Source organism: Myxococcus sp. MxC21-1 (assembly GCF_032612255.1).
Lineage (GTDB): Bacteria > Myxococcota > Myxococcia > Myxococcales > Myxococcaceae > Myxococcus > Myxococcus virescens.
The window spans coordinates 3,312,844-3,370,514 of sequence record NZ_CP123278.1 but is presented as its reverse complement, the minus strand read 5'-3'; the positions used below and the strand labels follow the sequence as shown (position 1 = coordinate 3,370,514).

At 69.8% G+C, this 57,671-nt stretch carries 41 protein-coding genes and 6 pseudogenes (1 of these 47 running past the window's edge); 14 read left to right on the top strand and 33 right to left on the bottom strand.

Annotation, left to right across the window (positions count from 1 at the left end; genetic code table 11):
* Positions 1 to 13 precede the first annotated feature (13 nt).
* From QEG98_RS15555 to QEG98_RS15540, 4 genes are all read right to left on the bottom strand, one after another.
* Entirely contained in the window at positions 14 to 760 is a 747-nt protein-coding gene (locus tag QEG98_RS15555) for an RNA polymerase sigma factor RpoD/SigA (protein ID WP_090492810.1), read from the bottom strand.
* Between the two features lie 201 nt (positions 761 to 961).
* Positions 962 to 2,380, bottom strand: coding sequence for an FAD-binding oxidoreductase (locus tag QEG98_RS15550; RefSeq protein WP_316567247.1), 1,419 nt, complete (start codon positions 2,378 to 2,380; stop codon positions 962 to 964).
* Positions 2,377 to 2,934 carry a GTP cyclohydrolase I gene (gene folE, locus QEG98_RS15545; RefSeq protein WP_208610778.1) on the bottom strand — a complete coding sequence of 186 codons (558 nt, stop codon included), beginning with the start codon at positions 2,932 to 2,934 and terminating at the stop codon, positions 2,377 to 2,379. Before folE ends, QEG98_RS15550 begins: the two co-directional genes overlap by 4 nt.
* 102 nt (positions 2,935 to 3,036) lie before the next feature.
* Positions 3,037 to 3,378, bottom strand: a complete 342-nt coding sequence (locus QEG98_RS15540; protein ID WP_090492802.1) for a Rieske (2Fe-2S) protein — start codon at positions 3,376 to 3,378, stop codon at positions 3,037 to 3,039.
* Positions 3,379 to 3,502: 124 nt separating this feature from the next.
* Between QEG98_RS15540 and QEG98_RS15535 the strand changes: the two genes are divergently transcribed.
* From QEG98_RS15535 to QEG98_RS15515, 5 genes and pseudogenes are all read left to right on the top strand, one after another.
* Entirely contained in the window at positions 3,503 to 5,362 is a 1,860-nt protein-coding gene (locus tag QEG98_RS15535; RefSeq protein WP_410478024.1) for a zinc-regulated TonB-dependent outer membrane receptor, read from the top strand.
* An 18-nt stretch (positions 5,363 to 5,380) separates the two neighbouring features.
* Positions 5,381 to 6,308 (top strand): annotated as a pseudogene (locus tag QEG98_RS15530) (metal ABC transporter substrate-binding protein).
* Positions 6,309 to 6,311: 3 nt separating this feature from the next.
* Positions 6,312 to 7,160 (top strand): hypothetical protein, encoded by an 849-nt coding sequence (locus QEG98_RS15525; RefSeq protein WP_316567245.1) that lies wholly within the window; start codon positions 6,312 to 6,314, stop codon positions 7,158 to 7,160.
* Complete coding sequence (locus QEG98_RS15520; RefSeq protein WP_141256067.1) at positions 7,147 to 7,959, top strand: metal ABC transporter ATP-binding protein; 813 nt, start codon at positions 7,147 to 7,149, stop codon at positions 7,957 to 7,959. The genes QEG98_RS15525 and QEG98_RS15520 overlap by 14 nt, the downstream gene beginning before the upstream one ends.
* Positions 7,940 to 8,812 (top strand): metal ABC transporter permease, encoded by an 873-nt coding sequence (locus QEG98_RS15515; RefSeq protein ID WP_141593203.1) that lies wholly within the window; start codon positions 7,940 to 7,942, stop codon positions 8,810 to 8,812. Before QEG98_RS15520 ends, QEG98_RS15515 begins: the two co-directional genes overlap by 20 nt.
* Before the next feature lie 3 nt (positions 8,813 to 8,815).
* Here the strand turns inward: QEG98_RS15515 and QEG98_RS15510 are convergent, their stop codons facing one another.
* From QEG98_RS15510 to QEG98_RS15485, 6 genes are all read right to left on the bottom strand, one after another.
* On the bottom strand, positions 8,816 to 9,367 hold the full coding sequence (locus tag QEG98_RS15510; RefSeq protein WP_316567244.1) for an isochorismatase family protein: 552 nt from the start codon (positions 9,365 to 9,367) through the stop codon (positions 8,816 to 8,818).
* A 206-nt stretch (positions 9,368 to 9,573) separates the two neighbouring features.
* Positions 9,574 to 11,307, bottom strand: coding sequence for a hypothetical protein (locus QEG98_RS15505; protein WP_316567243.1), 1,734 nt, complete (start codon positions 11,305 to 11,307; stop codon positions 9,574 to 9,576).
* 10 nt (positions 11,308 to 11,317) lie between these two features.
* Positions 11,318 to 11,620: a hypothetical protein gene (locus QEG98_RS15500; protein WP_316567242.1), complete on the bottom strand. Its 303-nt coding sequence runs from the start codon at positions 11,618 to 11,620 to the stop codon at positions 11,318 to 11,320.
* 314 nt (positions 11,621 to 11,934) lie between these two features.
* On the bottom strand, positions 11,935 to 12,318 hold the full coding sequence (locus tag QEG98_RS15495) for a hypothetical protein (protein WP_316567241.1): 384 nt from the start codon (positions 12,316 to 12,318) through the stop codon (positions 11,935 to 11,937).
* An 81-nt stretch (positions 12,319 to 12,399) separates the two neighbouring features.
* Positions 12,400 to 12,900, bottom strand: a complete 501-nt coding sequence (locus QEG98_RS15490; protein WP_316567240.1) for a hypothetical protein — start codon at positions 12,898 to 12,900, stop codon at positions 12,400 to 12,402.
* A gap of 274 nt (positions 12,901 to 13,174) precedes the next feature.
* Positions 13,175 to 13,609, bottom strand: coding sequence for a hypothetical protein (locus QEG98_RS15485; protein WP_316567239.1), 435 nt, complete (start codon positions 13,607 to 13,609; stop codon positions 13,175 to 13,177).
* 338 nt (positions 13,610 to 13,947) lie between these two features.
* Here QEG98_RS15485 and QEG98_RS15480 point away from each other — a divergent pair.
* The 4 genes and pseudogenes from QEG98_RS15480 (at position 13,948) to QEG98_RS15465 (ending at position 19,965) form a co-directional block, all read left to right on the top strand.
* Positions 13,948 to 15,415 (top strand): annotated as a pseudogene (locus tag QEG98_RS15480) (hypothetical protein).
* A gap of 96 nt (positions 15,416 to 15,511) precedes the next feature.
* Complete coding sequence (locus tag QEG98_RS15475; RefSeq protein WP_316567238.1) at positions 15,512 to 17,098, top strand: IS1182 family transposase; 1,587 nt, start codon at positions 15,512 to 15,514, stop codon at positions 17,096 to 17,098.
* A gap of 79 nt (positions 17,099 to 17,177) precedes the next feature.
* Complete coding sequence (locus QEG98_RS15470; RefSeq protein WP_316567237.1) at positions 17,178 to 18,332, top strand: lytic polysaccharide monooxygenase; 1,155 nt, start codon at positions 17,178 to 17,180, stop codon at positions 18,330 to 18,332.
* Between the two features lie 139 nt (positions 18,333 to 18,471).
* Entirely contained in the window at positions 18,472 to 19,965 is a 1,494-nt protein-coding gene (locus QEG98_RS15465) for a hypothetical protein (RefSeq protein ID WP_316567236.1), read from the top strand.
* Positions 19,966 to 20,117: 152 nt separating this feature from the next.
* On the opposite strand, the gene QEG98_RS15460 is transcribed toward QEG98_RS15465, so the two are convergent.
* From QEG98_RS15460 to QEG98_RS15425, 8 genes are all read right to left on the bottom strand, one after another.
* Positions 20,118 to 21,419 carry a hypothetical protein gene (locus QEG98_RS15460; RefSeq protein WP_316567235.1) on the bottom strand — a complete coding sequence of 434 codons (1,302 nt, stop codon included), beginning with the start codon at positions 21,417 to 21,419 and terminating at the stop codon, positions 20,118 to 20,120.
* 326 nt (positions 21,420 to 21,745) lie between these two features.
* Positions 21,746 to 23,023, bottom strand: coding sequence for a hypothetical protein (locus QEG98_RS15455; protein WP_316567234.1), 1,278 nt, complete (start codon positions 23,021 to 23,023; stop codon positions 21,746 to 21,748).
* 207 nt (positions 23,024 to 23,230) lie between these two features.
* Positions 23,231 to 24,463: a hypothetical protein gene (locus QEG98_RS15450; protein ID WP_316567233.1), complete on the bottom strand. Its 1,233-nt coding sequence runs from the start codon at positions 24,461 to 24,463 to the stop codon at positions 23,231 to 23,233.
* The gene (locus QEG98_RS15445) at positions 24,460 to 25,332 is read right to left on the bottom strand and encodes a tetratricopeptide repeat protein (protein WP_316567232.1); all 873 of its coding nucleotides are present in this window, start codon (positions 25,330 to 25,332) and stop codon (positions 24,460 to 24,462) included. The genes QEG98_RS15450 and QEG98_RS15445 overlap by 4 nt, the downstream gene beginning before the upstream one ends.
* Entirely contained in the window at positions 25,329 to 25,823 is a 495-nt protein-coding gene (locus tag QEG98_RS15440; RefSeq protein WP_020478589.1) for an RNA polymerase sigma factor, read from the bottom strand. The genes QEG98_RS15445 and QEG98_RS15440 overlap by 4 nt, the downstream gene beginning before the upstream one ends.
* Before the next feature lie 143 nt (positions 25,824 to 25,966).
* Entirely contained in the window at positions 25,967 to 27,160 is a 1,194-nt protein-coding gene (locus QEG98_RS15435) for a hypothetical protein (protein WP_316567231.1), read from the bottom strand.
* A gap of 96 nt (positions 27,161 to 27,256) precedes the next feature.
* Positions 27,257 to 29,056: a glycosyl hydrolase family 18 protein gene (locus QEG98_RS15430; RefSeq protein WP_316567230.1), complete on the bottom strand. Its 1,800-nt coding sequence runs from the start codon at positions 29,054 to 29,056 to the stop codon at positions 27,257 to 27,259.
* A 155-nt stretch (positions 29,057 to 29,211) separates the two neighbouring features.
* Positions 29,212 to 29,553, bottom strand: a complete 342-nt coding sequence (locus QEG98_RS15425; RefSeq protein ID WP_090492760.1) for a (2Fe-2S) ferredoxin domain-containing protein — start codon at positions 29,551 to 29,553, stop codon at positions 29,212 to 29,214.
* 604 nt (positions 29,554 to 30,157) lie between these two features.
* Between QEG98_RS15425 and QEG98_RS15420 the strand changes: the two genes are divergently transcribed.
* A complete protein-coding gene (locus QEG98_RS15420) occupies positions 30,158 to 32,950 on the top strand; it encodes a vitamin B12-dependent ribonucleotide reductase (RefSeq protein WP_316567229.1) in 2,793 nt (930 codons plus the stop codon).
* On the opposite strand, the gene QEG98_RS15415 is transcribed toward QEG98_RS15420, so the two are convergent.
* On the bottom strand, positions 32,908 to 34,170 hold the full coding sequence (locus QEG98_RS15415) for a hypothetical protein (RefSeq protein ID WP_316567228.1): 1,263 nt from the start codon (positions 34,168 to 34,170) through the stop codon (positions 32,908 to 32,910). The genes QEG98_RS15420 and QEG98_RS15415 overlap by 43 nt on opposite strands.
* 3,958 nt (positions 34,171 to 38,128) lie before the next feature.
* On the opposite strand from QEG98_RS15415, the gene QEG98_RS15410 reads away from it, so the two are divergent.
* Positions 38,129 to 38,713 carry a hypothetical protein gene (locus QEG98_RS15410; RefSeq protein WP_316567227.1) on the top strand — a complete coding sequence of 195 codons (585 nt, stop codon included), beginning with the start codon at positions 38,129 to 38,131 and terminating at the stop codon, positions 38,711 to 38,713.
* A gap of 50 nt (positions 38,714 to 38,763) precedes the next feature.
* Here the strand turns inward: QEG98_RS15410 and QEG98_RS41915 are convergent.
* A pseudogene (locus tag QEG98_RS41915) lies at positions 38,764 to 38,964 on the bottom strand (hypothetical protein); the annotation flags it as partial.
* A gap of 459 nt (positions 38,965 to 39,423) precedes the next feature.
* On the opposite strand from QEG98_RS41915, the gene QEG98_RS15400 reads away from it, so the two are divergent.
* Complete coding sequence (locus QEG98_RS15400) at positions 39,424 to 40,791, top strand: serine protease (RefSeq protein ID WP_316567225.1); 1,368 nt, start codon at positions 39,424 to 39,426, stop codon at positions 40,789 to 40,791.
* Complete coding sequence (locus QEG98_RS15395) at positions 40,782 to 41,360, top strand: PPC domain-containing protein (RefSeq protein ID WP_316567899.1); 579 nt, start codon at positions 40,782 to 40,784, stop codon at positions 41,358 to 41,360. The genes QEG98_RS15400 and QEG98_RS15395 overlap by 10 nt, the downstream gene beginning before the upstream one ends.
* 68 nt (positions 41,361 to 41,428) lie before the next feature.
* On the opposite strand, the gene wbaP is transcribed toward QEG98_RS15395, so the two are convergent.
* Both wbaP and QEG98_RS15385 read right to left on the bottom strand, forming a co-directional pair.
* Positions 41,429 to 42,823: an undecaprenyl-phosphate galactose phosphotransferase WbaP gene (wbaP, locus tag QEG98_RS15390; protein WP_090492752.1), complete on the bottom strand. Its 1,395-nt coding sequence runs from the start codon at positions 42,821 to 42,823 to the stop codon at positions 41,429 to 41,431.
* Positions 42,824 to 43,041: 218 nt separating this feature from the next.
* Positions 43,042 to 44,187: a glycosyltransferase gene (locus QEG98_RS15385; RefSeq protein ID WP_316567224.1), complete on the bottom strand. Its 1,146-nt coding sequence runs from the start codon at positions 44,185 to 44,187 to the stop codon at positions 43,042 to 43,044.
* Positions 44,188 to 44,272: 85 nt separating this feature from the next.
* Here QEG98_RS15385 and QEG98_RS15380 point away from each other — a divergent pair.
* Positions 44,273 to 45,405, top strand: a pseudogene (locus tag QEG98_RS15380) (glycosyltransferase family 4 protein).
* On the opposite strand, the gene waaL reads toward QEG98_RS15380, so the two are convergent.
* The 11 genes and pseudogenes from waaL to QEG98_RS15325 form a co-directional block, all read right to left on the bottom strand.
* Complete coding sequence (waaL, locus tag QEG98_RS15375; protein WP_316567223.1) at positions 45,402 to 46,727, bottom strand: O-antigen ligase WaaL; 1,326 nt, start codon at positions 46,725 to 46,727, stop codon at positions 45,402 to 45,404. The pseudogene QEG98_RS15380 and the gene waaL overlap by 4 nt on opposite strands.
* 1 nt (position 46,728) lies before the next feature.
* Positions 46,729 to 47,843 (bottom strand): annotated as a pseudogene (locus tag QEG98_RS15370) (LptF/LptG family permease).
* The gene (locus tag QEG98_RS15365; RefSeq protein WP_316567222.1) at positions 47,840 to 48,952 is read right to left on the bottom strand and encodes an LptF/LptG family permease; all 1,113 of its coding nucleotides are present in this window, start codon (positions 48,950 to 48,952) and stop codon (positions 47,840 to 47,842) included. Before QEG98_RS15365 ends, QEG98_RS15370 begins: the two are co-directional and overlap by 4 nt.
* Positions 48,949 to 50,212, bottom strand: a pseudogene (purD, locus tag QEG98_RS15360) (phosphoribosylamine--glycine ligase). Before purD ends, QEG98_RS15365 begins: the two are co-directional and overlap by 4 nt.
* A 1-nt stretch (position 50,213) precedes the next feature.
* Entirely contained in the window at positions 50,214 to 51,107 is an 894-nt protein-coding gene (locus QEG98_RS15355; RefSeq protein ID WP_316567221.1) for a hypothetical protein, read from the bottom strand.
* Positions 51,104 to 53,071 carry a zinc-ribbon domain-containing protein gene (locus QEG98_RS15350; protein ID WP_316567220.1) on the bottom strand — a complete coding sequence of 656 codons (1,968 nt, stop codon included), beginning with the start codon at positions 53,069 to 53,071 and terminating at the stop codon, positions 51,104 to 51,106. The genes QEG98_RS15355 and QEG98_RS15350 overlap by 4 nt, the downstream gene beginning before the upstream one ends.
* Positions 53,072 to 53,074: 3 nt before the next feature.
* Positions 53,075 to 54,619 (bottom strand): bifunctional phosphoribosylaminoimidazolecarboxamide formyltransferase/IMP cyclohydrolase, encoded by a 1,545-nt coding sequence (purH, locus tag QEG98_RS15345; protein WP_316567219.1) that lies wholly within the window; start codon positions 54,617 to 54,619, stop codon positions 53,075 to 53,077.
* Positions 54,620 to 54,724: 105 nt separating this feature from the next.
* Positions 54,725 to 55,216 carry a sigma factor-like helix-turn-helix DNA-binding protein gene (locus tag QEG98_RS15340; protein WP_002635080.1) on the bottom strand — a complete coding sequence of 164 codons (492 nt, stop codon included), beginning with the start codon at positions 55,214 to 55,216 and terminating at the stop codon, positions 54,725 to 54,727.
* A 42-nt stretch (positions 55,217 to 55,258) separates the two neighbouring features.
* Positions 55,259 to 55,783, bottom strand: a complete 525-nt coding sequence (locus QEG98_RS15335; protein WP_090492740.1) for a MerR family transcriptional regulator — start codon at positions 55,781 to 55,783, stop codon at positions 55,259 to 55,261.
* Between the two features lie 306 nt (positions 55,784 to 56,089).
* Complete coding sequence (locus tag QEG98_RS15330; protein WP_316567218.1) at positions 56,090 to 56,545, bottom strand: hypothetical protein; 456 nt, start codon at positions 56,543 to 56,545, stop codon at positions 56,090 to 56,092.
* A gap of 44 nt (positions 56,546 to 56,589) precedes the next feature.
* Positions 56,590 to 57,671: the 3' portion of a serine/threonine-protein kinase gene (locus tag QEG98_RS15325; RefSeq protein WP_316567217.1), read on the bottom strand. The gene runs 868 nt beyond the window's last position; the window shows 1,082 of its 1,950 coding nt (coding positions 869-1,950); its start codon lies beyond the right edge, outside the window — the gene reads right to left on this strand; its stop codon occupies positions 56,590 to 56,592.

Sequence of the window (57,671 nt, the reverse complement as noted above, 5' to 3'; positions counted from 1 at the left end):
CCTGGATGGCCGCTCACGCCGCGTCGGCGGCCTGCTCGCCCAGGTGCTCTTCGTTCTCGTTGAACGCCTGCAGGTAGCGCTCCAGGAAGTTCTTCGTCTTCAGCTCCACCTGACGCACGCGCTCGCGCGACACGCCCCACCGCTGGCCCAGCTCCTCCAGCGTCAGCGGCTTGTCCTGCGTCAGCCGCTCCGTGAGGATGTCCCAGCCCAGGTCACCAATGCGCTTGCGCACCTTGGCGAGCGCCTCCTGAATCTCCGTGTCCTGCTCGTGCGCCAGGAACACCTGCTGAGGCGAAGGGCTGTTGTCCTCCAGCCGGTCGAGGAAGGTCGTCTCGCCGTCCTCGTCGATGGTGGCGTCCAGCGAGAAGTCCACCATGCTGCCGCGCTCGGCCTCACCACCGCGCACCTGGCTGCGGTTGTCCTTCAGGTACCGGGTGATGTAGGCGCGAATCCACCACACCGCGTAGGTGGCGAAGCGCACGTTCTTCTTGGGATCGAAGTGCTCGATCGCCTTCATGAGACCGACGTTGCCCTCCTGGATGAGGTCATCCAGTCGCGCGCCGCGATTGGCGAACTTCTTCGCCACGGCGACAACGAAGGCCAGATTGGAGCTGGCAAGCGTCTGCCGCGCGGACTCGTCACCCTTGCGGGCGCGGCGCGCAAGCTCGTACTCCTGCTCACGCGTCAGCTGCTGGTGCCCGCCCAGGTTCCGAAGGTAGTGCGACAGGCCTTCGGCTGCGTACTTCGTCGAATTGGCCATGATTTCCCGTCCTCCGTTTGATGCCGGACGCGCTCTCCCCCCGCCGCCTCGCGTCCACCTGGAACTAAGACGCGCAACGAGCGAAAGGGTTTCTCATTCCAGGTCCGATTAGGCATTTCGCGCGACATTCCCAGCCCTTCCCACGCTTTGGACGGTAAGCCGCTCGACGCCGGGACAAAAACGAGCCGCGTCGGCCACGAATCAAGAACGCATGAGCGCGGGGAAGATTTTCGACGGGTTGAGCAACCCTGATGGATCGAAGAAGGCCTTGAGCCTGCGCTGCAGGTCGATGAGCGCGGGGGACTGCTCCAGCGAAAGATATTCCCGCTTCGCGTGCCCCACACCGTGCTCGCCTGTGATGGTTCCGCCCAGTTCCACGGTCATCACCAGCATGCGCCGCAGGGCCTCATCCACCAGCGGCCGTTGGTGGGCGCCCTCGTAGAGGATGTTGGCGTGCAGGTTCCCGTCGCCCGCATGGCCATACGTGGCCACGGTGAGCCCCAGCTCCGCGCCCATGGCCTTCAAGCGCTCGATGACCTCCGGAATCTTCGAGCGGGGCACGACGATGTCCTCGGAAATCTTGTGAGGCTTGAGGGCCCGGAGGGCCGGGGAAATCACCCTGCGCGCGGCCCAGAGCTTCTCGCGCTGGGAAGCATCCTGGGCCACCAGCGTCTCGGTGGCGCCCTGGCTGGTACAGATGTCACCCAATTGAGACAGCTCAGCGAGCAAGCCCTCGCGGCCGTTGCCGTCCACCTCCACGATGACAGCGGAGCCCGCGCCCGGAGGGAACTGGAAGCCGCGGCCATTCACCGCCCGCAGGGCCACGTCATCGATGAGTTCCAGGCAACGCGGGAGGATGCCCGCGGCCAGCACGGCGGACACCGCGCGCGCGGCGTGCAACACGGACGGAAACACCACCAGGGCCGTCAGCACCTCGCGCGGCAGCGGGATGAGCTGGACGGTGATTTCGGTGGCGACGCCCAGCGTGCCCTCCGAGCCGACGAAGAGGCCCACCAGGTCATAACCCGCCACGCCCTTGATGGTGCGCCGGCCCACCCGCACCACCTCGCCGTCCGGGAGCACCCACTCCAGTCCGATGACGTAGTCGCGCGTGACACCGTATTTGAGTGCCCGAGGCCCGCCGGCGTTCTCCGCCACGTTGCCGCCCAACGTGCACACCTCCCAGGAGTTCGGGTCCGGTGGATAGAAGAGCCCTACCGCTTCCACGGCCTTCATCAGGTCGCCGGTGATGACGCCGGGCTGCACCACCGCGGTGAGGTCCTCGGGGGAGATGGAGAGGATGCGGTTCATCCGCTCCAGGCTCACCGCCACCCCACCATGCAAGGGCAGCGAGCCGCCGCTCTTGCCGCTGCGCGCGCCACAGGGGGTGAAGGGCACGCCGTGCACCGCGCACGCCTTGAAGACCTGCGACACCTGCCGCGTGTCCGCGGGGAAGACGACGAGGTCGGGCGCATGGACGCCACTGTCGGACTCGTCGCGGGCGTAGGCGGCCAGCGCGGCGTCATCCACGCGCAGTTGCTCCGGAGCCAGAACGGTGGCCAGCGCCTCGCGCACGCGGGCCACGCGCCCGGGCTCCACGCGCGGCAGGGGCGCACTCATCGCCGGGCCCCCAACCGGGCCCACAGCTCACGGCGCAGGGGGCCGTCGCGCCGCAGGGTGCCTTCATAGGCCTCCGCGTGGGTGACGGCGTCGCGCTGCTTGTCTCCGCGCAGGCGCAGGCACGCCTGCTCCGCTTCGATGATGCATGCGGTGGCGGGGCTGCCCAGCACCTGCGCCAGGGAACGCGCCACTTCCCGCGCCATGTCTTCCTGGAGGATGAGCCGGTGCGCGAAACAGTCCACCAGCGATGACAGCCGGCCAAAGCCCACCACCCGCTTGCCCGGCACATAGGCCACGTGGGCCCGCCCGGTGAGCGGCAGCAGGTGGTGCGGACACATGGAGTGGAAGCGCAGGTCCGTCACCACCACCAGCTCGCCGGAGGAGCCCGGCGGCGCGGGGAACGTCTCCCCCAGCGCCTGCTCCGGGGTGCGGCTGTAGCCGTCGAGGAACTCGGCCGTCCAGGCCTCGGCCACGCGCGTGGGGGTGTCCGTCAGGTGGACGTCCTGGAGGTTCAGACCGGCGGCGCGCAGGAAGTCCGCCACGGCACGCGCCATGGCCGAGGTATCGGGGACGGCGGCGGGGGCGGCAGCGGCGGGGGCTTTGCGGCGGGCTCGGGACGAAGTCACAGTGGAATCGCTCCTGGAAGGGGCCGGCACTCAGGGGGCGTGGACCCTACCTGATGCGGACACGAGGATGTGCTGTCCCTGCACACGCACCGCATAGGTGCGGACCTGCACCCCCGGATGTCGCGGGCACTGCCCCGTCCGGACGTCGAACGGCCAGGTGTGCAATGGACAATGCACCACGTATCCCACCAGGTCCCCCTCGGACAGGGGCCCGGCCCGGTGGGGGCATGCGTCCGCCACCGCATGGAGCTCCCCATTCACGCGGAAGAGGGCCACCGCGACACCGTCCACCTGCACCACCGCGCGGCCCCGCGCGTCGAGTGCGTCCAGCGTCGCCACTGGAATGAATCCTCCGTCCAGCTGTCCGTTCATCCTGATGTCCCCCAACGCCCGGCCGGGGCCGACACATCCCCACCCGGACGAAACAGAGCGTGATACCGTCCCTTGACACCCGCCGTGCCGCGTCATTAGAGCACCCGGGCAACCGTCCCTTCCGATGAATCAGCGAGCCCACACCTTCGCCCGCTGCACCGCGACGCTGCTCGTCGCGCTGTGGCTGTGTCAGCCGCTGAGCGCGCTGATGCACGCGAGGGACGAGCACGCGCACCGGTTCTGTCCGCAGCATCAGACGTTCGAGGAGACGGCGCTCGGCACGGGCGCGCGGCTGTCCCGGCTCGCCTTCGAGCAGAGTCCGCAGCTGTCCGCCCTGCCCGAAGCCGTCACGGACTCGGCCGCCCTCCCCCATGAGGAATGTCCGCTGGTGACGTCTGGCTCCCGCCCGGAGCTCCTGACGCCCTACCGGACGACACTGGTGCTGACGCTGCTCGCCGTGAGCCGTCCGGCCACCGCGCCGCCTCGCGTCCAGGCCCCCTCTCCATCCTCGATACCGCCCCCAAGGCCTCGCCTCCCGCGCACGCGTGACGTGCGTCGTCCGAGGTCTTTCAGGTCATTGGTGGGCGTGACCGCTACGCGGCCGCCCCGTTCGAGGAGCATTCCAGGTGGCAACCCGTTCGCGCCGTGCTCACGGCGCTCTCATGGTCGTTTCACTCACGCCCTTGCTGTTCGCCAGCGGCGCCGCGCCCAGGACGCCTCCGCGCCTCCGGCGGACACCCCCGTGCAGGAGCCGCGGGAAGACGCCGCGCCCGCGCTCACGCCCGAGGAGTTGGAGGAGATTGAGAAGGCGCTTGGCAGCGATGCCGCGTCCGCGCAGCAGAACACGCCCACGGGTACCGCGGCGCCGCCGGCCTCCATGCCTGGCGGTGGCTCCGCGCTCTCCATCCCCGGGGTGAACAATCCCAACACGGGCACGAACTTCCTGGACCTGAGCTTCATCCTGGATGTGGCCGCCGCGGCATTCACGGACAAGGAGCCCCTGCAGAGCGGCGCGCACGACCCCACGCGCAACGGCTTCAACCTGCAGCAGTTGGAGCTGTCCATCGGCTCGGTGGTGGACCCCTACTTCCGGTTCGACGCCAACATCGTCTTCAGCCAGTTCGGCGTGGAAATCGAAGAGGCCTACGGCACCACGCTGGCGCTGCCCTACAACCTCCAGGTGCGCGCCGGTCAGTTCCTCACGCGCTTCGGCCGCATCAACCCCACGCACCCGCATTCGTGGGACTTCGTGGACCAGCCCTTCGCCGTGGGCCGCATCTTCGGAGGCGAAAGCAACCGCGGACTGGGCGCCGAGGTGTCCTGGCTGGCGCCCCTGCCCTGGTACGTGGAGGTGATTGGCAGCACCACCGACGCCACCGGCGAGGCCACCGCACGCAGCTTCCTGGGCGCCACCAGCGAACGGGTGCAGTCTCCGTTCGACTTGCAGCTCACCGGCGCGGTGAAGCAGTTCTTCCCGCTGTCGGATGACCTGTCCCTCATGTGGGGCCTGTCCACCGCCACCGGCCCCAATCCCACCGGCTACCGCAACCGCACGGACGTCTTCGGCACGGACCTGTACCTGCGCTACCGGCCCATCACCCAGGCCCACAACACCACGCTCATCACGTTCCAGACGGAGGCCTTCTACCGCCGCCGCCAGGTGCCCGGGGACGTGCTGACGGACTTCAACACCTACGCGCAGGCCGCGTGGCGCTTCTCGCCGCGGTGGGCCACCGCGCTGCGCTACGAGCTGGGAACGGCGGCGCGAGGCGAAGACGGAGCGCGCGTCATCGACCCGTTGGACCCGGACTGGACGGAGTCACGCAACCGCGTGTCCGCCAACGTCACCTTCTGGCCCACCGAGTTCTCCCGGCTGCGCCTCCAGGGCGCCAGGGACCATGCCGGGTGGCGGGATGAGCCCGGCTATTCCCTGATGCTCGCGCTCGAGCTGGTGACCGGCGCCCACGGCGCCCACGCGTTCTAAACCCCTTTCGAAGGAGCCATGACCATGCGTCTCTCCCGTCTGTTCGCGGCCGTGTGCGCCGCCTTCACCCTCTTCGTCGCGTCCCCGCTCGCGCGGACCTCAACGTCGTCACCACCCTGCCGGACCGGCCGCGTTGACGAAGGCCGTGGGCGGCGACCACGTCAAAGTGCAGGCCCTGGCGCTGTCCAGCCAGGACCCGCACTTCGTGGATGCCAAGCCGAACCTCGCCCTGGCGCTCAACCGCGCGGACCTGCTCATCGCGGTGGGCCTGGACCTGGAAGTCGGCTGGCTGCCCACGCTCCAGGTGGGCGCGCGCAACCCGAAAATCCTCGTGGGCAACCCGGGCTACCTGGTGGCCTCGCAGTTCGTGAAGCTGCTGGAGGTCCCCACGGCGCAGGTGGACCGGGGCCAGGGCGACGTCCACCCGGGCGGCAACCCGCACTTCCTCTATGACCCGCGCCAGGCGCTGTCCGTGGCGCGTGCCATCACCGACCGGCTGGCGCAGTTGGATCCGAAGAACGCGCAGGCCTACCGCGACAACCTCGCCACCTTCACCACCGAGTTGGAGAAGTCGCGCGCGGACTGGGAGAAGCGGCTGGCGGCGCTGCGTGGCCAGCCCGTCATCGCCTACCACCGGACCATGGCGTACCTGGCGGACTGGCTGGGCTTCGACACCATCGCCTACCTGGAGCCCAAGCCCGGCATCCCGCCCAACCCGTCGCACGTCGCGAGCGTCCTGGCCCAGGGCCGTCAGCGAAAGGCGCGCATGGTGCTGATGGAGAGCTACTACCCGGACACCACCGCGCGGCTGGTGGCCTCGAAGATTCCCGCGCCGCTCGTCACCCTGCACGGCGGCACGGACTTCAAGGCGAAGGAGACGTACCTCCAGCACATCAACGAAATGGTCGAGCGCCTGGAGAAGGGGCTCGCCGGCAAGGGGACCTGAGCCATGCGGACCCGTCTCCTCCTTTCCCTGCTCTTCCTGTCCGGCTGCGCGCTGGAGCCCGGAGAGAGCTTCGCGGTGCTGGAGCCCGCCGTCCGCGCGGACTACACGCCGATGGCCGGGCGCGACGTAGGCAACGGCTTCCAGCGGCTCGCCTCCGACTTCGAGCTTCGCCTGGACGGCGCCGCGCTGGGCGTGGACCACATCGACCTGGTGGGCGGCGGTGGCACCCGCGGCCCCACCACCTTCGACCCGGCCAACCCGCCGCCGGGCTACACCAACTGCCACAACGGCCACTGCCACCACGACGATGGCTCGCTGGTGGACTACGAGGACATCCAGGCGGAGCTGGATGGCGGTGGCAGCGGCGCGGAGGCCACGGTGGCCAGCCTGCACGTGGACGCGGACCTGGACCTGCTGGCGGACCAGACGCTGTCGCCCGGCTGTGAGCCGTCCTGCGAGCTGGGCCGCACCCACGTCAGCCGCTACCAGTGGGACGTGTCGTCGGTAAACCTGGAAGGCGCGGTACGCGACAGCCGCGCCACGCCCCGCTTCAACGATGAGCGCCGCTTCCGGCTCGCGTTGGCGGCGGCGGAGGAGGCCACGCCGCTGATGGTGCTGCGCGGCACGGTGGACATCCCCGCGGACCGCGAGAACAAGCCACGCGTGAAGCTCGCCCTGCGCCTGGCGCTGGCGCCCACGCTGTTCGACTCGCTGGACTGGGCGGCCACCACGCCGGGTCCTGACGGCGTGGTGGACCTGAACGCCCCCGAGAACGCCGCCATCCGGACGGCGATGGTGGAAGCACTGGCCACCTTGGAGCCACAGGCGGAGGTCCGACGTGAAGACCGTTGAGCCCACGGACGGCGCGCACGCGGTGCCCGCCACCTTCGCGCCGGGTGACGCGTTGCTCACCTGCGAGAAGCTCGTCATCGGTTACGACGGCAAGGCCATCCTGCCGCCCATCGACCTGACCATTCGCCGCGGCCAGTTCGTGGCGGTGGTGGGCCGCAACGGCTCCGGCAAGAGCACCTGGTTCCGGACGCTGCTGGGCATGCAGCCGCCGGTGTCGGGCACCATCTCCCGCGCCTCCGCGCAGGTGCGCAGTGCGTATGTGCCGCAGACGTCCGCCATCGACTCGCTGCTGCCACTGCGCGCGGGCGAGCTGACGGCGTGGGGACGCCTGCGCGGCTGGAGCTTCCTGTGGCCCTTCGCCCGGAAGGCGGACCGGCAGGCCGTGCAGAGCGCGCTGGAGACAGCCGGCGCGAAGGCCTTCGCCTCGCGGCCCTACCGCGAGCTGTCCGAGGGCCAGAAGCAGCGCACGCTGCTGGCGCGGCTGGTGGCCACCGAGGCGGACCTGGTGCTCCTGGACGAGCCCACCGCCGCCATGGACGCCGTCGCCGAGCACGAGACGATGCAGCGACTGTGCACGCTGTCGCGTGAGCGGGGCCTGGGCGTGGTGGTGGTGTGCCACGACCTGGAGGTCGCCGCCGAGCACGCGGACGTGCTCGTCTTCGTGGACCGCGAGACGTCCGCCTTCGTCGTGGGCGATGCCCGCACCGTCTTCTGTCACCCCGCCTTCCGCCGCCAGTACGGCGACGAGTACTGCCAACGCGCGCCCCTGGGACCTCACCGTGGAAACGACGCTCGCTGAACCATCCAAGTGGGAGCAGTTCCACCTGGCGTTCGATTTGTTCAGGGACCCGCTGCTGTGCGCGCTCATCGCGGGCGGCGTGCTGGGCTTCCTGAGCGTGTACGTGGTGCTGCGGCGCATGGTGTTCGTCAGCGCCGCGGTGGCCCAATCCGCGGGCCTGGGCGTGGCGCTGGCCTTCTACGCGGCCATCCACCTGGGCACGCACGTAGAGCCCGTGCTGGGCGCCACCACCCTGGCGCTGTTGGCCACCATGTTGCTGATGACGGAGCCGGCGAAGCTGCGCCTCACGCGGGAGAGCCTGCTGGGCCTGGCGTATGCGCTGGCGGGCGGCGCCGCGGTGCTCGTGGGAGACCGCATCGCGCAAGAGGCGCACGACATCCAGGGCATCCTCTTCGGCACGGCGGTGCTGGTGACGCCCGAGCAGCTCTACACGGTGGCCATCGCTGGCGGGGGCGTCATGTTCATCCACCTGTGGTGGTACCGAGGCATCACCTTCGCCAGCTTCGACCGGACGGGAGCGCTGGTGCAGGGGCTGCCGGTGCGCCTGCTGGACGGCGTGCTGATGGTCAGCATCGGCGTCATGGTGGGCGTGTGCGCCCGGGCGCTGGGCGCGCTGCCGGTGTTCGCCTTCTCCACGCTGTCCGCCATCGCCGCGCTGATGTTGGAGCTGAGGCTGCCGTGGACCTTCTTCATCGCCACGCTCTTCGGCGCCATCGCGGGCGTGGGCGGCTATCTCTTCGCGTTCTTCTACGACTTCCCCGTGGGCGGCTCGCAGACGGTGTTCGCCGCGGCCATGGTGGCCGTGGCGACCGTCCTCCGGATGCTCGTCCACGCGGTACAGAAGGCGCGCTGAGGGTCAGCGGACCGCCGCGGAGACCTGCTTGAACTCGGGCGTGCCGGCGCGCCCGAGCAGGTCGAACAGCGCGGCCTCCACCGTGACGACGTGCGCGCCCGCGTCACGGCACATCTGGAGGCCCACCTGCCGGTCCTCCTGCGCGCGGGACAGCACGGCGTCCGTGAGCAGGAACGGGGACAGGCCGCGTTCGACCAGGTCGCGCACCGTCTGGAAGACGCAGATGTGCGTCTCCATGCCCGCCACCAGGACCTGCGTGCGCCCGCCGAGCGCGGCCAGCACGTCTGGCACGGCGGCGCTGAACTCCAGCTTCTCCACCGCCTTGACGTCCTTCAGCACCCGCATCCGCAGCAGCGAATGCGTGGGCCCCAGGCCCTGGGGGTACTGCTCGGTGAGGAGGATGGGGAGCCCCAGCGCGCGAGCGCCCTCGATGGCGGCGGCGGTGCGGCTGAGCATCCGGTCCAGCGCGTCCCGGTCCATGGCGGCGCACAGTCGCTCCTGGATGTCCACGACGAGCAACGCGGCCTGGTCCTGCTTGAGGCGGAAGGTGGGCATGCCCCCTCCTCGCGCGAACGGTGAGGGCCCGTCAAGCGGCGGGAGACGCCAGCGCGACTGGTGGACGCCCGCACGGCGAGGACTTCCAGCAGGTGACAGTCAATCCGCGACGCGCGGGCAATGAGCCCCGTGGACGGGGCGCACGCTCGATGGGGCGCCTGATGGACCGCGAACAGGCGGCAGCCCCCGTGCCATTCAAGCACCGCTCAGCAGGACACCGTCCCATGCGCGGCGAGGGCCTGGGCCCCGGTTTCCCGCAGGGCGAGGTGCTCCGGCGGGCGCACGAGCCGCAGCAGACGCCCCCGCCCGGCGATGAAGGCCCGAGCGCGGCGAAGCTCCGGCTGATGCGGGTCCGCGTCACGCCAGCAGTCGAGGAACGCGGCGAAGTCCTCCACCGCGCTGCTCCAAGCGCCGAGCGCCACCTGGGACTCCGCGGACAGCAGTCGCAAGTGCCCGCACCCAGGCCGCTCCGCCACCAGCGTCTTCGCCAGCCCCACCGCCTTGTCCTCGCGTTCCGTGCGCAGACGTAGCCGGACCAGTGCCTCGCGCGCGGGCCGGGAGAAGGCCGCGGGCCCTGCTGCCCGAAGCCGCCGCTCCAGCCTCCACGCACGCGTCAGCGTGGCCTCGGCGCGGCCCACCTCGCCCCTGCGAGCCTCCAGCGCGCCACGCAGCTCATGAGCGGCCACCTCCACCACCCGCGCCACATCTCGTGGACACAGGGCCAGGTCCTCCGAGCGGCGAGCCTCCGCCAGGAGCGCATGCTGCGCATCCAGTGAGTTGCATACCCGCTCCACGTCGCCCAGCCGCGCGGCCTCGAGCAGGCTGAGTCCTCTCGTGTACTGGCGAATCCCGTCCCGCAGCGCCCGCTCCGCCGGGCTGGCCGTATCCGACAGCTCCATGGGCACGTCCGCCGCCGCACGCCAGAAGCCGAAGCGCAGGTGCGCGGACACCATCGTGGCGGCGGCGAACAGCAGCGCCTGTTCGTCGCCTCCAGCCCCTTCCACCCGCTGCCGCAGGCGACGGGCCCACGCCTGGGACTCGCCGTACTGGCCCGCTTCGGCGCAGCCCTGGCTGAGCAGCCGCATGGCCGCCTCGGCACTCGGTGCGTCGGCGGTGTGCAGTCCTTCCTCGGCCAGGTACGCATCATCCGCGGCCACCGTGGCCTCCAGCACGCGCTGGGCCTCCGCCACCAGCCCGACGCGTTGAAGCAGGCGCCCCGCGGAGAGCAGCGCGGGGCTCGCGCGAGGCGCCAGCGTCACCAGGCGGTGAGCACTGTCACGGGCAGCCTCGGGCCGGCCGCTGTTCAGCATGGCCTGCACCCATGCATGGTGGACGCCCGCGTGGTCCGGGTGTGAGCGCAGCAGCTCGCGCAGCAGGGCCTGCGCATACGGCTGCCCCTGCCCGGGCCGGCCATCCGGCTCGTAGCCGTCCAAGAGGAAGCCCGCGAGCAGCAGCCGCGCGTCGCCGTCCTCGGGATAGCGGTCGATGAGGCACTCCATGTCACGCACGAAGGCGTGGCGCCCGTTGGCCGGCCCCTTCTCCGCCAGCAGACTGCCCGCGACGATGTAGCGCTGCTCGCGGTCCGAGGTGCCCTCGCTCAGGGCCAGCGCGCGGCCCATGGCCTCCGCGCGGGCGGCGGCGAAGCGGGCACCGGAGCCTCGCGTGAGGGCGAGCCCCCACCAGGCCATGGCCAGCGACGAATCCTCGCGCGTGGCCTGCGCGAAGGCGCGGCGGGCCTCACCGCCCCACCCCAGGTGCAACAGCCGCAGGCCCTGGTCGAACCAGGCCTGGGCCTGGGGCACGGCGGTGGTGACGCCCAGGTGTGCGTTACCCAGGCCCTCGCGCAGGAGCGGCGTGGGGAGCGCGTCATCCGCGACATCCTCCCACGGCGCGCGGGCATGGACGGAAGGTTCATCGGCTCGGAGCAGTCGCGCCAACATGATGGCCTCCTCAGGCCCCGGCGACCGGGGCGGTGCAGACGTTGAATCCAGAATCCAGGGAACGAAGGCGGGAGGCGAAGCGCCGCCACGCCGAGGCCAGTCCGTCCGCCGCGACGGGAGCCGCTTTGCGGCGCGCCCCGAAGCACTCACGGCGCCAGGACGGGCCCATCTCGGAGGAAATCCAGTCCTCGTGCTCGGCCAGCCACCCCGCCAGCGAGGCGAGCCCCGCGCGCAGCGCCCGCCGCTCGTGCCCCGTGGTCGGCAAGCGCGCCGGGCCCAGCTCCTCCGCGCGAAACGGCAGCTGGCCCGGCACCCCTCCAGCAGGACGGGCGCGAAGCCCGCCCGAGGGACGAAGATGGCTTCGCCGCACTCACACAGCGCGCCGAAGCCCCACAGCGCCAGGCGCCCACCATCCGGAAGGCCCACCGTGTACGGGCTCTGTCCCTCCGTGCCTTCGGGGCGCGCGTGACGCACGAGTCCTCGTCGAACGAGGAGGTTCCCCTCCGGGCAGAGGACATCCCGCCCGAGGCACCACATGGAGACGTCGAACAGCCGGTCTCCATCGCGTCGCAGCTCACAGGGAAGCACGGTGGACATGGCATGGCCGGACATGGGCGCGTTCTCCTCTCAGCTCGCGGACTTCTTCGCCGTGGCGCCGCGGCGCACGGGGCTGGCGCCGAAGAGCGCGGGCGCGTCCACCGGGCTTCCGCCCTGCTTGCCCAGCACCGCGTTGACGGCGCGCACCAGCTTCCCGCGCACGCTGGCCGTCAGTGGCAGGTCTCCCAGCGCGGCCTGGAGCTGCTGGGCGCTGATGCCCCGGCCGCTCTTCGGCTTGCCGATGGACAGCGACTCGTAGCTCTTGCCCTGCGCGTCCTTGTCACGGCGACGGGCGCTCCGCTTCTTCAAGAGGGTGCGGCCCTCGGAGCCGTAGGACTCGAGCTGGCGCGACAGGCGGAGGAGCGTCTCGGAGGGGATGTTCTTGTCCGTCAGGAACTGCTGGAAGGAACCCATGGTCTTCTCTCTTCGGGGAACGAGGGGCCGGCACTGGAGCACCGGCCCCCGGGTGAACGGGCCAGGGGCCCGGGAACAGCGTCAGTGCTCGTGGCCGTGGTCGCCGTGCGACTCCTCGATGAGCACGCCGAAAGTCGCCACGGACGTGGGGCCGAAGGTCAGGTAGTGCGTGCCCACCGCGAGAGGCACGACGTGGCGGCCCTTGATGTCGGTGCAGCCCTTGGAGCTGCTGGTGCTCTCCTCGATTTCCACCGCCTCACCGCTGGCGGTGGTGATGGAAAGGGGCACGTCCGCGTTGGTGTAGATGACGTAGTCGGCGGCCTCGCTCGCGGCGAAGGCCACCATGCCCTGATTCCCATCCGAGCCGTTCATCAGGGTGATGTCGTAGCGGCGGTGGTCAGCGCGAATCTCGGGGGGCGGGTTGTTGGTCCCCATGTTGGCGATGACGGCGGTGGCGGGCCCCTCCTGGAGGTGCTCGCACGCCTCGGCGTCGACGCCCTCTTCTTCGGGATGGTCGTCGCCGCAGCCGGCGGAGACGAGCGCGGTGGACAGCAGGAACGCGGCAAGGAGCTTCTTCGTCATGGTGCTACTCCACGGGATTGGACTGCGGGTGTGCCACGCCCGCGCGCCAGCAACGGACACCGCCAGAACATGGAGGGGCCGCCACGGGTGCGTGGGAATGGAAGGGACGTGCACGGAGCACGAAACACGGGCGTCGTGAGACAGCTCAGCCGGCGTGGGCGCAAAGCCGCAATGACTCACAGCCCGCGCGGAGCGGACGGAGTCTGTCTGGCTTTAGCGAACGGGCAACCTCACACGGAGCGACACGCCGCCTGAGCGAGCAAACTCCCGGGCCTCACGCGCGCGGCGGAGATGCCTTGGGAGCCAGGTGCAGACGGGCGACGGGCTCCGCGTGGAAGCGGAACACCGCCAGCGCGGGCTCGGAGCGAGCGGGCGCGACCAGAAGGGACGGCGTGTCCTGCTGCGGAGGCGGAGCCTCCCGCCGGAAGAAGGCGTGGACACAGTGGGCGTCGGAGCCGTGGGAGTCCGCCTCCGTGCTCTTGGAGGCGAGCCGCACATCGTCGAAGGACGCCTCGACGTGACCGGCGCCGTGGGAGCCACCGGCCTCCACGTGCATCACCTCACCATGCTCCAGGCACGTGGCGTGCTGGACCAGGGCGAAGTGCATCACGCTCCCCATGTACGCCAGCACGCACACGAGCGCGAACGGCAGCGCCAGACGGCGCGACCGGACGGAACTCACGGGCTGGTAAAAGGTGGAGCGACTCACGTCAGGGCATTCCCGGTCGAACGGCGTCTACGGTTGTAAGCCAGACAGGCCGTTCGCGCAAGTCAGACTGTCTCACGCAACATTCGCCAGGAAACAGCACCTCCGGCAAACGAACAACAGCAACCAAGATACAAAAGAAACCAGGGCCCCTTTCCAGCGCCGCTACCCGGGTGTGCCCCGGAGCGGCCGGTCCCAGGCCCGGCGGGCGGCAAAAAGGCCACCGAGGAAGTGTCCTGCTTCGACGGAAGGCACCGGGCCCGTGGACCGGTGGACCCGTCCAGGCGTAGGGTGCGCGCCGCCCGGAAGACGACCGGGCGTACCATCGAGGTCACGACTTCGTGCAAGAGTTCATCGACGCGCTCCGGAGCCAGGCTCGCCACATCGCGCCCGACCTGGCGCGAATCGCCTACCAGCGGGGCCTCGCCGTCACGCGACCGGACGGGACCACCCACCCCATCCCCATCACCGCCACGCCCGTGGTGCTGGACGCCGCGGAGATTCGCCGCCGCTCGGAGCTGTCCGCCCGCCTGTCCTCCGCCACGGTGAAGATGGCGCAGGCGCAGCTCCAGGGCGCGGACGCGGAGGCCCTGCTGGGCGCCCTCTCCCCGCTCGAGCGCGTGCTCGCCGAGCGCACCGCGCCAGTCCACCCGGCTGGCCACCACGCGCGTGGACTACTTCGTCGCGGGCGGCACGCCGTGGGCGTTGGAGGTCAACGCCACCATCCCCGCCATGCAGGGGTACTCCGACATCGCGGCCCGCACCTTCATCGAGGTGGTGGGCCGCTACTTCCGCTATCCGGAGAAGTCCCTGCACGCCCTGCTGTCGCTCAACGGCAGCAACGCGCTGGCGTTGTACCGGGCGCTGCTGGACGGCTACGCGGCCGAGCGCAACGGCCGGATGCCGGACACGGTGGCCCTGCTGTGCCGCCGCAACGACGCCCAAATCACGGAGCTGCGCTGGCTGTGCGAGCGCTTCCGCGAGTTCGGCGCGGACGCGGACTGGTCCATCCGGACGAGGTGTCCGGTGACGACGCCTTCGTGGCCCACGGCAAGAAGTACGACCTGGTGTACCGGCACCTCTTCGTCCGGCGCCTGGAGGAGTCCCCCTCCCCTGGGTCGAGGACTTCCTGGGCACCGTGCCCGGCAAGAAGGCGGTATTCCTCAATCCCCCGCCTCGCAGGTGGAGGTGAAGCTGACCTTCGCCCGCCTGTCGCAGGCCCTGGCCGAGCCCGCACTGGCCGAAGCCGCGCGACTCACCAGCGAGGAGTTGGAGGCGGTGCGCGCGTCCGTGCCGTGGACGCGAACGTTCCAGCCCGGCCCGACACAGGGCCCCGACGGCGAACGCGTGGAGGACCTGGTCGCCCTGGTCGCCGCGACGCCGGCGCGCTTCGTGCTGAAGCGGGCCTGGGACTATGGCGGCCGAGCCGTCTTCCTGGGCCGCTCCGCGGGCACCGTCCCCTACACGGAGCGGGTGCAGGCGGCCTATGGCGCGCCGATGACGTGGGCGGAGCTGTGCGCCCGCACGGCGGCGGACACCGCCGGCGGAGGCTTCGTGGTGCAGGAGGTGGTGGACTCGCCGCCCGAGGAGCACCTGCTCTGCGAGCCCAACGGCACCGTGCTGCCCACGTCCTTCTTCGTGGACTACTCCGCCTATGCCTCCGTGGGCCTGGCGCGGCAGCCCGCGTGGGGCGGTGTGTGCCGCGGGTCCATGTCGGAAATCGTCAACATCGTCGGCGGTGGCGGCGTGTTACCGCTCATCACCTCGGAAGTCGCCTCCAAGCTCCTGATGGCGTGGAAGGCCTTCTAGAGCGCCGATCAGGTTACGGCGAGGGAGCAGGCAAGCGGCAGGAGATCGACGCGGGCTGTCGTCGCGTGGTCAGGTCGCCACCTTTGGAGGTGGCGCATGGAACGCTGGAAGCCGGCTGTGGAGCAGAGCGCACGGGAGCAGCGCCTGCTGAGGCTGGCGGGGAAGAGCAGGAAGCTTTTCGTCTTCCTGCGCGAGCATCGGCACGAGTTGTTCGACGAGGCCTTTCAGGACGAGCTCGAAGCGATGTACCGACAGACGGGCCAGGGCCAAGAGCCGCAGCCGCCCGCGATGATGTGCATGGCGCTGCTGGTGCAGGCCTACACGCAGGCCTCGGACGCCGAAGCCGTGTGCCTGTCGGGCACGGACAGCCGGTGGCGGATGGTGTTGGACCGACTCGGCGCGGATGAGGACGAGCCCGCCTTCTCCCAGGGCGGGCTGCAGCAATTCAGGGAGCGACTCATCGCGACCGAGATGGACCGTCGGCTGCTGGAGCGCACCGTCGAGGTGGCGAAGCGAACCAAGGGCTTCGACCCGAAGAAGACGCCGAAGACGCTGCGAGTGGGGGTCGACAGCCGCCCTCTGGAAGGGGCCGGGCGGGTTGAGGACACCATCAACCTGCTCGGCCACGCAGGCCGCAAGGTGGCCGAGAGCATGGCGCTCGTGCTCGGCACCGACGTTGAGGAGGTGTGTCAGCAGGCCGCTGCGCCATTGCTGATGGCCAGCAGCATCAAGGCCGGCCTCGACATCGACTGGAGCGCGCCCGACGCGAAGGTCGACGCACTCAATCGGCTCTGCCGACAGCTCGACCGCCTCATGGCCTGGGTGGCCAGGCAGTCGAAGTCGTGCGCCGCTGCTCCGCTGACGCGCTACATCGAAGCGCTCGCGCAGGTGAAGGCACAGGACCTCGAGCCGCGCCCCGAGGGCGGCGTGCGGATTCGACAGGGTGTGGCGGCCGACAGGCGCATCTCCATCGAGGACCCGGACATGCGCCACGGGCGCAAGAGCAAGAGCAAACGCTTCAATGGCTACAAGCAGCACATCGGCACCGACCTCGACACTGAGCTCGTGGTTGCCTGCGCCGTGACGCCAGCCAACCGCCCCGAAGAGGAGGCGACGGGCGCACTGCAGGAAGACATGGCCCACCAAGAGCTCTTCCCCGACGTCCTCCTCATCGACAGGGCGTACCTCAACAGCTCAATGACCGAAGACGTGCTGACCAGCGGTGGCGACGTCGTCTGCCGTCCGTGGCGAGGAGTCAGCGCGAAGCCCGGACTCTTCGGCAAGCGTGACTTCAAAGTGAACATCCGCGACGGCACCCTCACGTGCCCTGCTGGCGAGGTGGAGCCCTTCGAGCCCGGCGCCGTCGTGCAATTCGACCCGGAAGCCTGCGGGCCGTGCAAGCTGCGCGCGAGTTGTACCCAGGCGGCGTCCGGCAGAGGGCGCAGCGTCACGATGGGCGACGACGAGCGGCTCCAGAAGCGCCTTCGCTCACGTCTGCAGTCGCGCGCGGGCCGCGCACAACTCCGCGAGCGTGTCGGTGTCGAGCATCGCCTGGCGCATCTCGCCAACCGCCAGGGGCCGAAGGCCCGTTATCGAGGCACGCGCCGCAACCTCTTTGATCTCAGGCGCCTCCCGGCCGTCCAAAACCTTGAGGTCGCCGCGCGCTACCTGCGCGCGGCGTGACCCAAACTGTTCGACGCTCTAGGCCGTTGACCCGATTTCGGGGGCCGCGCCCTCCCTCCTCGCACCACAGGAGGAAGGGATGACCTCAGCAGTGCAGCGGTGTCTCGGCGCGTCGCTCGCCGTCGTGTCCATGTTGTGCGCCAGCGTGGCCCTGGCGCACGGCTCCATGGAAGTACCTCTCAGCCGCGTCTACAGCTGCTTCAAGGAAGGGCCGGAGACGCCGAAGTCCGACGCGTGCAAGGCGCTCATCCAGGCCGGTGGCACGCAGGCGCTCTACGACTGGAATGGCGTGCGGCAGGGCAACGCCAACGACAGGCACCGCGACATCATTCCAGACGGAAAGCTCTGCAGCGCCGCGAATGAAAGCCACCGGGGCCTGGACCTCGCGCGCACGGACTGGCCCTCCACGCTCATCACTCCGGACCCCCAGGGCCGCTTCGAGTTCGTCTTCCACGCGACCGCCGTGCACGCCACCGGCTACTTCCGCCTCTACGTCACGCGCGAGGGCTACAACCCGGCGCTCCCGCTCAAGTGGTCGGACCTGGAAGCGAATCCCTTCTGCGCCATCACCCACGTCTCGGCCCAGAACAACCGCTACCGGCTCAACTGCCCCTTCCCTCAAGGGAAGACGGGCGCGCATGTCATCTACGGCATCTGGCAACGCTCGGACAGTCCGGAGGCCTTCTACGCCTGTACCGACGTGAAGTTCAGCAACACCCCGCCGCCGCCCTCGTCGTGGAAGGAGCTGGGCCAGGTGCAGGCGCGTGAAGACCTGCCCGCGGGGAGCTCGGTGACGCTGCGGGTGTTCGACGCGCAAGGCGCTGACGCAGAATCCCATCTGCATCCCCTGGCCTCGGCCACGCCGGCGGCCCAGTGGATTCATGCGCTGGCGCAGCGGGTGAACGGCGCGTCCAGCCGCGTACAGGTAGGCGTGCTCGACGCAGCGGGCCGCGTGAATCCCGTGCAGGACGCGCTGGGCAACCGCGTCTACGCGCGTGAGACGGGCTACACCTTCCAGGTCGACATCATGAAGCCGCCGCCCGGTGGCGGTAGCGAGCCTGTCTACCCGTCTGGGATTGAGGGCTATACCGCGGGCACCGTGGTGCGGGGCACCGACGGACTGCGCTATCGCTGCAAGCCCTTCCCCTACTCTGGCTGGTGCAAGGGCTCCGCGCTGCATTACGCGCCGGGCACGGGCTTGAACTGGCAGGACGCGTGGGAGCGCATTCCCTGAAGCCCACCGGGTGACGCGACACATCCAGTTTCGGAGTGAAGGCACCGGGATGTCACAACGCCTGACGCAACATGTTCGCGTCATGGCCGACAATCCCGGTGCCTCCGACATTCATGTCGTTCCCGAGAAAGGTGTGTGTATGTCCCCCCGAATCGACCGGCGCGCTCCCTCGAAGCTCGGCTCGAATCTCCAGAAGGACGCGGAGCCGCCCCAGGCCCGTACGCCCACGGCGACGACGTCCTCAGTCAAGTACCAGACGCAGCGCAACGCGGATGCATTCCAGGGTGCTGCTCCGCGTGGACGGGCGCAGGTTGCCTTCGGAAACTCCGTGGCGGCCCTCAACACGAACGCGGTGGTGGCCCCGGCGCTGACGCCCGATCAGCAGGCGTCTGCGGAGCAGGCGCAGGTGGACGCCACCAACCGGCAGGACCCGTCGTATCTCACGAACTGGCTGAAGGCCCATCCCGACCCGGCGCAGCAAGCGGCCTTCATGGATCGCCTCTTCCAATACGGGCCCGCGGCGGGACAGCTGCTCGACAAGGCCAGCGAAGAGGATTTGCCGGTGCTCTCCGCCGCCCTCGACGCGGCCTACCGGTCGGGCGCCGTCACGCTCGACGAACTGACGGCGGCCGTCGGTTCCCATGGCGCGGGCTCCTGGAGCGGTGAGACGCACGAGACGCTGGCGAAAATCATCGCCGGCACGGGCAACCCGGAGCTCATCACCGCCTACGCGCAGCGCGAGCTGGAAATCATGACGGCCAGCAACCCGGCCGACCCTGCGCGCGCCGTGGCCATCGCCACGGCGCTGGCGGGCCTGCCGCCGGACAAGCTCCAGGAGTTCCTGAAGAACAACCCGGACGCCCTGGGCCACGTCCTCAAGAACATCAACGACCCCATCATCGGCGGCGGCACGGAGGCACTTGGAAAGCTGCTGGACGCGGCCAGCGCCATCCAGCCCGCCACGCCGGAGTCCATCAAGCTGTTCATGGACAGCATCGGGCACCTGGGAGACAACCCCGAATCCCGCGCGGCGGCGGCGCGCTTCTTCACGCAGCACGCGGACGCGATTCTCGCCGCGGCGAGCGACGCCTCGGGCTCCATTGGAAGCGCGGGCGCGGGCAAGCTGTCCGAGTTCTTCACCCGGACGCTCTTCACCGAGCCTTCTTTCGAGGGCCAGGAGGCGTTCCACTCGTTCATCACCTCGAAGCTGGGTGACATGCAGGCGCAGTTGGAGGCGGAGGCGCACGCCAATCCGCCGTCGCAGGATGCGCAGCGCCTGGCACGGTCCATGGGCAGCCTCGTTGGCGCCATCGAGGGAGGCTTCCTCCTCTCCGTCGAGGAGTTGAACAAGCGCAACGAGGCCGTCGAGGGAATGGCGGGGCTGATCTTCAAGCTCAAGGATTTGCTCCCCACCTCGAGCATACCGGGGCTGGGCCAGCTGCAGAACCTCACCATCGACCAGATCCAGAACTGGGTGACGGAGGCGCTCAAGAAGAAGCCGGATGATCCGCAGGATGCCATTCCGTTCCACCAGCTCTTCGGGGAGAGCATCTCCAACCCCGCCCTCCGCAGCGTGTACGACTCCGCCCGGCTGACGTCGTTGGAGAACCGCGAGCTCGGCCTGAACCACTGAGCCCGCGCGCAGGGCCCGGGCCGGCGTGCATGCGCCGGCCCTTGCCTCTGGGGAACGCCGCCTCGCACGCGGCGACGCACCGCAAAGCACGCGGACCCTCAGCAGCAGTCCGCGTGGTGGCCGGCCAGCGAAGCGGCCTCTCCTTCAACGACTCAGTGCTGGCGCGTCAGCGGCAGGGCGGGCACGTCCTTCACCTGCGCCTGGTGCGTCACCCGCGTGCCCAGGATGAAGTGCGGTTCGAGGGGATCGAACGTCTCCTGGCCCGAGTAGACAACGAAGAACTTGCCGCCCCCAAAGGCGACATCCGGCAGGTACTCCTGTGGCAGGTCCCCGGTGGAGATACGGAAGCCCGAGGGGTCCCACACGTCCCCGTTCTCGCCCCACCGCGCCCCCCAGACGGCGTGCGGACCGTCGCGCCTGTCGTCCCAGACGACCAGGGACTTGTCGTTGTGGTGAGCAAGACGCGGTTCGGCCTGCGCGCCCTCCTCGGTGGAGATGGGGATGCCGTCGGGGTCCTTCACCATGCCTGTCTTGCTCACACGCGCGCCGAAGATGTCCGGGTTCCCATTCCGCTCATCAGTCCAGACCACCTGGTAGTTCTTGTGCGTCCACTCCACGTCAGGCGTCGTCTGGGCGCCCTCCGCCTGGGAGATGGGGAAGCCGTTGCCGTCGAGGATGGTGCCGTCCTCCTTCACCCTGTTGCCGTAGATGTCCGCGTTCTCCGGGCCCTCGCCGTGCTCGTCGGACCAGACGACCAGGAACTCCTTCGTTTTGTTGTTCCAGGTCGGCGACGCGTCATTCGCGAAGGTGCCGGAGGCGCTGAGCGACTCGTCAGCCGTATCGAGGACGACGCCATCCTTCGTCACCCGCGTGAAGAAGATGTTCGAGAAGTCACCGGAGACGGTGTACGTCACCAGGCAGATTTTCGGGGAGCAGGCGACTCGCGCCGGACCGACGGTTTCACCCGATTGTTTGACGTTGAATACCGGGCCCACCACGGTGCCGTCCGGCTTCACGCGCACAGCGTCGATACCATCCACGCTCTCCCAGACGACGAAGAAGTGCGTCCCGTTGAAACCGATGCCGGGCCGGAATCCTTCGACGTCTCCGATGTTGATGCGAATGCCCGCCGGGTCGAGCACGGTGCCGTCTGGCTTCACCCGGGTGCCGAAGATTCCGCCGGTCCGCACGTCGGTCCAGACAGCGAGGAACTTGCCCCCACCGTACGCAACCGCTGGCCAGAAGCGCGCCAGCGGGGCGGGATTGGTGTAGCCCAGGCCTTCCTCGGGCCCGGTCTCGACGCTCATTGGCGCCTCTGCCTCTACCTCTGCCTCCGACTCCGCCGTCACGTCCTCCACTCCGCCCAGTTCTTCTTGTTCCGGCGCCACCCCGCAGCCGACCAGCATGGACCCGAACACCAGCCCGGCGATGCCGGCCTTCACTTCCCGCTTCATGTGCAGCCTCCCCTTCGCGAACAGCGGAGCAAAGCTGGGGACCTACACGCACATCACCAGCCACCCGTAGGGCGCAGGCCGGATATGGCGGTGGACAGGAGCATTGAGCCACCGCCCCTGCCATCGACCCGATGCGCTTCGGGGAGCGCATCTCCAACCCCGCCTTCCGCGGCGTGTACGACTTCGCTCGGCTGACGTCATTGGAGAACCGCGAGCTCGACCTGAACCCCTGAGCACACGCGCAAGGCCCGGCCCGGCGTGCATGCGCCGGCCCGGGCCTCAAGGAACGCCCCCTCGCACGCAGCGAGGCCCTCTCCCTCAACGGCTCAGCGCTGGCGCGTGAGCGGCAAGGCGGGCACGTCCTTCACCTCCGCCTGATGCGTCACCCGCGTGCCCAGGATGAAGTGCGGCTCGGAGGGGTCGTAGACGGCCTGGGCGGCGTAGACGGTGAAGAACTTGTCAGCCCCGTAGGCGACGTCCGGCAGGTACTGCTGGGCCAGACCCTCGCTGGAGATGGGGAAGCCCGAGGGGTCCCACACATCCCCATCCTCGTCCCACCGCGCACCCCAGACGCTGTGTGGGCCGTACCGCGTGTCGTCCCAGACGACCAGGGACTTGTTGTTGTGGTGGGCGATGCGCGGAACGGTCTGCGCGCCTGCGGCGGTGGAGATGGGGATGCCGTCGGGGTCCTTCACCACGCCTGTCTTGCTCACGCGCGTGCCGTAGATGTCCGGGTTTCCAATCCGGTCATCGGACCAGACCACCTGGTAGTTCTTGTGCGTCCACTCCACATCGGGCGACGACTGGGCGCCCTCCGCCTGGGAGATGGGGAAGCCGGTGCCGTCGAGGATGGTGCCGTCCTCCTTCACCCTGTTGCCGTAGATGTCCGCGTTCTCCGGGCCCTCGCCGTGCTCGTCGGACCAGACGACCAGGAACTCCTTCGTTTTGTTGTTCCAGGTCGACGACGCGTCATATGCGAAGGTGTCGGAGGCGCTGAGCGTGCGGTCGGCCGTCGAGAGGACGACGCCATCCTTCGTCACCCGCGTGAAGTAGATGACCGAGAAGTCACCGGAGATGGTGTACGTCACCAGGCAGATTTTCGGAGAGCAGGCCACACGCACCGGGCCGAAGGACTCGCCCGTCTGGATGGCGCGGAACACCGGGCCCACCACGGTGCCATCCGGCTTCACGCGCACGCCGTCGACACCATCGCGGGTCTCCCAGACGACGAAGAAGTACTTCCCATTGAAGGCGATGGCCGGCCGCAATCCATTCTCGTCGCCGATGTTGATGCGGATGCCCGCGGGGTCGAGCACGGTGCCGTCGGGTTTCACTCGGGTGCCGTAGATGCCGCCGGTCCGCACGTCGGTCCAGACGGCGAAGTACTTGCCGTCGCCGTACGCGACCGCGGGGCCGTAACGCGCCACCGCGGCGGGTGTCCAGTAGCCACGGTGTTCATCGAGCCCGGCCTCGGCGCTCGCTAGCGCCTCCGTCGTCGCATCCTCCACTCCGCCCAGTTCTTCTTGTTCCGGCGCCACCCCGCAGCCGACCAGCATGGACCCGAACACCAGCCCGGCGATGCCGGCCTTCACTTCCCGCTTCATGTGCAGCCTCCCCTTCGCGAACAGCCGCGCAAAGCTGGGGACCTACACGCACGTCACCAGCCCCCCGTGGGGCCCAGGCCGGATATGGCGGTGGACAGGCACATCGAGCCGCCTCCCCTGCGCTCGCGACGCCGGACTCCGGGGCTCAGGGCCTTCTCACAAACGACGGAGGTCTGGCACGGATACGCCGGGCCAGTGGCGTGCACCTCAATCGCCTGTGCACTCGGCGCCCGCATCGCGGATGTCCGCGTCGTAGTGCAGTCGGAGCGGTCCGGAAGCCTCGACTTGACGGACGAACACGGAACCGAAGACCTCGGCGCCCCCGCTCAGGCTGAGTACGGCGCGGGGCGCATAGAGATTGCCCGCGAGGATGCTGCCTGCGGACAGCGCCAGCACGTTCGAGCCCGCGACGTACACTCGCACGCGAGAAGGCGTAGCGCTAGACCCCAACGTGAGCGGTCCCGCCACCGCGACAGCGCCCCCGAGGAACAGGTCCAGCGCTCCGGGCGCCTGAACGTCTACGGACAGTCCTTCGCCCAGGTCGACGACGTCCTCGACGAAGAGCGCCGTGCGCGCGCGAATCGTGAGCGTGGCGCGGCCAGTGCCAGTGATGCGCGTCAAGTGGAAGCGGCCACACGGCAGCTCCAGCGCGCGTTCGCCTTCGATGTCCTCCATCGCCGTGGCGTCGAGGCCGATGGCCGCGTTGTCATTGTCGAGCACGTGCCGGGCGATGAGGCCGGAAACATCCACCTGCGACGCCGCATCACACGCACAAGGGATGACGGGGTCCACGGGCTCGCGGCGGACCTCGGCCGCGTCCACCGGCCCCAGTACGTGGCCCGCTGGAACCATGAGCACGCCACCGACGCGGAAGGCGGGCAACGCGACATCACCGCGAATGCGGGCGTCTCCCACGACGGTGGCCGAAACTGGGTTGCCGGTCAGCGGGCCACCGCAGTGCAACGCCTCCCCCACGCGGAACGTCTGCCCGAGCTGGGCGCCTCCCGCACCGCCAATCCTCAGCGAGCCGCCCACCGACACCGCGTCATTGGCCGACAGCGCGCCATTCACCCCGACATCGCCCCCCGCGCCTCCTGGCTGATACCTCCCCGAGGTGCCGTGAAAGGCATCCGTTTCGAAGGACGCGCCCAGGGCGAGCCCCTCGCAGGTGCACAGCGCGTGACGGAAGGTTCGCTCCGCCAGACGTCCACTGCACACCTGCGAATCAGTATCTGCATCACCCACGACGATGGGAGGCCCGCGCCCCGCGCAGTACGCCTCCCAGTCCGCAGCCGGCTCGCCGCCATCGGGCCCACCGGCATCCGACGAGGAGCCCGCGTGCCCTGCGTCCGGCGACTGGACGGTGGCCACCAGGTCTCCACGGGTGCAGCTTCCCATCGACGCCGCCAGTAGCACCGCCAACGTCCATCGCCTGCTCATGGCGCGGTGAGTTCCCGAACGCGCGCGCGAGCCGACGGCACGAGCGGTGAATCCGGATGGGTGGAGAGGAACGATTCCAGCGCGCTGCGCTCCGCGTCCCGGTTGCCGAGCACACGGTGCGCTTCGGCGATGCCGTGCTGCGCTTCCTGGTCGAGCACACCGCGCGGCTGGATGCGTAGCGCCGCCTTGAACTGACGCAGGGCGCCTCGCGCGTCCCCCAGGTGCTCCAGTCGAAGCGAGCCCGAGGCGACGCGCGCGACGTATGACGCAAGCGATGATGGCTCGGCGCGAATGACCCGTAGGTAGAGCGCCTCGGCCTCCTTCCACCGCCCCTCGGAACGGAGCCCATTGGCCTTGAGCAAGAGGTCTTCCGGAGCAGCCGACTTCACGGAGGCCGGTGGCGCGCGCGGACGCACCGGCTCGGCCGCTCCCTCGGCTTCAGCGATGGACGCGGCAGGCACGACCGGCGTTTCGGGAGGAGCCTCGTCTGGCACGGCATCCAACCGCGAGGGGGCCGCGTCAATCGCTCCGCTGCCGCTCCGTCGTGACTCCGTGCCCAACCGCGGGAGCCCCGTGAGCGCAGCCGATTCCACCTGCGACGTCGACGCCCGGCTCGGACGCGTGAAGCTCCAGACCGCGGCTGCGGCGGCGCCCGCGACGAGGAGCGCTCCCGCCATCAACCACACGGGAGGCCGCTTACCGCGTGGCCGAGGCGCGGGTGGCGCCACCAACGCGCCTGCCTCCAACGCGGTCAGTACCATCCGCGCCGACCGTTCCCGGGAGATGCGTCGGGCCGGCCCCGCGCCTTCGTCCAACCGCAGGCCCAGCGCGTTCAGGGCGTCATCCCCCTCTTCCCTGCAGTCACTCATCCCCGCTCCTCCCCTCCATCTCCCTCCGCGGTCGCCAGCGAGCGCAGCGCCGTCCGCCCCAAGCGGAGCCGGCTGCGCACCGTCTCGAAGGGAATGCCCAGCTCCGTCGAAATCTCCGGCACGCTCAACTCCAGCACGTGATGCAACACCAGCGCATGCCGCTGCTCATTCGAAAGCCGATCCAGGAGTGTCACCATGTGACGGCGATGAACATACTCGTCCGGCAGGGCATCCTCGGAGGGAACCGCGACCAGCTCCACCGGCGCATCCGCGTGCTGGGCATCCCGGCCTCGGGAGCGCTTCAGCCATGCGAACGTCGTCCGCGCCACCACCCGGTCCGCCCAGGACTGGAAGCGGCCTTCAGCGCGGTACGACGGCAGCCCCCGCACCAGGGCGATGAGTGCCTCCTGGGCAATGTCCTCCACGTCCACATCCCCGCGCACCAGGTAGCGCACGAGGTTGCGAACCCGGGGGAGCAGCTCCATCAACAAAGCGCCGGTTGCCTCTCGCTCGCCCTGGATGGCTGCGTGGATGCGAGGGTCTTCCGCCGCACGACGTGGGTCCGCTGCGTGTGAGCCCGAGCTCCTCATTGCCGCCATGGAGGACGGCACCGGGCCAATCGGGTCATCGGCGCTCACAGAAAAACCACCACCGCCACCCCCAGCCGGGGGCGGACGGCCCAACCCGCACCGCGTGACACGAAGTTTCCGTCGATGGCATAGCGAAGCTCGGGCCGTCCCAGGAGGAACTCCGCGGCCATGCTCGCCTCCAAGGCGACACGCCCCCCCATCCTCCAGCGGGCACGGAGCTCAGGGCCCATGAGCAGGGCTACCATCGTGCCTGGAGGTGCAGCCTCCACCTCCTCCGCCAGCGCTTGCGTCCGGCGGGTGAAGACCACCGCGCCCGCGCCGAGCCCCGCCTCCACGTCCAGTCGCTCCGCCGCCGCCCAGGGCAGCCCCGCCCACACCGACGCCGCATGCTGCCCCAGCGTCAACTCCGTCCGGGCATCGCGAAGCCGGGTCGGCACACTGGCCAGGACTTGCGCTCGCAGCCGCCACCGGCCCGGCTGCAATCCCACGCCCACCACCACCCCCTGATGGCCCGTGCGCGTGTACCCATCCAGCGCGGCATGGCCCCCCAACGTGAGCCACGTCTGGCGCGCTGGGTGCTCCTCTGCAGAAGCCAGCCGCGGGCCCTCGCGAGGTGAGGTCACGCCTTCCCGCGCGGAAGCCGAGCCCCCTTCCTCCGCGAGCGCAACGTCGGCTCCCTTGGTCGAGGGCGTCCTCAGCGTGGCCCCATCGCTGGAGGCCGCATCCTCGATGCGATGCCCCACCACGGTGTCAGCCCCCTCGCCGTTCGACGCATGTCGCGGCAGCGCCAACTCCACCACGTCCCCCAGCGGCGCGCCGGCCTCCACCGCGCGCAGTGCGGAGCGAGCAGCCAGCGCCAGCGCCTCCGCCCCCGTGGACCATTCCAGGGAGCCTGGAGACAGCCCCATCCGCGCGGCCCGGGAGAACAGACGCCGACTGTCGAACTCGGCCACCTGGACGCGAACCTCGCTGCCCTCTCGCACGAACCAGAGGACAGCGCGGGCCTGGTGACGCCCGGCCAGCCGTTCCGCCGCGAGCCATGGGCCCTCGCGAAGTTCTCCGAGCGGCGCTCCGGACGAGACCTCGAAACGCACGGGCAGATCGCTGCTCTGCCCCCGCACTCGCACGAGCAAGGCGGTGTCCTCGTCGGACGCCACCCGGACGACGGCGGTCCACGGCTCGGCGGCCACGGAAGAGCTGGAGAGCGCCACCAGCAGGACGGCTGCCGCGAAGGACATGCGGCAAACCCTAACGCCATGACGCCGGGGAACAGAAGTCCCCCGGCGTATGGCTTCACGACACGCTGACAATGCCTGTCAAAGGCTCAGCCCGGGTCAGCGCAGCTTCCGTGCCAGCGCATCGAGCAGCGAGCCGTCATCACCGCTCAACTCCCAGAACATCGCGCCGCCCAGGTTCTTGTTCAGGATGTAGTCTGCCTTGGCGTTGATGCTCTGCACGTCGTCATACCCAATCCAGATGCCCGTGGCAGGGTTGTAGACGTAGGCCTCCTTCGCCTCCGGGTGGAAGAACTTCGTGTAACCGGAACCGGGGCGCTCGTAGTTGGCTTTGATGTCCTTGAAATCGAACACACCCGTCAGGCCCGACGAGCCGTCATCCCAGGTGCCGCGCGTGGGCACGCCGCTCTGGAACAGGCCGTTGTTCACGTTGGGCACGCTGCCCCAACCCCGGCCGTAGAAGGGCACGCCGACGACAATCTTCGCGGGCGGCACGCCCAGCGCCAGCATCTTCGACACCGAGCCATCCGTGTAGAAGCCCGTGGCCGCGCCCGGGTCACCCGTGACGCGATGGAGCGCCGAGTGGAAGTTGACCGTGCTCTCGAAGGCCCCGTGGTAGTCGTAGGACATCACGTTGATCCAATCGAGCACGTCGGACAGCTTCTTCGTCTCCTGCTTGTTCTCCAGCAGGTCCGGCGACGCGCCCGTGGCGATGGTGAGCAGGTACGGCTTTCCCGTCTGCGTGGTGACGGCGTTGAGCTGGCTGCGGAACTCCTGCATCAGCAGCGTGTAGTTCTGCTTGTCAGCGGGGCTGTTGCTGTTGCCTGGCAGGCCGCCGCCGACCGGGTACTCCCAGTCGATGTCGATGCCGTCGAACACGCCCTCGCCGTTGACGGGGTCCACACCGGGGTACTGGCCACGGATGTAGAGGTCCACACAGGACTTCACGAAGGCCGCGCGCGAGGCAGGCGAGGACGCCACGGTGGAGAAGTGCGTGGACCAGGACCAGCCGCCCACGGAGATGAGCAGCTTCAGGTGCGGGTTCTGCCGCTTCATCTCCTTGAACGCGCGGAAGTTGCCGCGCAGCTGACCAGGGTCCCACTCCCCCTGCCAGCCGCCGCTCTTGTCGATGTCCGCGAACGGGTCGCCGAGGATGCAGCGTCCGTCCCCCGAAATGTTGGAGAACGCGTAGTTGATGTGCGTGAGCTTGGACGGCTGCACGTTGGACACGTGGTAGTTGCGCGCGTAGATGCCCCACGCGGTGAAGTAGCCGACGATGCGCTTCCCTCCTGGCGGCGGCCCACCTGGAATCTCCACGACGACGGTGAGCGTGGTGGTCCCCACGTTGCCCGCGGCGTCGTAAGCGCGCACCGCGTAGACATATGTGCCGTTCTGCTCCCAACCGCTGAAGGCCCGGCTGAACTGCGCGCCGGTGGCGACGACGGCACCGTTCTCCAGAATCTCCACCTGCGTCACGCCCACGTCGTCGGTCGCCGTGGCCGTCAGGCTCAGCGGCCCCGCCGCGCTGATGCGCGAGGCACTGGCACTCAAGCCCACGGTGGGCGCCGTGACGTCCCCGCCCGTGCCCGCGTCCGTTCCGCCACTGCCCGCGTCCGGCTCACCACCGCCCGCGGGCCCCAGGTCCAACCACAGCGCGGCCACCGCCACCGGCGTCCAGTCCGCCTGGGACGTGTGCGGCTGGCGACACTCATAGAGGCGCCCTTGATAGGTGACGCGCGTTCCCACGGAGTACGCGACGCCCACGGCCCACTCCGCGACCAGGGCCGCATCCTGGAACGCCGTCATGTCCCGGCCGTGAGACGACGGCACTTCGGAATCACAGCCAGCCACGGACAAGGCGGTGGCGATCAGGCCAGAGGCCCACCAACTGCGACGCATGCATGTGCTCCTCGCCGCGCTGGACACGTGCCGAGCCCAAGCCCGGAGCAGGCCTGCCCCGGGCTTCTCGACAAGGGTTCCACGCGGCTCGTCTGCGGGTTCACGCAGACAGAGGCCGGCGTCGACTATTTCGGGTTAATACCGGGAAGCTCGCTTTAGCCCGAAGTGGCGGCCTTGCGGGAGAAGGGCATCAGCAGCCGCTCCACAGGGCGGCCTTCCATCAGGTGCTGCTCGACGATGTCCTTCACGTCCTCCACCTTGACGCCGCCATACCAGGTGCCTTCCGGGTAGACGACGACGGCGACACCGAAGCTGCACGTGTCCAGGCATCCCGCCGCGTTGGCGCGCATGCGCCCCTTGAGGCCCCGCTTGTCGAGCTCCGCCTTGAAGGCGGCGCGGACCTCCTCCGCTCCCTTGGAGGCGCAACACCCCTTGGGATTTCCGTCCGGGCGGCGGTTGGTACAGACGAAGACGTGGCGCTGGTAGGGAGGAGCCATGTCCGCCTCCTAACGCGCGTCCGGACCAAAATCGATGGCCGCGTTCACCAACGGACCGCCGACAGGGCTGATCCACCACCCCGGACGGATCAGCACGGTTGCACGCACCCGAGTCGTGCACAGACTCACAGCAAACGTCTCCCAGTGATCACGCTCGCTTGGCTCGAAGTGACAATACATGGCTCGCCATCTGGATTCAGGCACTGCAAAGCATGTGTTGCCAGGGCAGGCGCGGCCCTCTAGATCGGGCGCCCGCGCTGAACGCAGTAGCAGCAGGGCAGGCAGGCAGACACCGGACGCCCACTTCACGGCTGTACACAATTCGTGGTGGGCATGACTTTGACGGATACCATTTGTTGTATCGATAGAATCTTTGACGGAGGTGCTACAGGCGTCTATCCATGGCCTCGTCCGGCAGTCTGGCGGGCATCTCCCAAGAACAGCCGAGGGGCCGGGCGCGCCCCTGCTTCGTCGTCGCGAATCCGCTCTGATGTCACCCGCGTTTCACGTCGGGCTGATCCATCGGATCCATCGGGATCTCGCGACGTTAGCGTTTTGCAAATTTTGCATCAGAACTCACAGTGAACTCGCGGAGGGTGGCGACATGGATAAAGAGCTGAGCTCGAAGTCCACGGTGAACGGGAAGGAGCGGCGCGGCGGGCGCAAGGCGCGCGTGGCGGCGACGGGCTTGACGGTGGAGCGCTTCTTCACGACACCGGGCGTGGATCCCGCGGATGAGCTGGCGTGGGAATACCGCAGCGCCAGCATCACCGGCGAGGATGGCAAGGCCGTCTTCGAGCAGAAGAACATCGAGGTGCCGAAGTCCTGGTCGATGCTGGCGACGAACGTCGTGGCGTCGAAGTACTTCCGCGGCACGCCGGGCACGCCGGAGCGTGAGACGAGCGTGCGCAAGCTGGTGGCGCGTGTGGTGGACACCCTCACCCAGTGGGGTGTGGAAGGTGGCTACTTCACGCGGGACGCGGACCGCGAGGCCTTCCACGCGGAGCTGACCCATCTGCTGCTGCGCCAGAAGGCGTCCTTCAACTCGCCCGTGTGGTTCAACGTTGGCGTGGAGGCGCAGCCCCAGTGCTCCGCGTGTTTCATCAACAGCGTGGAGGACAACATGGACTCCATCCTCACGCTGGCGCGCACGGAGGGGATGCTCTTCAAGTACGGCAGCGGCACGGGCAGCAACCTGTCCACCATCCGCGGCAGCAAGGAGCTGCTGGCGGGCGGTGGCACCGCTTCCGGCCCGGTGTCGTTCATGCGCGGCTTCGACGCCTTCGCCGGTGTCATCAAGAGCGGCGGCAAGACGCGCCGCGCGGCGAAGATGGTCATCCTCAACGCCGAGCACCCGGACATCCTCGAGTTCATCCGCTGCAAGTCGAGCGAGGAGAAGAAGGCCTGGGCGCTCATCGAGGCCGGCTACGACCCGTCCTTCAACGGCGAGGCGTACTCGTCGGTGTTCTTCCAGAACTCGAACAACTCGGTGCGCGTCACCGACGATTTCATGAAGGCGGTGGTGGATGACGCCACCTGGACGACGCGGTCGGTGCGCGATGGCCAGCCGCTGGACACCTACCAGGCGCGTGAGCTGTTCCGGGAGATCTCCGAGGCCGCGCACCTGTGCGGCGACCCGGGCATGCAGTTCGACACCACGGTGAACAGCTGGCACACGTGTTCGACGACGGCGCGCATCAACGCGTCCAATCCCTGCTCGGAGTACATGTTCCTGGACGACTCGGCCTGCAACCTGGCGTCCCTGAACCTGATGCACTTCCGCACCATCGACGGCGACTTCGACGTGACGGCGTTCCGCCACGCGGTCGACATCCTGCTGATGGCGCAGGAGATCATCGTCGGCAACTCGCGCTACCCCACCGAGCGCATCGAGAAGAACAGCCACGACTACCGGCCGCTGGGCCTGGGCTACGCCAACCTGGGCGCGCTGCTGATGGCGTCCGGCCTGCCGTATGATTCGCCCGCGGGCCGCAACTACGCGGGCGCGATTACCTCGCTGATGTGCGGCGAGGCCTACGCGATGAGCGCCCGCCTGGCGGAGAAGCAGGGCCCCTTCGCTGGCTACGCGAAGAACGCGGAGCCGATGCTGGGCGTCATCCGCAAGCACCGCAAGGCCGCGTACCACATCGCCCCGGAGGGTGTGAGCCAGGGCCTGTTCGCCGCGCAGAAGGACGCGTGGGACCGCGCGCTCGCGCTGGGTGAGGAACACGGCTTCCGCAACAGCCAGGTGACGGTGCTGGCCCCCACGGGGACCATTGGCTTCATGATGGACTGCGACACCACCGGCATCGAGCCGGACATCGCGCTCATCAAGTACAAGAAGCTGGTGGGCGGCGGCATGCTGAAGATCGTCAACCAGACGGTGCCGCTGGCGCTGGAGAAGCTGGGTTACCCGCAGACGCAGTCCCAGGACATCATCAGCTACCTGGACAAGCAGGACACCATCGAGGGCGCGCCGCACCTGAAGCCCGAGCACCTCCCGGTGTTCGACTGCGCCTTCAAGCCGGCCCAGGGCGAGCGCAGCATCCACTGGATGGGCCACATCCAGATGATGGAGGCCTGCCAGCCGTTCCTCTCCGGCGCCATCTCCAAGACGGTGAACATGCCGTCGGACGCGACGGTGGAGGACATCGAGAAGGCGTACATGGAGGCGTGGAAGCGCGGCCTCAAGGCCATCGCCGTGTACCGCGACGGGTGCAAGCGGACGCAGCCGCTGAACACGTCGAAGGAGACGGTGAAGGACACGCGCGCCGCCAAGGCCACCATGGCCCCCGAGCCCGTCCCCGCCATCCAGCCGGAGCCCCGCGCGGTCCGCCGGCGCCTGCCGGACGAGCGCCGCTCCATCACGCACAAGTTCTCCATCGGCGGCCACGAGGGCTACCTGACGGTGGGCATGTACGAGGACGGCCTGCCGGGCGAGCTGTTCATCGTCATGGCGAAGGAAGGCTCGGTGGTGAGCGGGCTGATGGACAGCTTCGCCACCAGCGTGTCGCTGGCGCTCCAGTACGGCGTGCCGTTGAAGGTGCTGGTCGACAAGCTCAGCCACACCCGATTCGAGCCCAGCGGCTTCACCGGCAACCCGGACATCCCCATCGCCAAGTCCATCACCGACTACATCTTCCGCTGGCTGGAGCTGAAGTTCCTGCCGAGCGAGGAAGAGGACGCGGTGCTGGACCGGGTGGACGTGCAGCCGAAGCGGGAAGCCCTGCCCGCGCAGACGGCTTCGGTGCAGCGGTCCGACGCCAACGCCTCCAAGCGGTCCACCTGGCTGAATCAGGCGGATGCTCCGCCGTGCCACACCTGCGGCGCCATCATGGTGCGCAGCGGTGCCTGCTACAAATGCAGCAACTGCGGCGCGACCAGCGGCTGCAGCTGAGCGCGACGCGCCGTTCTTGAAGTGAAGAGGGCTCCGGAGCACCTGGCTCCGGAGCCCTTCTTGCGTCTCCCCTCCTCCGGCTCGCGCTCAGGCGCTCCGGGTGGGGAGACGGGAGAAGGCCTCGGAGGCCTTCTGCGCGACGAGGGTGAGTTCATCGAGCGCGGGCGCGGCGATGGGCTCCGCGCCGTGGTCCGCGATGATGAACGCCACCGCCTGGCCCCGGCTCCGGATGGCGATGACGGCCGGTGCGAAGCGCCCTCCCCGCCCAGCGCGGCGAAGATGGCCTCGTCCTGGGGACAGGCTGGTGCGTCGAAGACGCTGGCACCCGCGGACGTCATCGCGGTGTGCAGCAGGGACGGTGCTTCGAGGTCGACCTTGAGTTGGGCGACCGCCGCGCTGTCGCTGCCCGGGCCCCAGGCATGCCCCACCCGCGCGAGGCCGAGGCTTTCGCCCAGGAGGAAGGCGCGCTGGAAGCGGCCCGCGCAGTACGCCAGCACCACCCTGCCGAGCACACCCTGGGTATTCACGACGTCGAGCGCCGACAACACGTGCTCCGCCGTCACGGAAGGGCCACCCATGGGCCCTTCCGTGGCCGCGCTGGCCGCCGCGGCCAGGAGCGTGGTGATGACGTCCGAAGGCTCCGCCGCCGTGGGCTGCCAGGGCTGCTGGATGAAGTCCCACGCCGAGGCCAGAGGCACTTCGGTCGCCGCGGGCGATAGGGCCGGGCCGTCGAGGTCCACACCGCGGTCCGCCCAGGTCGTCTCCGGGACGTGGCCAATGGGGCCCGTGTCATCGCCGCCCTGCCAGCCCACGAACTCCCACGTCGAAGCGAGCTGCATCGGCTCGTCGGATGCGCCGGACAGGTCATCCAGTTCAATGGGCGCCCGGGGCATGGGGGCGACGGGCCGAGTCGTGAATTCGGGTGTCTCGACAGAGGGCGCGGGAGCGCCGCCATGCGCGGCGGGCTCCGGGGCGTCGAGGCTGGCCACGGGGGCAGCAGGGGTGGTGAGCAGCTCGCCATGCTCCGCGACGACGAAGCCGCGTGCCTTGCGCGGCGCCGGGGCATCCTGCGTTGGCACATCCGCGTGCTGGCCTGCTGAAGCATCCTCCGCCGTCGGGTCGGACTCGCTGGCGATGGCCGCCAGGTCCAACTTGAGGCCGAATGGCTGCGTCACCTCGCCGAAGGGCAGCGCGGCCCGTTCGTCCGTGGTGGATGGCATGGCGGCCGGAGCGGACTCGATGGACGGAGTTGGCTCGGTCTCTGTGGTTGCCGCAGCCGCCTCCGCGAAGCCGTCAGGCGCATCGAACAGTGTTACGGCTGTCGGGGCGTCTACCGTGGCAGTCGGCGTCGTCTCCGCAGACGGGCTGACCGCGACTGGCTCCTGCGTGGCCGGTGAGGATGAATCGCTCGTGAGCTCCGAGTTCGCCGCTGCGGTTTCGGTTGCAGCGGATGGCGCCGTGGAATGACCACCGGCATCGGCCACGATGACGGGCTCGGCTGGACGCTGCGCTTCGGCGGGCGTCGTGGAAGCCAACGACGACGCGGCCTCCGCGGATTCTCCCGCGAGGACTGGACCGGAGTGGGCCTGCGGGGCCTCCGGCGGAGCTTCCACACGGGGAGGTTGCTCAGTCCCTTCCGGTTCGGGAATCGAATCCGCGGACGCGACACCGTCGGGCGACGTCGAGCCCGCCACGCTCAAAGCGTCAGCGTTCGGCGACTCAGCTGGAGAGGCGGCCGCGTGCTGTGAGGTCTCAGCATCCGGCCCTGGAGCTGACGCATCCGTCAGCTCGGCGGTCGACGCCACTTCTGCGGCCGGACGAGCGTCAACGCCCGGCAAAGGAACCGCGGAACCTTCCACCTTCGTGGACGACGCGAGGACAGCGTCGGCAGCAACCTCCGTGTCAGACGAGACCGTCGCGGCCTGGCTTGCTGCGCGTCCCAGGGCCAGATTCGTGGGCGACGGAGCGTGCTCACGGTCGAGCGCCGCAGCTGCCGTTTCCACGGTTCCCTGAGGCCCCAACGCCGTCGACGACTCGCCAAGGGCGGACGCTTCGGGCGCCGCATCGTTCACACCGGCAGCATGCGGCTCGGCGTCAACCGAACGAATGCCACTCGAACCACCGGGGACATCCGGCGCGGCAGCAGCAGCAGCATGAGCATCCGAGGTCGAGTTGGCCTCGGTGGTTGCGGCGGGAGTATCAACGCTCGCGCTTGCCACGCCGGAGTCATTCGGCTGGGCAGTAACGACGCTTGCGGCCGATGCATCAACGTTCGCACCTGGCCCCACGGAGTCGTCCGGCTGTGCCAAAACGGCACCGGCCGCCGATTCAGCCAAGGCCGCATTCGCATCACCAGCAACATCCTGCGCGGAGGAAGATGCCCCCGCCGCCAGGTCATCAACGCTTGAGGTGGCGACATTGGCCGCGTCCAACACAGCGGAGGCGGCTCCAGCTTCAACGTCCGGACTTGCCACACGGGCTGCTTCCGACTCAGCGGTAGCCGCGCCTGCTGCCGATGCCTCAACATCTGCGTTCGGTTCGTCGTGAATGGGGCTGGCCGACGGCTCCTCACCCGATTCCACACGGACGTCCGCTGCCGTCACTCCAACGGCTTCGCTTGCGACGCCACCCGATGCCGCACCGGCGCCCTCTGCCGTCACCCCAGCGGCTTCGTCTACTGCCTGCGACCCAACTGCGGCGTCGGTGGCAAGGACCGGCTCAACGACGACCGTGGCATCCGTGCGGTCTGGCGTTTCGGGAGGCACCTCCACGTCCACCGACGACGCACCTTCGGTCGCGACAGGGGGCGCCGACACGATGTCGGGAGCCGTGACGGCAACGGCTTCGACGTCGAACACCACGTCAGAGTCCGTGGGCAACGCCTGCTCGGGAGCCCCACTCGCGTCGACAGCAGACGGCACGTGCTCTTGAGCCGGCACCTCAGCAGGGATGCCAACCCGTTGAGGCACCGCGCCGCGCTCGTCGGGGGACTCTCGTCCTTCAGTCGCGAAGGGAGCAGGCGAGACGCCGTGCCCACGATGAACCGCGGGTGACATTCCGGGAGGAACCGGCATCCGGCTTGAATCGAAGTCCGGCGCCGAGGGAACACCGCTCGGCACCGAAGCCCCCAGGTCTTGCTCGAAGTGGAACGGAGGTTCCGTTCCATCCGCGGCAGCCGAGGACGGGGCAGCGCGAGCTTCCGCTAGAGGCGTCTCGGCTGGCGCATCGGTCCTTGGAGCTTCCGCAGCGGCATTGCCAGGGACTGGCATGTCCGCGTCCACGGGCCGTGCATCCCCCAGTGACGCGGGAGGCGGCATCGCTCCGGGAGGCGTCATCCCCTTGGGGAGCTGCGACGGCATGCCCGCTGGATGCGCAGCGACCACGCCTGAAGGCGGCGTCGGGGACACCTGCGCGGGCGGTCCGCTCGACGGGCCCCGCGCCATTCCCGGCGTGGGCGCACCCTGCACGGCCACAGGCGCGCCACCTGCGGCCGTAGGTACGGGCAATGTGCCCGGAGGCATCTGTCCGTGAGGCGAGTGAGGACGGGGCATCCCCGGCCCGGCAACGGCCCGAGCCCCAGCAGTCATCTCCGGAGGCAGTGCTCCGAGAGCCACGGGGGCCCGGGGCACCCCGTGCACGGACGGAGGCGGTGCGCCCATCATTCCCGATGGCACCGCCCCGAGGGGCACGGGGGCATGGGGCCCCGCGTGCGCAGCCGCAGGCGGTGCGCCCGTCATTCCTGGCGGCATCGCCCCGTGAGGCCCGGGAGCATGGGGCCCCCTGTGCGCAGTCGCAGGCGGTGCGCCCGTCACTCCCGGTGGCATCGTCCCGTGAGGTCCGGGAGCCTGGGGCCCCCTGTGCGCAGTCGCAGGCGGTGCGCCCGTCATTCCCGGTGGCATCGCCCCGCGAGCCCCCGGCACCGCAGGCAGTCCCGGCGACGACGGCGGTCGCGCGCCCATCATCCCCGGAGGCACCGGCCCGTGAGGCACAGGCAGGCCCGGCGCAGGTGGCGGCCGTGCTCCCATCCCCGCAGGCACCGGCCCATGCGACCCTGGCAATCCGGACGCGGGCGGAGGCCGTGCTCCCATCATTCCCGGTGGCACCGGCCCTCCATGAGGCCCGGGCATCGCAGGCAGGCCCGACGACGAGGGGCGTGCTCCCACCATTCCCGGTGACACCGGTCCATGAGGCCCCGGCACCGCGGGCAGGCCCGTCGCGGACGGCGGACGATGTCCCATCATCCCGGGAGGAACCGGCCCGTGTGGCCCGGGCGCGGGAGGAGGCCGTGCTCCCATCGTTCCCGGCGGCACCGACCCATGAGGCCCCGGCACGGCGGGCAAGCCCGTCGCGGACGGCGGGCGATGTCCCATCATCCCGGGAGGAACTGGCCCAGCAGGCCCGGACGCGCCACCCGCCATGCCAGGAGGTCCCGACACCGCAGGCAGTCCCGTCGCGGACGGAGGCCGATGCCCCATCATTCCTGGAGGCACCGGGGCACCCGCCCCAACCATCGCCGGAGGCGGTGCGCCCATCGTCCCCGGAGACACCGGCCCATGAGGCCCCGACACTGCCGGTACACCCGTCATGGACGGAGGCCGTGCGCCCGCCATGCCTGGCGGCACCCGACCGTGTGGCCCAGGAACCGCGGGCAGTCCCGTCGCGGACGGAGGACGTACCGCCATCATCCCTGGTGGAACAGCCATCCCTGCGGGCGCGGACGACGGCGATGCGCCCAGCATCCCCGGAGGAACCTGCGGACCAGCAGTCCCCACGCCCGGCGCGCCATGCACCGCAGGCAGTCCCGTCGCTGAGGGCGACCGAACCCCGGCCCCCTGCTGCGGCATCGACGCCCCCGGCCCAGACGGCGCGCCCACCATGCCCGGCGGTCCCGCCACCGCCTGAAGCCCAGGAGACGACGGAGGCCGAGCCCCCACCATCCCCGGAGGCACCGGAGCGCCCGGATGCGCCGATGGCCGCGAGAGCATCCCAGGACGAATACCCATCCCCTCGCCCGCCCCCGAAGCCCCTGAGCCGGCGCCCCGGGCTCCGAAGAAGCGGCGTCCATCGGAGGAAACGGAGGCCGAGTCGGCACACCCTGCCGCGACGCCAACCCAGGCGGCTGCGTCCCTCCACCGGCCCCTGCGGAGCCACCGGGATGGCCGAGGCCACAGCAACGCCTTGCGCGGGAACACCCCCATCGAAATCCTCGGGCACAGCCGCCACGTCCTCGACGACCTCGCCCTCCTCCAGCACCTCCCCTTCCTCCAGGAGGTCAATCTCCTCCGCGGGCGCCTGCTCCAGCGCGAACGGAGGCGGCGCGACGGCACGCGGCGTCTCCGTCGGCGTGAGTCGCGGCGGCGAGGCAGGCCGCGCCCCGCCCCCACTGGCGTCAGCGTCGGAGGCACGGGCACCTCGGGCGTCACCGCCCGCATCCCGCCGTCCTCCCCGAAATCAATCCTCGCCACCGGAGGCGCGGACGACGGCAGCGGGTCCAACGGATGCGAGCTCCCCGACACGGCCGGCGCCCACCGGCCCGAGCCGGAATCCTCGGGCTCCGTGTCCGGGTCATCGCCGCTCAAGTACTGCCCGGGCGCGAGCCCACCGAACATCCCTTCCGCCTCGGGCTCCGCTCTCACGGGCGCGGGAGGCGGAGGCGTCATGCTCAGCGCGGCGGGCATCGAAGGGAGCGTCACGGCCGCGGTCCGCTGCGGACGCTTCGTCGAGGCCATCTGGATGAAACGCGTCTCGCGCTTGATGCCGTAGCGAAGCTCCTGGAACTGGAACAGCCGCAGCTCCGGCGTGACGTACGGAACGATGCGCAGACCGGTGATGAACCCCAGCGCATCCGCGTGCTCGATTTCCAGCGGGCTGGCCATGGCCACCTTGAGCCGCCGGCCTTCCTGCTCCAGCGGGAAGGCCTGGTGCTTCTCCGCCATCGCAGCGGGAAGCAGTTGCAGCACCGCGTCCGGTGCCGCCACGAAGTCCGCTTCCTGCGCCACCGGGTAGCGGCACATCTCCCCCAGCACCATGGCCAGGGTATCGATGTCGAGGATGTCCAGCTCGACAAGGTTGGAGCCCAACCTTCCGCCGTAGATGAGCTGGGCCCGGAGGGCTTCGTCGAGCTGCGCCTGCGTGATGAGGCCCTTGCGGACCAGGATCGCTCCGAGCTTTTCGGCCATGTCCGGCCGATTCTAGACGCCTTCTCAGCGACTGAGACGCCCCTCCCACCGCGTGGCCGCTGCATGCCAGCCAGGCCGCACGACCGGCGCCACAGGCACCTGCGCCGAGTGAAACCAAGGCCCGGGTCCAAACCCCACGCCGCAACGGAAAACAAACACTCACCGTGAAGCAGAAAATCTCCAACCACACCGTCCAGCCACAGAACCCATGGCAATCACACGGAATTGCCAGTTTCTCAGGATATAACTGGGAGTGCAGTCAAACCCGCCAAGGCTTCACTCCGAGGAGAATCGATGAAACGCATCCGACTCGCATGTCTTGTCACGGCGCTGGTCACGGGGGCGCCGGCGGCGCTGGCCTCCGCTGAGGTCTGCCAGCAGGAAGAAGTTTCCTCTTCGTCACAGCGGCTCACGAAGGTGGGCGAGGACGTCTTCCGTCGCTTCGAGACGACCCACCCCTACGCCACCACGCAGATTCGCGCCTCCGACGGCCCCATCCACACGGACGTCATCACCCACGCTGGCGCGGCGTACATCGCGCCCCACTTCGAGCGGCTCGACCTGGAGGATGGCGACTTCGTCGTGGTGCGCTCGCCGGACAACTCCCGGTCGTGGCGCTACGACAACTCGCACCCGGGTGCGCGCAGTGGCTTCTGGGCCATCCACATTGCCGGTGAGACGGCCATCATCGAGCTGCACAGCCGCGACGGCGTCAACCGCCGCGGCATCCTCAACAAGCACGGCTACTCCATCGACCGGTACGCCCGGGGCTACACCAACGAGGAGATGGGCGTGTCGAACGACAAGGCGCTGTGCGGCCCGGACGACACGCAGTGGGCGCCCTGCTATGCCTCCAGCGACCCCACCCTCTACGGCCGCGCTCGTCCAGTGGCGCGCCTGCTCATCAACGGCTCCGGTGCGTGCACGGGCTGGCTCGTGGGCAGCCAGGGCCACCTGATGACCAACCAGCACTGCGTCGGTACGGCGAGCGAAGCGCAGAACACCCAGTACGAGTTCATGGCGGAAGGCGCGAGCTGTTCGACGAGCTGCGCGAGCTGGTTCGGCTGTCCGGGCAACGTCATCCCGGGCGGCACGCTGGTGAAGGTGGACGCGCCGCGTGACTACGCGCTCATCCAGTTGTCCCAGAACCCGGTGAACACCTACGGCTACCTCCAGCTGCGCTCGTCCGGCGCCGTGGTGAACGAGCGCATCTACCTGCCGCAGCACCCGGCCGGCCACGGCAAGAAGATCGCCGTGCACTCCACGCATGCCCGGGACGAGTCCGGCTTCGCGGAGATCTACAGCCGCAACGAGGCCTCCTGCCAGTCCGGTGGCCCCAACGACATCGGCTACTACGCGGACACGCAGGGCGGCTCCTCCGGCTCGCCCGTCATCGGCCATTCGGACAACCTGGTGGTGGCCCTGCACCACTGCGCCAACTGCCCCAACCGCGGCGTGCCCATCGAAGCGGTCATCAGCCACCTGGGCACCAGCCTGCCCCAGTGCGCGCTGCCCGCCGCCGACTGCCCCAACCCCGGCGGCAACGGTGAGCCGCCGCCGCCCCTCCTCCGCCGCCCCCGCCGCCGGAGAACTCGTTCGACTACAGCGCCAGCAACACCAACAGCGCGCAGCAGAACACCACCAACCACGTCATCCCGCTGACCGCGGGCCAGACGCTCACCGTCGCGACGTGCGGCCTCACGGGGACGCAGTTCACCGGTGACACGTGGCTGCGCCTGCGCAACCCCGCCGGCACCGAGGTGGCCACCAACGACGACTCCTGCGGCGGCCGTGGCTCCAGCATCACCTTCACCGCCACCACCGCCGGCAACCACGAGGTTCGCGCCGGCTGCTACTCCACCGGGAGCTGCACCGGCCGCGTCGTGTGGGAAATCTCCGGCGGCTCCGGCAGCCCCACCAGCGGGAGCTTCAACTTCAGCGCCAGCAACACCAATAGCGCGCAGCAGAACACCACCAACAGCGACGTCGCCATCGCCGCGGGCAAGAGCATCACCGTGGCCACCTGCGGCGTGACGGGCGCGACCTTCACGGGCGACACCTACCTGCGCCTCTTCAACGGCGCCACGCAGGCGGCGGTCAACGACGACGCGTGCGGCGGCCGTGGCTCCAGCCTGACGTACACCTCGTCCACGGCCACCACCCTGCAGATTCGCGCGGGCTGCTATTCCAGCGGGAGCTGCACCGGCACCGTGGTCTGGAGCATCCAGTAGTCCCCACGCAGCGGCGTTGAACCCCCGGGCCCGGGCCGTGGCGAGCGCCACCGCCCGGGCTCGCGGCGTCAGTAGGCGTTCTTCGATAGGAAGCCGCCCAGCGCCGTGCGCACGAGAATCTTCAGGTCCATCAGCAGCGACCAGTTCTCGATGTAGTACAGGTCGTACTCGATGCGCTTCTCGATGCACGTCTGGCCGCGCAGGCCGTTGATTTGCGCCCAGCCGGTGATGCCCGCCTTCACCTTGTGCCGCAGGTGGTAGCGCGGAATCTGCCGCTTGAACTCCTCGATGAAGACAGGGCGCTCCGGGCGCGGACCCACCAGGCTCATGTCGCCGCGCAGGACGTTGAAAAACTGAGGGAGCTCATCCAGGGAGTACTTCCGCAGGAACGTGCCAATCACCGTGCGCCGCGGGTCGTCCGGGCAGGCCATCATCGCGCCGCTGTGCTCGGCGTCGATGCACATGGTGCGGAACTTGAGGATGGGGAAGGTGCGCCCATCCATGCCCATGCGCTCCTGGCGGTAGAGCATGGGCCCACGGCTGGTGAGCCGCACCGCCAGCGCGGTGGCAGCCATGAGCGGCGCGGTGATGAGGATGGCCAGCAACGAGAAGAGGATGTCGAAGGCCCGCTTGGCCACCCGGCTCCAGCCCTCCATCGGGTCGCCCTGGAGACGGATGATGGGCAACCCACCGAACTCCTCCAGGCCACCATAGAGGGTGATGTACTGGTACAGGTCCGGCACCACGCGCACGTCCACGGTGCGCAGGGCCAGCTTGTCCATCAGCGCCTTGACGTGGGCGTGGCCCTCCAGCGGCAGCGCGAGGATGACCTGGTCCACCGGGTGCGAATCCAGCACCTCGTTCACCTGGTCCACGAGCCCGATGACGCGCACGTCATTCACGTACTGGCCCACCTTCTCCGGGTGCAGCGTCAGCACGCCCATCACCCGGAAGCCCAGCTCGCGGTGGTGCTCCACCGTCTCGATGACCCGCTGCCCCAGGTCCCCCGCGCCGATGACGAGGATGGACTTGAGGTTGTGGCCCCGGCGCCGGATTTCACTCACCAGATAGCGCGTCACCAGCCGGCTGCATGTCACCAGCGCGAACGCATAGACGATGAAGATGGCCAGCGTGAGGCGCGAGTAGCGCTCGCGCACGAAGTACGTCACCGCCACGAGGATGAGCGCCGCGGTGATGGTGGACTTGAATACCTCGAACACCTCGCCCGTATTCGTCCGGGAACGGTTGGTGCCGTACAGGCGTGACTGGTGGAACGTCACCGGGAAGATGACGAGCACCATCAGCAGCGAAAAGAACGAGTCCGTCCAGGGAGGAATCCCCTCCGTGACGGGCACGATGCCGGAGAAGCGCGTGGCGTACGCGAGGACGAATGCCAGCGCGAGCATCACCATGTCGGCGACGACTTTGATTGACGTGTAGAAACGCTGGAGACGACTGAACACCGAAGTACTCCTGTGGCGTAATCAACGGGTGGCCACCCCGGTGCAAGACTCGCGCCCTCTTCATCCGGACACGCGTCTTGCCCATCACCGTTTGATAGCCGCGCTTGCTAGCACGAAAAAATTTGTGAAAACAATGGGTTGCGGTGGCCCCGCCCCCCCAGCCAGGGGTGGTGTCCACCTGTTGCCCACAAAAGACCAAGACAGGAGCGACAGCGAAGTCACAGTCCCGCTGCGGGGCCTGGGGAATCTGGCAACACCTCCCCCAGCACCGAGTGAATCTCTCGAAGAATGGCACTTTGGAAATGCGCGCGACCGAAGCGCTCGGCCTGCGCGCGAGCGGCTTCAGGCCGAAAGCCTGCTTCCCATTCGTCGAACCGGCGCACGGCGGCCGCGAGCGATTCCGGCGTCTGTTCTGAGAAGAACATTCCCGTCTGCGCCGTCACCGTCTCGAGCGCGCCGCCCTTCCCGTAGGCGATGACGGGCCGGCCCGCCGCCTGGGATTCCAGCGGGGTGATGCCGAAATCCTCCTCGGGCGTGAAGATGAGCGCGCGAGCGTCTCGGTACAGCGCCGGAAGCGACGCATCCAAGACGTTGCCAAGGAAGCGGATATTTTCAGGCAGGTTTCCGGCGCCCAGGCGCGCGGCCTCCTGGCCCGCGCCCACCACCCAGAGCGGTGCATCCAGGCTTCGGAACGCCTCCAACGCCACGTCCAATCGCTTGTACGGCGCGAAGGCCCCCAGCCAGAGGAAGTAGCCTCCCTGGCCTCCGCCCTCTAGAGGGACCTGGGCGAAGCGCTCCAGGGAGACGGGCGGGTGGATGACCGACGCCTCCCGGCCCCAGAAGCGCTGCACCTTGGTAGCGATGTGTCGGCTGTTGGCGATGAAACGATCGACCCCCGCCGCCGTCCGGCGGTCCCACCGGCGCAGCCAGGGCCGGACGGCATGGGCCGCCGCGCGCACCGGGAGGCCCGTGCGTCCGGGTCCGAAATAGTCGTCGAACAAGTCCCACATGTACCGCATGGGCGCGTGCACGTAGCTCAGGTGCGGCGTGCCCCGCGGCGTGCGCAGGCCCTTGGCCACGCAGTGGCTGGAGGAGAGGACCAGGTCGTACTTCCCCTGGAGTTGGAGGGACTCGATGGCCTTCGGCATCAGCGGCAGGAAGTGCCGGTAGCGCGCGTGGATGCCGGGGATGTGCTGAAGGAAGGACGTGAAGATGCGGCGGGACTCGATGGCCGGCGACTGGGAGCCCGGCTTGTGGATGAGCGTATAGATGTCCGCGTCCGGCAGGACTTCGCAGAGGGCATCAAGGACGCGCTCACCCCCTCGGTGGGTAACGAGCCAATCGTGGACCAGGGCAACCTTCACGGCACGGCTTCTAGCACTGGGTGCGCGCGGCGCGGCAAGCGTCGATGAGGCCCCGCGTGCCCGCCCGCCCCCATGGAGGCCGCGCGTGTGGTACGCGGGGGCCGTGGCCCACGTCCTCCTCGACCTGCGCATGGTGCGCGGCCGGCTGCATGGGATTGCCCGTTACGCCCTGGAGCTGGCGCGGCGGATGCCCGTGCTCGCGCCCGACCTGCACTTCTCCGCGTTGGTGCCCCCGAAGGGCTCGCGCCCGACCTGGGTGAGCTGACGCCGCGCATGCCGCTGCACCGCGCGCTGGCCGGGTTTCTGTCGCCCCTCGAGCAGCCGGCGCTGGCGGCGGACCTGGTGAAGCTGGCGCCGGATGCATTCCACGCCACGTCCTTCTCGCTGCCCCTCTTCTGGAACGGGCGGCTGGTGGCCACGCTCCACGACGCCAATCACCTGGCGCTGGCGGACCAGTACACGCCGGCCCAGTCCATCTACTACCGTGTGGTGGTGGGCCCTCGCGCGAAGCGGGCCACCGCGCTGGTGACGGTGTCCGAGTTCTCGCGCGACGAGCTCGCGAAGCACCTCAAGCTGTCGCCCTACCGCCTCCAGGTGATTCACAACGGGGTGGATGCCAACTTCCAGCCGCCGACCCAGGCCGAGGCCGCCGCGTTCCGCGAACGGTACGAGCTGCCAGCGCGCTACGTGGCGGCGGTGGGCAACGCCAAGCGCTTCAAGAACCTGGCGCTGCTGAAGGATTTCGCCGGGGAGCTGCCGGTGCCCGTGGTGCTGCTGGCGGGCAAGGGCGCGGTGGCGCACGAGCTGAGGCTCCACGAGAACGTGGTCGATTTGGAGGAGCTGCCCGAGGACCAGATGCCGCTGTTCTACGGCGCGGCGGCGGCGCTGCTGCTGCCCTCTCGCTACGAAGGCTTCGGGCTGCCGGCCCTGGAGGCCATGGGCGCGGGCTGCCCGGTGCTGGCGTCGGATACGACGGCCCTGCCCGAGGTCGTGGGCAACGCGGCGTTGAGGCTCTCCCCGGACGACGCGGTGGCGTGGCGTGAAGCGACGCTGCGCGTGCTTCGCGACGACGCGCTGCGCCGGGAGCTGGTGGAGCTGGGCCGGGAGCGCGTGGCGCGCTTCACCTGGGACGACTGTGCCCGGCGCACCCTGGCCGTCTACCGCCGCGTGCTGGAGTCCCCGGCGCCTGGAGGCTCGCGCGGGACGCCTCGCCGCTAGGGCGTGGGCCTGGACGCGCCTTCCATCTCCAGGAGTCCCTGACGGGCCTCCCGGCCGCGCAGGCGTTCACTGCCCTCGCACAGCCCCAGCCCCCAGATGAGCGAGAAGGACAGGTACACGCTGGAGTGGAACGGCAGGTAGTGCACCAGCGCGAGGATGTGGAAGCCCACCCAGGACAGCAGGGCGCCCGTGGCCGCGATGGAGCCCTGACGATAGCGCCGGATGAGCGCGCGCCCCAGCAGGCCGTGCATCGCCAGCATCAGCAACAGCCCCACGAGGCCCGTCTCCGCCCACACCGTCAGCCAGAGGTTGTGCGAATCGGTGGCCAGCAGGTCGGTGATGCCCGTCTCGTCCTGCGTGGCCAGGGCCGCCGGCTTGTGATTGCCGAAGCCCACACCCGTCAGCGGGTATTCACGTACCAGGCTCCAGCCCACGGCCATGGCGTGCTCGCGCTCTCCGCCGTAGATGTTGCCCAGCGCCTTCTCCATTCGCGTGCGCCAGGCCGGGCTCATGGAGACGACGGCCACCAGCGCGAACAGGAGCGCCAACCCCATCTTCCGCGCGGAGCCCTGGACCAGCAGCAGCAACGCCACAACGCTCACGAGCAACGCCGCGCCCAGCGCCGCGCGCGCGAAGGCGTTGTAGATGGAGATGAGCATCCCCATCACCACCGCCCCCGCCAGGATGCGCCGCCGCGCCTGGTCCGCGCTGCCCAGCACCGACAGCGCGGGACCGAGCGCCGCGATGGCGCCGTGCGCGAAGCGAAGCCGGTGGGAGAAGAAGCCACCCGCCGCGTAGCGCGGAGACTCCTCGGTGCCGAAGTTCTCGTGCAGTCGCCCCAGGTTGAGCTTGAGGAAGGAGGGCAGCTCCACGGACCAGCGCACCCGGTTCTGGAACATGCCCAACAGCGCGGCCAGCAGCCACCCTCCCGCGAGGACGCCCGCCAGCAGCAGCCACGGCACGCCCATGGCGCCAATGCACGCGGCCGCGGCGCCCGCCACCGAGTCCAGCACCTGGCCGTACCGCGCGCCGCGCGGCCACGACTCCGCCGCGCCCGTCAGCAGCGCCACCGCGGGCGACGCCGCCTGCCACAGGCACAGCACCCCACTGGCCCCGACATAGGCGCGCACGTCCGGCGCCAGGCGGAGCCGCCCTCGCACCAGCAGAATCAACGCCAGCAACACCGCCGCGCCCGTCGCCACCTGGAGGACGACCTCCGCCAGCACCAGGCCCACGGTCCACAGCACGAGCACGGCGTTGATGGCGCGGCGCCAGCGCAGGTCCAGCGGAAGCTCGGACGCGGTTCCCATGAGCGCGGACACGCTATCTCACCAGCAGCGAACGCCGCGGCAGGTGCAACCGGCCCTCACGCTGCAACCACACGGCGCCCGCGATGAGGCCCAGCAGCACGGTGGGCGTCCACGCGGCGACGCCAGGAGACAACCGCTCCGTGAGCACCAGGGTCCGGCACACCATCATCAAGCCCCACATCGCCACCGCTGTCAGCAGGCCCTCGATGATGGCGGCCGTGAGGTGCCCTCGCCGGTTGGCGCGCAGGGCCAGCCCCACCCCCAGCAGCGCCGCGGGGAACGCCGCCATCGGGTAGGCGAAGCGGTTGTGCAGGGCCAGCTCGAACTGCTTCGTCGCCGGCCCACGTCGCGGCGCGCGGCAATCTGCTCGCGCAGCTCGGACGCCCGCATCTGCTCCGGACGCCCCGGCCGGATGCGGAACGCGGTGACGGCCACGCCCAGGTCGTACTCCGCTTCCGGGAGCTGCCGTACGGACGTCTTCCCCTCGCCGTCGAAGGTGCGCTCCACCACGTCCGTCAGGCGCCAGCGCATGCCCTCCACCGGGAACATGCCGGATGCGTCCAGGCGCCGCTGGAGGTCGAAGGACTCCGTCACCGTGAAGACGGACACGTCCTGGAAGCCCTCCTGCGCGCTGCCGCCCCGGAGGAAGAAGATGTTGTCCCCACGCCGGAACCACTGCTTCGGCGTGTAGTAGAAGCGCCAGTCGCCCCACTTGTTGAAGCGCTGGGTGGTGATTTCGTCCACGCGCCGGCCGGAGTACGTCGCCACCCGCTCGTCGAAGGCCACCAGGCCCACGCAGGCCACGAACGATGCCACGAGGATGGGCAGGTACAGCGCGGACGGGCCGAAGGTCAGCGCCCGGATGGCCGTCACCTCGCCCTGCTTGCGCAGCGCGGACACCGTGGTGCCCGCCGCCAGCAGCAGCGCCGCCGGCCCCAGTTGCTGCACCGACATCATCGCCTTGTAGAAGTAGAGCTCCGCCGCGTCCCACACCCAGCCCGGGCCCGTGTACAGCTTCGCGCGGTCCACGAAGTCCACCACCACGAACACCAGCACCAGGCCCCCGAGGATGCCCAGGGCGAAGCGCAGGTACGTGCGCAGCACGTAGATGAAGAGCGTCCCCCTCACTTGACCGTCCCCGAGCGGCTCACCCGGTACAGGGCCACCAGCCCCACCGCGACGAACACCAGATTGGCCATCTGCCCCGCCAGCCCCACGGGCAGCTGGCCCTTCTGCCCCATCTGCTCGAAGACGCGGCTCAGCAGGTAGTAGAGGACGTAGCCCCCCAACGTCAGCAGGTAGCCCCACGCCCGGCCCGACTGGCGCCGGCCCATGGCCAGCGGCGTGCCCAGCAGCGCGAAGGCGATGGGCGCCAGCGCGTTCCCCAGCCGGCTGTGCAGCGCCATCCGGTACATGCGCGCATCCTCGCCCTGCGCTTCCGCCTCGCGCGCCGCCTCCATCAGTTCGCCGGGCGTCAGCTCCTCGCGGGAGAAGGAGAAGCGGCTGCGCTTGCCCATGGAAGCGCCCACGCCCACGCTGATTTCGGCCTGGTCGAACCGGATGATGCTGTACTCCTCCGTCTCGCGGCCCGCGGAGCGGTGCACCTCCCCCGCCTCCAGCGCGAAGCGCAGCACCTCGCCGCTGGTGGACGTGCCCACCTGCCCCCGCTGCGCCAGCACCAGCAGCGGCGAATTCGCCTCCCGGTCGTCATGCAGGAGCACGTTGGTCCACTTCCCGTCCGCGGACACCTGCTCCGCGTACAGCGTCAAGTTGCTGAGGTCCTCGTAGAAGACGCCGGACTTCACGTCGCCCACGGCGTTCTTCCGGATGACCTCGCTCACCAGCACCTTCAAGCCCGACAGGCCCCAGGGCTGCACCGTGGAGGTGATGACCAGCATCAGCACGCTGAGCGCCACCGCGATGCCCATTGGCGCGGCCAGCAGGCGCACCGGCCCGATGCCCAGCGCCTGGAGCGCGACCAGTTCCCGGTCCTCGCCCAGCCGCCCCAGCCCCAGGAGGATGGCCAGGAGGAAGGCGATGGGCAGCGCCATCATCAGGAAGTGCGGCGCCAGGTACGCCAGCAGCCGCGCCATGTCCACCAGCGTCACCGACGAGCCCAGCAGCACGTCGGTGCCCCGCAGGAACTGCATGACGAAGAGCAGCAGGAACATGAACGCCACCCACACGCCGAGCGGGACCAGCAGCTCCCCGAGCAGGTAGCGCGAAAGGCGGTTCACGGGGCGGCCTTCATCCCTCGCGCGCCGATGTCCCGGCGGAAGTGCATGCCCTCGAAGCGCACGGCCGCCACCGCCGCGTAGGCCCGCTCACGCGCCTGCGCCAGGTCCTCGCCCCGCGCGCACACCGTCAGCACCCGGCCTCCGGCCGTCACGATGCCGCCGTCGCGCGCCTCCGTGCCCGCCAGGAACACCGTGGCGTCGGGTGGCACCGCGTCCAGCCCTTCAATCCGCTGGCCCTTCTCCGGCGCGTCCGGATAGCCCCGCGCCGCCAGCACCACGCCCACCGAGGCACCAGGCGCGGACACCAGCGTCCGCGGCGCGAGCGTGCCTCGGGCACACGCGACCAGCAACGGCAGCAGGTCCTCCCCCAGTTGCATCATCAACACCTGCGTCTCCGGGTCACCGAAGCGCGCGTTGAACTCCAGCACCTTCGGGCCGCCGCGCGTGAGCATCAACCCCGCATACAGCACGCCCCGGAAGGGAATTCCGCGCCGGCGCAATACGGCCAGCGTCGGGGCGACCACGCGCTCGCCCACCTCGGCGAGCTGCGCGGCGGACAGGAAAGGCGCGGGGCTGTACGCGCCCATGCCACCGGTGTTCGGCCCGGTGTCACCTTCGCCCACGCGCTTGTGGTCCTGGGACAAGGGAAGCATGGCGTAGCGCTCGCCGTCACACAGCGCCATCGCGGACACCTCTTCTCCTCCAGCAACTCCTCCAGGACCATCGTCTGGCCCGCCACGCCCATGGCCCCCACGGCGCGCACCGCCGCGCGCGCGGCCTCCACGTCGTGGGCGACGATGACGCCCTTGCCCGCCGCCGGCCATCCGCCTTGACGACGATGCGACCCTGCGCCACCGCGTAGGCTTCCGCCGCCGCCATGTCGGTGAAGGTCTGGAAGGCGGCGGTGGGCACACCGGCCTCGGCCATGATTTCCTTCGCGAAGGCCTTGGACCCTTCGATGCGCGCGCCCGCCGCCACGGGCCCGAAGCAGGCGATGCCCGCGTCGGCCAGCGCGTCAGCGACTCCCGCGACCAGCGGCGCCTCTGGCCCCACCACCACCAGGTCCACCGCCTCGCGCTTCGCGAACGCGGCGACTTCCTCCGGAGCATCCGCGCGCAGGGCCACGTTGGTGCCCAGCTTCGCCGTGCCCGGATTGCCCGGACCGCACAGGAGCTGGGTCAACAAGGGGCTCTGTGACAGCTTCCACGCGAGCGCATGCTCACGGCCACCGGAACCGAGCAGCAGGACCTTCACATCCACCTCACCGTTCCAACAGGTAGAGCATCCGCTTCGCGGGGAGGTATGCCGGATCCAACCCCACCACCTTCACCAGGGTGTCTCGCGCCACGTCCTTGCCCCGGGCCGACTCCAACTGCGCCAGTCGCGCCTGCGCCGATAGCAGCGTGGGCGCCAGGGCCAGCGCGTCCCGCAGCGCGCGCTTGGCCGGCTCCACCTGCCGGGCCTCCGCCAACGCCAGGCCGTGCGCCAGATGCGACACCGGCATCTGCCGCCCCGCCGCCGCGGAGCGTTCGCCCAGGCGCCGGGCGTCCGCAATAGCACCTCGCTGTAGCGCGATGAGCGAGCGGTAGGCCAGGGCCCCCGCGTTGTTCGCGTCCACCTCCAACACACTGCGCAGGTGACGCTCGGCCGCGTCGAACTGGTGCTGGTGGAAACGCAGCAGGCCCTCATACAACAGTGGGGACGGATCCTCCGGTCCCTCGGACAGCGCGAGGATGGCCCCCTCCACGCCCTCCACCGTCTCGCGCGGGCGCAGCCAGTAGGCGGACGTCGCGGGCCGCGGCTCCAGCCGGAGCGGATCCGATTGCAGCGCATGGTGCAGCGCTCGGAAGGCATCGTCCCGTCGCTTCGCGCTCGCCGCGGCGACGCCCGCCAGCAGTTGCGCGTCCAGCCGCCGCGCGTCCAGCTTCACCGCTGCCTGGAATGCCTCCAGCGCCTCCAGCGGCTTCTTCTCCAGGAGCAGCAGCCGGCCTTCGAGCACCTTCTCCAGCGCGCCGTCCTCCAGTTGCCCGCGGAAGCCCGGCAGATGGGTCCGTGCCATCTCCGCGTCGCGGCGGCCCAGGGCCACCAGGAAGAGCTGGAGGTGCGCCTCCGGCAGTCCCTTCACGAGCTGCAGGGCCTCTTCCGCCGACTTCACCGCCGCGTCCTGACTGCCCGCGGTGCGCTCCGCGGCCGCCGGTGCACCAGCACCTCGGCCACCTCGGGCCCGTCGTAGCGCGCCCGGTTCTTCATCAGCGCGCGCAAGTCCCGCACCGCGCCCGCGGCGTTGCCTTCCGCCTGGTAGCGCAGCATCGCCAGCGGCAACAGCGCGCGCAGTTCGCCGGGCTCCGCCTTCACCCGGGCCTCGTACAACTTGCGCGCCTCCGCGGGCTCACCCACCTCCTGGTAGATGCGGGCGGTGAGCGCCAGGCTCTCCCAGTCCTTCGGGCTCGCCTCCAGCCGCTTGCGCAGCGTGTCCAGCGCGGCGGAGTACTCACCGCCCGACACATGCGCGAGCGCGCGGTAGTAGTGCAGCCGCTTGATGTCCGGCGACAGCTTCTGCGCGGAGTCGAAGTGGCTGCGAGCCAGCTCGCGGGACGACGACAGCCACGTGCGGCCCAGCACCAGGTGCGCTTCGGCCTTCTGCGCGTCGGGGAGCTCCGCGCGGGCCAGCAACTCCTCCGCGAGCGGGCGCGCCTGCTCGGGCTGACCGGAGCGGGCCAGCAAGAGGTTCGCGTGCGCCAACAGCAACGGCGCCGTGCGGCCGGACCGCGACTCCGCCGCCGACAGCAGCGCCCGGGCCTCCTGGAACGTCGCGTCGTCCATGCGCGCACCGCGTCCCAGCGCCAGCGCCTGGACGTAGCCCGCGATGGCGGCGTCGCTGGTCGGATCCAACACCAGCGCCTGCTGGAAGGACTCCTCCGCCTCCGCGTACGCGAAGCGCTCGTCACGGGCGAGCTGCTGCTGCCCCTGCGCGAGCCGTTCCGCGCTGGTGCCCGGAATCTCCAGGTACTTCAACTTCCAGCGAGGCAGCACCGCCTGCACCGCTTCCGGGATGGCGGCCACGGGCGGAGGACCGGCCTGGAGGCGCGACGCCTGCTGCTGCTGTTGGTACAGGAAATAACCGCCCACGCCTCCGCCCACGACGACGAGCCCCACGAGGCCCGCCACCAGTCCGCCCTTGCCCCCACGGGAGCGCCCATCCGTGACGAGCACCGGCGCGGAGCGCGAGCCGCTGCGAGGCTCCGCTCCCAGCTGCGGCGAGGAGCCGCGGAGGCCACTGCGAGGCTCCGGCCCCATGTCCGGAATGATGTCGGTGCTGATGGGCACGCGCGCGCCACTACGGGACTCGGCACCGGGCGCTGGCTCCGAGGCTTGCGCCGCCGATGCCGAGCCCCCGCCCAGGTCCGCCATGGGCGGCAGGAAGTCCGAGTTCCCCGCCGGAGCGGCCGGAGCGGCCGGACGGCTCGCGGCGGCAGGCGCCTGGGCGGAACCAGGCTGGCGGCAGTCATCACAGATGCCGAGCGCCTGGTCGAAGGAATCCGTCAGCGGCTTCTGGCAGACGCGGCAGCCGGAGGTCGCGGGCTTCGCGGCGGCGGGCTTCGCCGGACGCGAAGGCTGGGACTCCAGCCCCTGCGGCGCGGAGGGCGGCGGTCCCAGGAAGTCGAGCAGCGGGTCCTCCGCACCGGCCCCACTGCCTCCCGAAGCCGGCGTCCCCACGCTCGCGAAGGGGTCCACGGGCGGCGCGGACGCGGGAGCAGGCGAGGGCATCGCCCCGAAGTCGCCAAACAGGTCCGGGCCCGAGCGGCCCTCTCCCCGGGCGGGCTTGGGAGCCGGAGCAGCGCCAGGCGCGGGCGCGGCGGGCGGCGGCGCACCGAAGTCGCCGAAGAGGTCGTCCGCGGGATTCGCCGCGGGCGCGGCGCCGGAGACGGGCGTCAGCGTGACGGGCGCCGCGGGCTGTGATGCCGGAGCCGGCGCGCCAGCAGCGGGCACGGCCGAGGGATCGCGCCGGACCAACTGCAGGTTCCGGCAGCGAGGACACTGCGCGCGAACGCCCTTGGCGGTGATGAGCTTGTCATCAATCGCGTAGGCGGCCGCACATTTCTGACAGACGATGCGCATGGCTCAGTGCCGGAAGTGTCGCACTCCCGTCAGCACCATGGCCATCCCATGTTCATCCGCGGCGGCAATCAACTCCGCGTCACGGACCGAACCGCCGGGCTGTACGACACAGGTGGCCCCCGCCCGGGCGGCCTCGTCCAGCCCATCCCGGAACGGGAAGAAGGCGTCCGAGGCGACCGCGCTGCCCCTGAGGGCCGCTCCGCCGCGCTGCATCGCGATGCGGACCGAGTCCACCCGGTTCGTCTGCCCCCCGCCCTGCGCCAGGAGCTGGTCACCGGAGGCGAAGACGATGGCGTTGCTCTTGACGTGTTTGCACACCTTCCAGGCGAAGCGAATGGCCCGCTCCTCCTCCGGCGTGGGAGCCCGCTTGGAGACCACCTTCCACGACAGCGGCGGCTCCACCGAGTCCCGGTCCATCAGCAGCATGCCACCGGACACGCTGCGAGCGTCCAACTGGGCACGCGGCCGGGCCTGGGGACTGGCCAGCGCGGGGCCCGCCTCCAGGAGCCGCAGGTTCTTCTTCGCCGCCAGCACCTGCAACGCCTCCGGGGCGTACGACGGCGCGATGACCGCCTCCAGGAACGTCTCCGCCATGGCCTGGGCCGTGGCCGCGTCCACCTCGCGGTTGAGCGCGACGATGCCCCCGAAGGCGGAGACCTCGTCCACCGCGCGGGCCGTGCGGTAGGCCTTCACCAGGGCGGCATCCACCGCCACGCCGCACGGCGTGTTGTGCTTGATGATGACGGCCGCGGGGGCCTCCGGGAACTCCAGCAGCAGGCCCAGCGCCGCGTCCAGGTCCAGGATGTTGTTGTACGACAGCTCCTTGCCCTGCAGCACCTTGGCGAAGGCGACCGTCGGCTCCTGGGGCGCGGCGTGCTCGCGGTAGAAGGCGCCGCGCTGATGCGGGTTCTCCCCGTAGCGCAGGTCCTGCGACTTCTGGAACGCCAGCGACAGCTCCCCCGGGAATGGCTCGCCCGCCTGCGCGGACAGCCACGCGGAGATGGAGGCGTCGTAGGCCGCCGTGTGCGCGAAGGCCTTGCGCATCAGCCGGCGTCGCGTGTCCTCGCTCACCGCCTTCTGCTGCTCCAGCTCCGCCAGCACCGCCGGATAGTCGTCCGGGTCCACCACCACCGAGACGTGCCGAAAGTTCTTCGCGGAGGCGCGCACCATCGCGGGCCCGCCGATATCAATCTGCTCGATGACCTCCGGCTCCGCGGCGCCCGAGGCCACCGTCTGCCGGAAGGGATACAGGTTCACCGCGACCAGGGAGATGGGCTCGATGCCGTGCGCCTTCATCTCCTCCCGGTCGGCCTCCAGCTCCAGCCGTCCCAGGATGCCGCCGTGGATGCGGGGGTGGAGCGTCTTCACGCGGCCACCCAGAATCTCGGGGCTCTGCGTGTGCTCGGACACCTTCTTGACGGGCACCCCCGCGCCCTTGAGCGCCTCCAGCGTGCCCCCGGTGGACAACAACCGGAAGCCCAGGCGGACGAGCCCCTGGGCGAAGGGAACCAGACCTCGCTTATCAGAAACGCTCAGGAGAGCCAGCACGTGTGGGCCTCGGTGTGCGGGAAGCGGCGGTAGTAGCAACCACCCCCTGGGGTGTCAACGCAACACGTCGGCCCTCCGTTGGCGGGTGGAAACCACCCGCGAACATCAGGGCTTGCGAGCCGAAACCGGCGGCTCGGCTTCGGTGGCTTCGCGCAGCTTCATCAGCCCGCGCGTCTCCACCTGGCGGATGCGCTCACGGGTGAGGTTCATGATCTCTCCCACCTCCTCGAGCGTGATGCCGCCCTTCTCCGCCACGTCCAGGGCGCAGGTGTGCTCCAGCTCCCAGATCTCCTTGTCCGGGAAGTTGAGCTTGATGGACCCCGTCTCCGGGTTCACGTCCAGGTAGAGATTGTGCTTGCAGGAGACGAAGTTACACGGCCGGGGACCGTTGATGCAGTCCGCGCGCGTACGCGGCCGCGTGTCGTCCATCTGCTTCAGCAGGTCGGCCTCTTCGGGGTCCACCTGACCTGTGAGGCGACGCCTCCGCAGGTCGCGCGCCATCTCCTTGCGCGACATGGTCTTGGAACGGCGGCGCTCCTGCGCCTGGTCCGATTCCTGGTCCCCCCCCTCCTCCTGTAGCTGCTTCACTTCCGACATGTCCCCTCCACGTGAGGCCAGTCTACCCGGTTCCCGGGTATTCTATTGCGAACGGATGGTTTCGTCTGCGCGTGCGGTCACGGCGCTACCGAGCCGGGCGACATCCCGGACCAGATCCTGCGCTCTTTGCCGCAAGGTTGCTAGCTGTGCCTCAAGCGTACGCCGATGCTCCCCCCCAAAGGCGCGGTCCCCCAGCTCCTCCTGGAACCCGTTCAGGAGGCCTGCAAGGTCCCGCTCCAACTGGTCGATGTAGTTGCTGTGGAAGACATAGGACCGCTTGATGTCCTCCAGGGTGTGCCCCTCCGCCATCATCTTCTTGATGACATTGATGCGGCGCACCGCCTCCACCGGGTAGAGCCCAACGCTCCCCTGATGCTTCCCCTTCCGGCCCACCCGGCGACTCCTGGGTAGCAAGCCGGCCTGCACGTACTTCCGGAACGTCGCCTCCGACAGGCGCACGCCCCGCGGCCGAAAGATTTCCAGGATGGCGCTCGCGGGCAGACCGCCCGCGTTCTCGCGCTCGATCCGAGCAATCTCCTCAGGAGCCAGCAGGTCCATGGATTCCATTGAATATAATCCACTGAGTGGGGGCCACTGAGTGCCAGAACGGGCGGTTGGGTGTCAAGGCAGACCACCAGGCAGGCAAGCGGCGACGGACGAATCGCGCGCCTTTGAACAGGCGGAGCGGCAGGTGGGACGAGGTAGGCGTGGCAGCCCGAAGGCGGCCCCGCTGAGTGCGAGGCGGCAGCGTTCAGGAGTGGACGTTGGGGGTGCTCAAGCGGAAGCGAGCACGGGTACGGCGGGTGACTTCGGACCTGGGCTCAGGTTGCGGCGCGGCTGCCGGTGAGGCCGCCGCGCCGGGAGCCGGCTGGTTCAGCGCCCCCTGGGGGCGCGGAACTCGCGGCTGACGGTGCCGCCCGCGGTGACGGTGACGTCGTAGCGGCGCTCACCGGACGGGTGCTGGAAGACGAGCTTGTGGTTGCCGACGGGCAACCGGTACGACGCCCGCCCCGTCACTTCGCCCATGCGCTTGCCGTTGATGAACACGGTGGCATAGGGCGCGGCCTGGACCTGGAGCGTTCCGCTGGCCGGCGCCGCGCGCACGCGCTCCGGCTCCTGGTGGGTGCCGGCCGTACTCGGCGCGGGGGCGGAGGCCGGGTGGGTGGCGGCAGCGGCGAGCACCTCCTCGCGCATCAGCCCGTCCACCTCGGATTCGGTGTCGGCGGTTTCGGCGGGCCCTGTCTCCCCGCCTTCGGCGTTCCCAGCGACCGCCGAAGGCGCGGGCTGCGCGGCCGGCACGGGTTCATCAACAGCGGGGGCGGCCACCATGGGCTCTGCCGGCGCCACCGGAGGAGCCGCTTCGGTCCCCCGCATCACAGCGACGCCACCTCCGACGACTGTGAGCCCCAACGCCACGGCGAGTCCCAGCGCCCACGGACGGCGCGCCGCCGGCACGGCCACCGAGGCCACGGGGCCGGACGCGTGGGCACCCGCCTCGAGAGGCTCGGGGCCGGACGCATGAGCGCCCACCGCAGGCACATCGGATCTGGACGCACGGGCACTCGCCCTGAGCCCCCGGATCCGGACGTCTGGGCACCCGCCCCAGGCACCTCGGGTCCGGACGCACGGACACGCGCCGCAAGGCCCTCGGGGCCGGACGCACGGACACCCGCCGCAGACACCTCGACACCGGACGCACGAGCACTCGCCGCAAGGCCCTCGGGGCCGGACGCATGGGAACCCGCCGCAGGCACCTCGGACGCTCCAGGCACGGCGGCCCACATCCCGGGATGCGCCTCAGGCTCCGTATTCGACGGGGTTCCTTCCTCGTCGTCGTCCTCATCGTCCCAGGCGCTGGCCAGCTTCAGGCTCCCGGAGGGCCCTGACGGTGACGCGACGGCGGCGATTCCTTCCGGACGACTCGGGGTCCGCGCGCTCCCGGACACCGCCGGGACACCGGAGCCCCTGCTCGGCGTCTTCTCGGCCCGTGCATCCTGGCTGGAGGCGGCACCGCGAGCATCCTCGGCCCCACCGGAGGGCGGCCCCGACACCGCGACCACGCCCTCCGGACGGCTCTGCCAGTCCGGAGTGGAAGGCGCGCCTTCGAAAGAAGCGCCGCGAGGCACCGGCGACGACGCCACCGCCGGCAGCGGCATCATCGGCGTGGCCATGGGCGGCAGTGGCGCCGCATCCAGCGCGGCCTCCTCACCCCTACGCGGCAACACGAAGGTCGGCGCATTGACGTCTTCATCCGGAGACGTCGGCAACGCCAGGCCGCTGCGGCCAGCAGACACCATCACCGCGGTGGGCTCGCGCGGCACGGGCGACGCCTCTGCCCCAGGTGCCGGCTCCCCTTCCACGACGTGTGTGCGCTCCTGCACGGTGGGAATCGCCTGGGTGAGGCTGGTGGGGAACAAGCGGCGCATGAAGGCGCTCAGGTCCGTGTCGTCCAAGG

Bases quoted from the DNA above. Each gene is read 5' to 3' on its own strand.
- QEG98_RS15540 (WP_090492802.1), bottom strand. From the start codon at position 3,378: ATGAACGGACAGCTGGACGGAGGATTCATTCCAGTGGCGACGCTGGAC.
- QEG98_RS15400 (WP_316567225.1), top strand. From the start codon at position 39,424: ATGAAACGCATCCGACTCGCATGTCTTGTCACGGCGCTGGTCACGGGG.
- QEG98_RS15505 (WP_316567243.1), bottom strand. From the start codon at position 11,307: ATGTTGGCGCGACTGCTCCGAGCCGATGAACCTTCCGTCCATGCCCGC.
- QEG98_RS15435 (WP_316567231.1), bottom strand. From the start codon at position 27,160: ATGTCCTTCGCGGCAGCCGTCCTGCTGGTGGCGCTCTCCAGCTCTTCC.
- QEG98_RS15340 (WP_002635080.1), bottom strand. From the start codon at position 55,216: ATGTCGGAAGTGAAGCAGCTACAGGAGGAGGGGGGGGACCAGGAATCG.
- QEG98_RS15490 (WP_316567240.1), bottom strand. From the start codon at position 12,900: ATGACGAAGAAGCTCCTTGCCGCGTTCCTGCTGTCCACCGCGCTCGTC.
- QEG98_RS15350 (WP_316567220.1), bottom strand. From the start codon at position 53,071: ATGCGCATCGTCTGTCAGAAATGTGCGGCCGCCTACGCGATTGATGAC.
- QEG98_RS15495 (WP_316567241.1), bottom strand. From the start codon at position 12,318: ATGGGTTCCTTCCAGCAGTTCCTGACGGACAAGAACATCCCCTCCGAG.
- folE (WP_208610778.1), bottom strand. From the start codon at position 2,934: ATGGCGCGTGCCGTGGCGGACTTCCTGCGCGCCGCCGGTCTGAACCTC.
- QEG98_RS15510 (WP_316567244.1), bottom strand. From the start codon at position 9,367: ATGCCCACCTTCCGCCTCAAGCAGGACCAGGCCGCGTTGCTCGTCGTG.
- QEG98_RS15465 (WP_316567236.1), top strand. From the start codon at position 18,472: ATGTCCCCCCGAATCGACCGGCGCGCTCCCTCGAAGCTCGGCTCGAAT.
- QEG98_RS15460 (WP_316567235.1), bottom strand. From the start codon at position 21,419: ATGAAGCGGGAAGTGAAGGCCGGCATCGCCGGGCTGGTGTTCGGGTCC.
- QEG98_RS15525 (WP_316567245.1), top strand. From the start codon at position 6,312: ATGCGGACCCGTCTCCTCCTTTCCCTGCTCTTCCTGTCCGGCTGCGCG.
- QEG98_RS15430 (WP_316567230.1), bottom strand. From the start codon at position 29,056: ATGCGTCGCAGTTGGTGGGCCTCTGGCCTGATCGCCACCGCCTTGTCC.
- QEG98_RS15555 (WP_090492810.1), bottom strand. From the start codon at position 760: ATGGCCAATTCGACGAAGTACGCAGCCGAAGGCCTGTCGCACTACCTT.
- QEG98_RS15475 (WP_316567238.1), top strand. From the start codon at position 15,512: ATGGAACGCTGGAAGCCGGCTGTGGAGCAGAGCGCACGGGAGCAGCGC.
- QEG98_RS15420 (WP_316567229.1), top strand. From the start codon at position 30,158: ATGGATAAAGAGCTGAGCTCGAAGTCCACGGTGAACGGGAAGGAGCGG.
- QEG98_RS15425 (WP_090492760.1), bottom strand. From the start codon at position 29,553: ATGGCTCCTCCCTACCAGCGCCACGTCTTCGTCTGTACCAACCGCCGC.
- QEG98_RS15470 (WP_316567237.1), top strand. From the start codon at position 17,178: ATGACCTCAGCAGTGCAGCGGTGTCTCGGCGCGTCGCTCGCCGTCGTG.
- QEG98_RS15550 (WP_316567247.1), bottom strand. From the start codon at position 2,380: ATGAGTGCGCCCCTGCCGCGCGTGGAGCCCGGGCGCGTGGCCCGCGTG.
- QEG98_RS15535 (WP_410478024.1), top strand. From the start codon at position 3,503: ATGAATCAGCGAGCCCACACCTTCGCCCGCTGCACCGCGACGCTGCTC.
- QEG98_RS15330 (WP_316567218.1), bottom strand. From the start codon at position 56,545: ATGGTGGCCGCCCCCGCTGTTGATGAACCCGTGCCGGCCGCGCAGCCC.
- QEG98_RS15455 (WP_316567234.1), bottom strand. From the start codon at position 23,023: ATGAAGCGGGAAGTGAAGGCCGGCATCGCCGGGCTGGTGTTCGGGTCC.
- QEG98_RS15335 (WP_090492740.1), bottom strand. From the start codon at position 55,783: ATGGAATCCATGGACCTGCTGGCTCCTGAGGAGATTGCTCGGATCGAG.
- QEG98_RS15415 (WP_316567228.1), bottom strand. From the start codon at position 34,170: ATGCCATCCACCACGGACGAACGGGCCGCGCTGCCCTTCGGCGAGGTG.
- QEG98_RS15445 (WP_316567232.1), bottom strand. From the start codon at position 25,332: ATGAGTGACTGCAGGGAAGAGGGGGATGACGCCCTGAACGCGCTGGGC.
- QEG98_RS15450 (WP_316567233.1), bottom strand. From the start codon at position 24,463: ATGAGCAGGCGATGGACGTTGGCGGTGCTACTGGCGGCGTCGATGGGA.